Here is a 57012-nt window from a genome sequence, read left to right on the forward strand (position 1 = left end):
CGGCGCCGTTGGGGCCGATGAGGCCGACGATCTCGCCGCTGCGCACGGTGAGGTCGACGTTCTTGACGGCGGTGAGGCCGCCGAAGCGCATCGTGACGCCGCGTGCGTCGAGGACGGTCTCCGCCGTGGTGGCGGCGGGCGTGTCGGTGGTGGTGGTCGTCATGGGTTCAGACCCCTGCCTTGCCGAGGACCGTGGGCGCTTCCATGGACTCGTGGAGTTCGAGTTGGTTGCGCTTGTTGGGGATGAGGCCTTCGGGGCGCAGTCGCATCAGGACGATGAGGGCGAAGCCGAAGACGAGGAGCTGGTATTCGCCGAGGAACTGGAGCTTGTTGGGGATCAGGAAGAGGAGTGATCCGCCGACGAGGGGTCCGGCGATGGTGCCCATGCCGCCGAGGACGACCGCGGCGAGCAGGAACGCGGAGTTCGGGGGCACGGAGTTGGCGAACTGGTACTGGTCGGGGGTGACCGTGTACTGGACGTGTGCCTGGACGGCGCCGGCGAGGCCGGCGAGGGTGGCGCCGAGGGCGAAGGCGATGAGCTTGACGCGGAAGCCGTTGATGCCCATGGCTTCGGCGGCGGTTTCGTCTTCGCGGATGGCGACCCAGGCGCGGCCGATGCGGGATTCCGCGCTGCGGCGGAAGACGAGCACCACGATGAGGGTGATCAGCAGCATCAGCAGGAAGTAGTTCGCGAAGCGGCCGATGGTGAACCCGGCGATGGTGTGCGAGGCGCCGAAGTCGAATCCGAAGAGGTTGACGTTCGGGATGCCCGCGATGCCGTTGGGTCCGTTGGTGATGTCGGGGCCGGAGGTCCCGTCGAGGTTGTTCATGGAGATGCGGAAGATCTCACCGAAGCCGAGCGTCACGATGGCGAGGTAGTCGCCGCGCAGGCGCAGGGTGGGTGCGCCGATGAGGACGCCGAAGATCATGGAGGCCGCGGCGCCGATGAGGATGGCTCCCCAGAAGGGGATGTGCACGCCGAAGGGTGAGTTGGGGGAGCCGGAGACGAGGGCCGCGGCGTAGGCGCCGACGCCGAGGAAGGCGACGTAGCCGAGGTCGAGGAGGCCGGTGAGGCCGACGACGATGTTCAGGCCGAGTGCGACGGTGGCGAAGATCAGGATGTTGACGCCGAGGTTCGCGTACTGGTCGTCGGTCTGGGTGAGGGGGAAGAGGGCCGCGGCGGCGAAGGCGCCGACGAGGGCGACGTTGCGGTGGCGGGCGGTGAGGGTGGTGACGCGGGCCAGGAGGCCTGCCTTGTTGAGCGCTGCGGCACCGAATGAGGCGGTGAACAGGAAGCCGATGAAGAGTTCCTGGTACGGGGTGGTGATGCCGTAGGTGAAGACGGTGAGCGCGAGGCCGAGGACGGCTGCGATCAGGAGGATCTCGGTCCAGGCCGGGAGGGCGCGGGCGGGCCGGAGGGGGCCGGTGGCGAAGGCGGCCTTGAAGGTCGTCCAGCGGTTGCCGGCTTCGTGCTTGAACTTCTCCCACTGGGTGTCGTCCGGGTCGGGGCCTTCGAGTGCGGGGCGCTCGAAGGGGAGCGCGAAGGCGCCGATGACGGCGAGGAGGGTGACCAGGGCGGCGATGCCGGCTCCGGGTTCGAGGTCGACGACGGCGCCGAGCTCGACCACGATGGAGATGACGGTGTACCAGGTGGTGGCGAAGGCTCCGAGTGCGGCGAGTTTGATCGCTGCGTCGGCGCCGGCGGGGGTGAGCCAGCGCAGGCCCTTGGTGCCGTAGGAGGCGATGCCGAAGAGGGCTGTGAGGGCGCCGCCGATGAGGACGAGCCACTGGAGGCCGCCGGGGTAGCCGTAGACGGTGAGGTCTCCGGGGTAGGCGGTGGTCCAGGTCCAGGCGAGGAACGCGGAGACGACGGTGAGGGCGCCGCCGGCGGTGGCGAGGGCGCGGGCCGTCTTCTCGGGGAGGGGGATGAATCCCTTGGCCGTGGCGTTGGTCTTCGCGGTGTCCGCGGTGATGGTCGTCATGGATGTCACACCCTGTCCGCCACGCGCTGGCCCAGCAGGCCTTGCGGCCGGAAGAGGAGCACGAGGATGAGAAGTACGAACGCCCAGGTGTTACCCCAGGACTGGCCGCCGAGCTGTTCGAAGCCGGGGATTTCGGCGACGTAGACGGTGGTCAGGGTTTCGGCGAGGCCGAGGACGAGGCCGCCGACCATGGCGCCGTAGATGTTGCCGATGCCGCCGAGGACGGCGGCGGTGAAGGCCTTGAGGCCCAGCAGGAAGCCCATCTTGAACTGGACTTCGCCGTACTTGAGGCCGTAGGCGACGGCTCCGATGGCGGCGAAGACGGCTCCGAGCGCGAACGCGGTGGTGATGATGCGGTCGGTGTTGATGCCCATGAGCTTGGCGGTGTCGGGGTCCTGGGCGGTCGCCTGCATGCCGCGGCCGGTGCGGGTCTTCTTGACGAAGAATCCGAGGAAGGCCATGGAGATGGGTGCGGCGAGCAGGAGGAAGACGTCACCGGTCTGGATGGTGACGCTGCCGAGGTGGAAGGGTCCGCCGGGGATCTCGGGGAAGATCAGCGAGGATTCCGCACCCGGGTACCAGGCCCATACTGCCTGCTGGAGGGCGATGGAGAGCCCGATGGCGGTGATGAGCGGGGCGAGCCGTGGTGCGTTGCGCAGGGGTCGGTAGGCGAAGCGTTCGGCACCGACGGCGATCAGGGTGGCGACGATGATCGCGCCTATGATCATGAGCGGGAGGGCGATCCACATGGTGGTGCCCCCGGGGAGCATCAGCCAGACGGTGAGCGCTCCGAATCCGCCGGTCATGAAGATCTCGCCATGCGCGAAGTTGATGAGCTGGACGATGCCATAGACCATCGTGTAGCCGATGGCGACGAGCCCGTACATGGATCCCAGTAGCAGGCCGTTGACCAGCTGTTGCGGCAGTTCGTGCACCGCAGGTCCTCCGAGTCTTTCGACGGATGTGACTCCGCGCGGGGCGCTTTTTGTGCGCGCCCCGCGCGGCAGGTTGGTGGTGCTCCCGTGGCCGGCCGTTCGAGCGGACTACCGGCTACGGGTGGGGGTGGTGACCGGTGTGGGTCAGCCGCCGAGGGTGCCCGACTCGACGGACTTCCACTCGGTGCCCTCGACCTTGTAGACGGTGAGCTGCTTGTTGGTGGCGTCACCGAACTCGTCGAAGGAGACCTTGCCGGTCACGCCCTCGAAGGAGACTCCCTGGACTGCGGCGAGGACCTTGGCGCGGGCGTCGCTGGGGAGCTTGCCGTTGTTGGCGTCGACGGTGGCCTTGACGGCCTCGATGATCGCCCACGCGGAGTCGTAGGAGTAACCGCCGTAGGCGGCGAAGGGCTCCTTGTATCCGGCCTTGGTGTAGTTGGCGACGAAGTCCTTGGCGGAGGGCAGGCTCTCGACGGGCGCGCCGACCGAGGTGGCGAGGTCGCCCGCGGCGCCGGCGCCGGCGAGCTCGACGTACTTCTTGTCGTAGATGCCGTCACCGCCGACGAGCGGGATGTTGGTGCCGGAGGCCTTGATCTGCTTGCTGAGCGGGCCGGCCGCCGGGTACTCGCCGCCGTAGTAGACCACGTCGGCGCCGGAGCTCTTGACCTGGGTCACGATCGCGGAGAAGTCCTTGCTCTCCGGGTCGATGTGGCCTTCGCCGACGACCTGGCCGCCGAGCTTGGTGAACTCGCCCTTGAAGGTGCCGGCGAGGCCCGCGCCGTAGGTCTTCTTGTCGTCGATCAGGAAGACCTTCTTCTTGCCCGCCTTGTTGAAGAGGTACTGCGCCGCGAACGGGCCCTGGATGGCGTCCGTGGTGGCGGTGCGGAAGTAGCTCTTGTAGGTGCGGACCTTCTCGCCGGTGGCCCACTTCGGTCCCTGCGAGAGGGACGGGCTGGTGTTGGCCGGGGAGATCTGGGCGAGCTTGGCGTCGTCGAAGACCTTCTGCATGGACTCCGAGACGGAGGAGTTCAGGGGGCCGACGACACCGAGCACGTCCTTGTCGGCGACGAGCTTGGTGGCGTTCTGCTGGCCGGACGCGGCCTGGGCCTGGTCGTCGAGGGCCTGGATCTTGAAGGTGACGCCCTTGACGTACTTCTTCTCGTTGGCCGTCTTGGCCGCGAGGTCGGCGGAGTTCTTGATGCCGAGGCCGAGGGCCGAGAGGTCGCCGGTGAGGGGGGCGTCGACGCCGATGACGACCGTGGTGTCGCCACCGCCGGCGCTTTCGCCGCCCTTGTCGTCACGCGAGCCACAGGCGGTGAGAGTGAGGGCACCCGCGGCGAGAGCGGCGGTGACGGCAATGAGAGAACGCTGACGCACGATCAGTCCTTTCCTGGCACTGCGCCCCCCGTGGGACGCACCGTGTCGAACGCGGGGAACCGAACTGATGGAAATCCGGCTGGTCGCGGTGACTGGCCGTGACTCTAAGCGGGTCTTCGGACGTTATGGAGGGTTGAGGCCAATGATGTGACTCTCTTGTTATGCCACGGCGTAATACATAGCGGATCTCTGCGGGTGGAAAGGGGGAAATCCGGCCGGTTCGTCTTGTCCGCATGGTGAGACGCGTGAGGACCGTCCGGCGGTTTGAGTACTGTCGCGCCAGGACTCTGGGCCCTTTTGGTCATGACGGCGGAGGGGTGCCCGCGTCTCGATCTTCGGGACACGCCCTGGTCAGGGCGGTGGAGAGATCCCTCGCATAACGGTCACCGGGGATGTAGCTGTGATCCTCTTTTTCAAACTCATTACTTAGGGTTACTTCGAGGAAAGGGAGTCCGGAATTCCGTGCCACATGCACGCAGTTTGTGACTCGAATCCGTACTGCGAGGTCACGGGCCTCGCCCGGGGCGAGCGTGGCCGGAAGTGGTGGCCGGACCTCGATCGTCAGCGCCCGCGAGGACTGCGTCAGCCGCTCCAGGGTGACGGCCGGACCGGCCGCGGCGCGCACACGCACGGTGAACGCGAAGGCCGTGCCCGAGCGGTCCTGTGCGGGCCCTTCCGTGTCCGGGCCGAGGTAGGCGAGGGAGAACACCTGCGAGGGCGCCGGCGGCCTATACGGGGCGAGGCGCGGCCGGGCCGCGTACAGCGCGGCCCCGCCGGCGATGACGGCGGACGCGCAGGTCAGCGCCCCGAGGGCCAGGACGGCCCGCCGGTGGCCCTCGTAGGCCTCGCGGACCCGCCGGGCGGCTGGGGGCGTACGGGAGCCGGGGCGCGGGCCCTCGGGGCGCTTGGAGCCGCCTGGGTCGCCGGGGTCGCCTGGGTCGCCGGGGCCGACGGCCCCGTCAGCTCCGTCGGCCCCGTCGTTCCCGTCGTTCCCGTCGAGGGGCAGGGTGCCCTCTCCGGGCTCGATCGGGCCGATGCCGCCGCTCACTGCCAGGGGCCGTCCGTCGGGGCGCCCGAGCGGTAGCGGTCCGCGCAGCGGCGCTCCGCCTCCCGGGCGGTGAGCTCGCGCGCGGCGGCCGGGCCGCCGGTGTTCCGCTCGGCGCGGGCGTCGGCGAGGACGGCGCGCAGGATGTCGTTCTGGCCGCCGGACAGGCCCATGGACTGGTAGTCGAGGGCGACGGCGTCGCGGCCCTCGCCCGCGTCCAGGATCACGCCCGCCCAGTGGGTGATCAGGCGGGTGCAGATGTCCTGGGGCGCCGGTGGGGCGGAGGTGGCGGGGGGCGGGGTCGCGGGATCGCCGCCGGCGCAGCCGAGCGGTGCGGCGGCCAGCAGCGCCGTCGTCGCCGCCGCGGCCAAGGCGCGCCGCGGCGCCGGTCCGGATCCCATGCGGGGAACGCTAGACCGGCGCCGCGGTGAGGGCAACGGCTAGTTGTTGCCGTCCTGTTGCGGGTTCACGTCGCGCAGCAGGCAGGTCAGGCGGGCGGTGCAGACCCGGCGGTCCTGTTCGTCCGTGATGACCACCTCGTAGGTGGCGGTGGAGCGGCCGCGGTGCACGGGGGTGGCGACGCCGGTGACCAGGCCGGAGCGGGCGCCGCGGTGGTGGGTGCAGTTCAGGTCGACGCCGACGGCGACCTTGGTGATGCCGCCGTGCATCATCGCGCCGACCGAGCCGAGGGTCTCGGCGAGGACGGCGGAGGCCCCGCCGTGGAGGAGGCCGTAGGGCTGGGTGTTGCCCTCGACGGGCATGGTGGCGACGACGCGCTCCGCGGAGGCTTCGAGGATGCGGATGTCCATCCGCTTGCCGAGGTCGCCCGCCGAGAACAGCGCGGGCAGGTCGATGCCCAGGGCCGTGTACTCGTCGAGGACCTCCTGCGGGAACTTCACCGCGTGCTGCTGCTCGCCCATGGGCCGACTCCGTTCGTCAACGCTCGTTAACCATCTTGTCCTGGTGTCGTTCTATCAGGACGGCTCGAAGCGCACGACGACGGACTTGCTCGCCGGGGTATTGCTGATGTCCGCCGTGGAGTCGAGGGGCACCAGCACGTTGGTCTCGGGGTAGTAGGCGGCGGCGCAGCCGCGGGCGGTCGGGTAGTGGACGACGCGGAAGCCGGGGGCGCGCCGTTCCACGCCGTCGCGCCACTCGCCGACGAGGTCGGTGTACGAGCCGTCGGCGAGGCCGAGTTCGGCGGCGTCCTCGGGGTTGACCATGACGACGCGGCGGCCGCCGGTGATCCCGCGGTAGCGGTCGTCGAGGCCGTAGATGGTGGTGTTGTACTGGTCGTGGCTGCGCAGGGTCTGCAGGAGCAGGCGTCCCGGCGGGAGGTGCGGGTACTCCACGGGCGCGGCGGTGAAGTTCGCCTTGCCGGTCTTGGTGGGGAAGCGGCGTTCGTCGCGCGGGGCGTGCGGGAGCTGGAAGCCGCCGGGGCGGGCGACGCGGGCGTTGAAGTCCTCGAAGCCGGGGACGACGCGGGAGATCCGGTCGCGGATGGCCGCGTAGTCCCGTTCGAACTCCTCCCACGGGGTCCGGGAGGCCTCGCCGAGGACGGCGCGGGCCATGCGGGCCACGATCGCGGGCTCGGAGAGCAGGTGCGGGGAGGCGGGGGCGAGGTTGCCGCGGGAGGAGTGGACCATGCCCATGGAGTCCTCGACGGTGACGAACTGCGCCGTGCCCTTCTTGCCGGTGCGGCCACCGGTGCGGCCACCGGTGCCGGTGCCGGCACCACTGGCCTGGACGTCCTTGTCGGTGCGGCCGAGGGTGGGCAGGATCAGGGCGCGCCGGCCGGTGACGGCGTGGGAGCGGTTGAGCTTGGTGGAGACGTGCACGGTCAGGGAGGCGCGGCGGATCGCGGCCTCGGTGACCTCGGTGTCGGGGGTGGCGCCGACGAAGTTGCCGCCCATGGCGAAGAGCACCTTGGCCTCGCCGTCGCGCAGGGCCTGGATGGAGCGGACCACGTCGAAGCCGTGCTCGCGCGGCGAGGTGATGCCGAATTCCTTGTCGAGCGCGTCGAGGAAGGCGGGCGCGGGGCGCTCGAAGATCCCCATGGTGCGGTCGCCCTGGACGTTGGAGTGGCCGCGGACGGGGCAGACGCCGGCGCCGGGGCGGCCGATGTTGCCGCGTAGGAGCAGCAGGTTGACGACCTCGCGGATGGTGGCGACGGAGTGCTTGTGCTGGGTGAGGCCCATGGCCCAGCAGACGATGGTGCGCTCCGAGGCCAGGATCATGGCCAGGGCGCGCTCGATGTCGGGGCGGGTCAGGCCGGTGGCGGTGAGGGTCTCGTCCCAGTCGGTGTCCTCGGCGGCGGCCGCGAACTCCTCGTAGCCGTGGGTGTGCTCGCGGATGAACTGCTCGTCGGTGGCGCCGCCCGCCTCGATGACCAGCTTGTTGAGCAGGCGGAAGAGGGCCTGGTCGCCGCCGATGCGGATCTGGAGGAACAGGTCGTTGAGGGCGGTGCCCTTGAACATGCCCACGGGGGTCTGCGGGTTCTTGAACCGCTCCATGCCGGCCTCGGGCAGCGGATTCACCGAGATGATCTTCGCACCGGCGGACTTGGCCTTCTCCAGGGCGGAGAGCATGCGCGGGTGGTTGGTGCCCGGGTTCTGTCCCGCGACGATGATCAGGTCGGCCTGGTGGAGGTCTTCGAGGGAGACGCTGCCCTTGCCGATGCCGATGGTCTCGTTGAGTGCGGAGCCCGAGGACTCGTGGCACATGTTCGAGCAGTCGGGGAGGTTGTTGGTGCCGAACTCGCGGACGAACAGCTGGAAGAGGAACGCCGCTTCGTTGCTGGTGCGGCCCGAGGTGTAGAAGACGGCTTCATCGGGGGAGTCCAGGGCGCGCAGCTCCTGCGCGATCACCTCGAAGGCCCGCTCCCAGCTCACGGCCTCGTACCGGTCCGAGCCCTCCGCGAGGGCCCCTCTTTCCAGGAGCATGGGCTCGGTGATCCGGCCCTGCTGGCCCAGCCAGTAGCCGGAGCGGCCGGCGAGGTCGGCCAGGGGGTGCTCGGCGAAGAACGCGGGGGTGACCCGGCGCAGGGTGGCTTCCTCCGCGACGGCCTTGGCACCGTTCTCGCAGAACTCGGCGGTGTGCCGCTTGTCGCCCTCGGGCCAGGCGCAGCCGGGGCAGTCGAAGCCGTTCTTCTGGTTGACCTTGAGGAGGGTGCGGGCGGTGCGGGCCAGGCCCATCTGTTCCTGCGCGATCCTGAGGGTGTGCCCGATCGCGGGCAGGCCGGCGGCCGCGTGCTTGGGGGGCGTCACCTGGGGTGCGTCCTGTACGGGATCCCCTGCGGGCGGCTTGGTGGCCATGGCGCTCCCCTTCGAGCGTGCGTGCGAATGCAGCACACGGTGCCGCATCTCCGATCCTTGCACGGCCCCCGGGCGCCCGGGAGGGCGGTACGGAGCGTCCGGAGTCCGGACGCGTGCGCCGGGGGCGGGTGCCGCGACGGATGCGCCGGGGGAGGCGGGTGGGGCGCTGCCGGGGCGGTACCGGGGAGAGGCCGGGGCGGCGGACGGGGAGGCCGGGGCGGTCGGACGGGAAGGCCTCCGGGGGAGGGGGCGGCCAGGCCCGCGCGGGGGCGAACCCGGGCGGCCGTCCACTGACCGGGTGAGCACCGGCGCCGGAATTGTCAGTCCGGCGGCCTAGGATCGGGGGCGTGGCAGATTCAGCATCGAAGAAGACCGACCAGCCGACCGCAGCGGACCGCCCCCGCCTGATGCTCATGGACGGGCACTCCCTGGCGTACCGGGCGTTCTTCGCGCTGCCCGCGGAGAACTTCACCACCGCGACGGGGCAGCCGACCAACGCCATCTACGGGTTCGCCTCGATGCTGGCGAACACGCTGCGCGACGAGGCGCCCACGCACTTCGCCGTGGCGTTCGACGTGTCCCGCAAGACGTGGCGCTCGGCGGAGTTCCCCGAGTACAAGGCGAACCGCTCCAAGACCCCCGACGAGTTCAAGGGGCAGGTGGAGCTGATCGGCGAACTCCTGGACGCGATGAGCGTGCCGCGCTTCGCGGTCGACGGCTTCGAGGCCGACGACGTGATCGCGACGCTCGCCACGCAGGCCGAGGCCCTCGGCTTCGACGTGCTGATCGTCACCGGCGACCGGGACTCCTTCCAGCTCGTCTCCGAGCACACCACCGTGCTCTACCCGACCAAGGGCGTCTCCGAGCTCACCCGCTTCACCCCGGAGAAGGTCGAGGAGAAGTACGGGCTCACCCCCCAGCAGTACCCGGACTTCGCGGCCCTGCGCGGCGACCCGTCCGACAACCTCCCCGGCATCCCGGGCGTCGGCGAGAAGACCGCCGCCAAGTGGATCACCCAGTTCGGTTCGTTCGCGGAGCTCGTCGAGCGCGCCGAGGAGGTCAAGGGCAAGGCCGGGCAGAACTTCCGCGACCACCTGGACGCCGTGAAGCTCAACCGGGTCCTGACCGAGATGGTCAAGGACGTCGCCCTGCCCAAGACCCCCGCCGACCTGGCCCGCGCCCCCTACGACCGGACGGCCGTCACCGGAGTCCTGGACGTACTGGAGATCCGCAACGCCTCCCTGCGCGAGCGGCTGCTCGCCGTCGACCCCGGCGCCGCCGATCAGGAGGCCCCGGCCCCGGTCGCGGCCGCCGTGGAGCTGGACGGCTCCGTGCTCGGCGCCGGCGAGCTCGCGCCGTGGCTGGAGAGCCACGCGGGCAGCCCCCTCGGGATCTCCACCGTCGACAGCTGGGCGCTCGGCACCGGCACCGTCTCCGAGATCGCGCTGGCCTCGGCCGGCGGCGCGGCCGCCTGGTTCGAGCCGTCCGCGCTGGACGAGGCCGACGAGCGGGCCTTCGCCGCCTGGGCGGCCGACGCCGCCAAGCCCAAGGTGGTGCACAACGCCAAGGGCCTGATGCGGGTCTTCCCCGAGCACGGCTGGACCCTGGCCGGGGTCGCCATGGACACCGCCCTCGCCGCCTACCTGGTCAAGCCGGGCCGCCGCTCCTTCGCGCTGGACGTGCTCTCCCAGGAGTACCTGCACCGCGAGCTGGCGCCCGCCGCCGCCGACGGGCAGCTCGCCTTCGGCGCCGACGACACCGCCGAGGCCGAAGCCCTGATGGCGCAGGCCCGCGCCGTCCTGGACCTCGGCGACGCCTTCGCGGTCAAGCTCGCCGAGGTGGGCGCCGCCGAGCTGCTCCACGACATGGAGCTGCCCACCTCCGAGCTGCTGGCCCGCCTGGAGCGGGCCGGCATCGCCGTCGACCGGAGCCACCTGGAGGGCATGGAGCTGCAGTTCGCCGGCGCCGTGCAGCAGGCGGTGAAGGAGGCGCACGCGGCGGTGGGCCACGAGTTCAACCTCGGCTCGCCCAAGCAGCTCCAGGAGGTCTTCTTCGGCGAGCTGGACCTGCCGAAGACGAAGAAGACCAAGACCGGCTACACCACGGACGCCGACGCGCTCGCCTGGCTGGCCACCCAGACCGACCACGAACTGCCCGTGATCATGCTCCGCCACCGGGAGCAGGCCAAGCTGCGCGTCACCGTCGAGGGCCTGGTCAAGATGATCGCCGCCGACGGCCGGGTGCACACCAGCTTCAGCCAGACCGTCGCCGCGACCGGCCGGCTGTCCTCCACCGACCCCAACCTGCAGAACGTGCCGGTGCGCACCGACGAGGGCCGGGCCATCCGCCGCGGCTTCGTCGTCGGCGAGGGCTACGAATCGCTCATGACCGCCGACTACAGCCAGATCGAGCTGCGCGTCATGGCCCACCTCTCCGAGGACGAGGGCCTGCTCGCAGCCTTCCAGTCGGGCGAGGACCTGCACACCACCGTCGCCTCCCAGGTGTTCGGCGTCGAGCGCTCCGAGGTCGACGCCGAGATGCGGCGCAAGATCAAGGCCATGTCCTACGGTCTGGCGTACGGGCTCTCCGCGTTCGGCCTCGCCCAGCAGCTGAACATCGAGCCCGGCGAGGCCCGCGGCCTGATGGAGACCTTCTTCGAGCGCTTCGGCGGGGTCCGGGACTACCTGGGCCGCGTGGTCGAGGAGGCCCGCGCCACCGGCTACACGGCGACGATCCTCGGCCGCCGCCGCTACCTTCCGGACCTCAACAGCGACAACCGCCAGCGCCGCGAGGCCGCCGAGCGGATGGCGCTGAACGCCCCGATCCAGGGCACCGCCGCCGACATCGTCAAGGTCGCGATGCTGCGCGTGGACAAGGCGATCAGCGGGGCGGGGCTGAAGTCGCGGATGCTGCTCCAGGTCCACGACGAAATCGTGCTGGAGATCGCGCCCGGAGAGCGCGAGCGGGTGGAGGAGCTGGTGCGCCGCGAGATGGCCGCCGCCGTCGACCTGCGGGCCCCGCTGGACGTCTCCGTGGGCGTCGGCCCCGACTGGGAGTCCGCCGCGCACTGAGCGCCCGCACCTGTGCTCCCGACGGCGCCCGTCCCCGCCTACGCGGTGGGGACGGGCGTTTTCGTGTCCTCGTCCTCGTCCTCGTCCTCGCCCTGGTCCTCGCCCGACGGGCTCCGCTCCGCGCCGGCGTCGGCGGCTGTGGACGAGCGGTCGCGGGGTCGCCGGTGGCGCAGGCGCACGAGGATTCCGTACAGCAGCAGTCCCACGATGAGACCGCCGCCCGCGCCGAAACAGACGGTCGGGATGATGTCGAGCGGGGTGCGGATCCGGTCGAAGAACGTGAAGAAGCGCAGCACGCGCAGGGTGACCCCGACCGCCACGCACACGAGGATCAGCGCGAGCGCGCCCCCCACCTCGGCCCGGCCGAGCACCGGGACGGACGCGGGGGCAGGCGAGTCCGCCAGCCGGCGCAGCGCGGTCACCGTGAACCAGACCAGGAAGCAGGCCGAGAGCGCCGAAGTCCCGTACTGCAAGTACGAGTAGAGGGGCAGCCCGAAGGCGAGCGGCTCGCCCAGCTCCGGCAGGGTGCGCGTCCCGAAGCGGTCGATGTGCGTGAAGGCGTCCCACACCACGTGCGTGAGGGAACCGATGACCGCCGAGAGGTAGAACCACAGGGCCAGCGCGGGCAGTCGGCGGCCGCGCCACTCCTCGCCGCGGACGAAGGAGTGCACCCTGCCCTGCCGGCCGCGTGGCAGGAGGGCGATCAGCGGCTCGCGCAGCAGCAGCCAGTACGCCGCGAGGACGGCGGTCAGCACCGCGTCGGCGGTCAGGACGCCGGGCAGGGAGTGCGCGAAGGTGCCGTACGGCCTGAGCCCGGAGACGACCGTGTCGGCGAAGTAGAAGCTGTCCGGAGCGAACGACCCGAGGATCAGGGCCGATCCGACGAGGGGGCCGCGCGCACGACCGGAGCGGCGGACGGCCGGAAGCACGGCGGCCGCATGGCTGAGGGTGAACGGCATGGGAGCTCGTCTCCGGGGGTCTACTCGTCGGCCGGCGCAGACCGGTGCGATCCGGTGCGATCCGGTGCGGTGCGGTCCGGTGCGATCGGTGCGATCGGTGCCTCCAGTATGGGTGGCCTGCGGAACTCATGAGGAAATGGTGAATTCCGGCTCGCGATGCGTGCCCTGTTCAGCAAGTTGACGTAGGGTCACGCGGACGTCGAGGGGGAGGGGGGTCCGGCTCATGACGGCTCGGGCACGAATACGGGGACGCGGGTCCGCGATGTGGGGGATGTCGACGCGGTTCGGCCGGGTGGCGCGCAAGGGCGGGGCCGCCGTGGTCGTCTCCGCCGTCGTGGCCGCCGTACTGACCGCCTCGCAGGGGCCGGTCGCGGCCGGCGTCGTGGCGGCACCGGTCGCGGAGCCCGCGCCGGTGCCCGGCGGCGCCGCGGGAGACGGCTCCTACTTCACCGCCCTGCCGCCCCTGCTGAGCCCCGAGCCGCCGGCCGTGCTGCTCCCCGAGGCCGGGGCGACTCCGGCACCGGCGCCGACCGTGGCGCCGGCCGCCACGGATCCGGGTCCGCGCACCGAGCACCCGGCCACGGGCGGGGCCGAGGGGGCCCAGGGGATACCGGCGAGCGTGCTCGCCGCGTACCGGGGGGCGGAGCGGGTGGTCGGCGGGAGCGACCCCGGCTGCGGGCTGCGCTGGCAGCTCCTCGCGGCGATCGGCAAGGTCGAGTCCGGGCAGGCGCGCGGCGGTCAGGTCGACGGCTCCGGCAAGACGCTGCGGCCGATCCTGGGCCCCGTGCTCGACGGCAACGGCTTCGCGAACATCTCCGACACCGACGGCGGGGCCTACGACGGGGACGCGCGCTACGACCGTGCGATCGGGCCGATGCAGTTCATCCCGTCCACCTGGGCCTCGTGGGGCCAGGACGCCAACGGCGACGGCCGCCGCGACCCCCACAACGTGCACGATGCCGCGCTCGCGGCGGGCCGCTACCTGTGCGCCGGTACGCGTGACCTGCGGGTGGGCGCGGATCTGGACCGGGCCGTGCTGTCGTACAACCGGTCCTCCGCGTACCTGCGGACGGTGCGGTCGTGGTTCACGTACTACCTGAAGGGCGCCCACGAGGTCCCGGACGGCCGGGGCGGCGGCAGCGGCGGCGGCAGCGGTGCGGGCGGCGGGGGCAACCAGGTGGTCACACCTCCGAAGCCGAGCCCCAGCCCGACGCCGAAGCCCACGCCTTCGCCGAAGCCGACTCCGAAGCCCACGCCGTCGCCCAAGCCGACTCCGACGCCGACTCCTAGCCCCACGCCGAGCCCGACGCCGACTCCGACGCCCACCCCGAGCCCGACGCCTTCGCCGAAGCCGACGCCCACGCCGTCTCCGAGCCCGACGCCGAGCCCGAAGCCCACACCGAGTCCGACGCCTTCGCCGAAGCCGACTCCGAGCCCGACGCCGACGCCGTCTCCGAGCCCGACGCCGAGTCCGAAGCCCACCCCTTCGCCGGCGCCCACTCCGAAGCCCACCTCTGCGGTTTCCCCGACGCCGACGCCGAAGCCGACTTCGAAGCCGACGCCGAAGCCGTCGCCCAAGCCCTCGCCGTCCGCCTCCGCCGGCACTCCGGCGCCCGCGAAGACCCCCTGACACGCACCCCCCGGCCCGCCCTCTGCTCAGGGGGCGGGCCGCGGCATGACCCCGTTCGGCGCGAAGCCGGGGTCCCCGCGGGGTCCCCGCGCGAGCAGTGGCTCAAACGGTTCTCATCTGTCACCCGCATTGCTACGGTGCCACCGCCCTGACGACCAATCAGATTCCGGAGGCCCCGGCATGCGCGCAATCGTCGCCGCCGCCAGCGGTCTCGTCCTCGCGGCGCTCCTCGTCTTCGCCATCACGGCGACGGGGGCGCCGGAAGGCAAGACCTCACCGAAGCCCCTGCTCACCACCGCGCCCGCCGCGCCCGGAAAGTAGAGGAGGGCCCGGCCATGCGACGCAGAGCAAGCCTCGTCCTGCTAGCCGTAGCCGTGTTCTGTGCAGCCCTCGCACCGCTGCTGCGCTGGTACGCGTACCCCAGGCTCGCGAAGATCCCGCCGAGCCAGTACCAGGAGATGGTGCTGGAGGCGAAGGACGCGACCCTCGTCGACTACTCCACCTTGCAGCCGAGGAAGGTCGACAAGGTCACCATCGTCCAGACCCTCAAAGGCAACGTCGAGGCGTCGAAGGAGATCGAGGCCAGCGCGGGCAAGGACGTAGTGGTCTGGGACACCTTGACCCACATCATGGACCCGGACGGGAAGATGGTTTCCCAGATCCCCGAGCGCTACATCTTCGACGCGCACAGCCAGGACCCGGTGCACGCCACCGGCGAGGCCGTGGACGGGGACCCGGTCAGGCGCGAGGGCATCGAGTTCAAGTGGCCGTTCTTCACCGAGCCGCGCGACTACCTCTACTTCGACGCGCAGACCCGTACCTCCTCGCCGATCCACTACGTGGGTCCGCGCAAGTTCAAGGGCATGGACGTCTACTACTTCGAGCAGACCGTGCCGTGGACGAAGGTCGGGCTGCCGAAGAAGATGCCGATCGAGGCCATCGACCCGGCGACGTTCGAGCAGACCACCGGAACCAGCCTCTGGTACACGACCAAGGCGATGTTCTGGGTCGACCCGGTGACCGGGGCGCCCGTCAACGCCGAGCAGGAGATCCAGCAGGAGATGCGCGGCGGGAGCATCGCGGGCAGTGCGCCCGACGGGAGGCTCACCGTCTTCGCCGGGCACGTGAAGATCCGCGAGGACTACAGCGACCACACCGTCGACCTGGTCAAGTCGAACCGGACCATGGTCCTGGCGCTGCACACGTACGCCCCGATCGGGCTGGCGGCCGGCGGGCTCGCGCTCTTCGCGCTCGCGCTCTGGCTGGAGGCCCGCGGCCGGCGCCCCCGCGAGGAGGAGCCGTTCACCGCTTGAGCCGGGCGTTGGTGTGCCGGGTCGGCTCGGCGGTCGCCGGGTCCTCGGGCCACGGGTGCTTGGGGTAGCGGCCGCGCAGCTCGGCGCGCACGGCGCGGTAGCCGCCCTGCCAGAAGGACGCCAGATCGGCGGTGACCGCGGCGGGCCGGCCGGCGGGCGACAGGAGATGGACGAGTACGGGGACCCCCGCGACCCGCGGGGTCTGTGCCAGCCCGAACAGTTCCTGGAGCTTGACCGCGAGTACGGGCTGACCGTGCTCGGCGGCGTAGTCGACGCGGATCCGGGAGCCGCTCGGCACCTCGATCCGCTCCGGGGCCAGCTCGTCGAGCCGGGCGGCCTCCCCCGTGGCCCAGGGCAGCAGCCGGTTCAGTGCCTGCCCGGCGTCGATCCGCGCGAGGTCGCCGCGGCGGCGGGCCCGCGACAGCTCGGGCTCCAGCCAGTCGTCGGCCCGCTCCAGCAGCTCCCCGTCCTCTGCTACGTCGGGCCAGGGCGGGCCGAGCGTGCGGTGCAGGAAGCCGAGCCGGGCCCGCAGCGCCTGCGAGTCCGGGGTCCAGCGCAGCAGGCCGAGTCCCTCGGTGCGCAGTCCGTCGAGCAGCGCGGCCCGGACCAGGGCCCGGTCGGGATCGCGCAGGGGCCGCTCGGCGAGCTCGATGGCGCCGAGCCGGGTGACCCTGCGGGCCACGAGGTCGCCGTCCTCCCAGTGCACCTCTTCGCCCTCGCGGAACAGGTGGCCCGCCGCCGTGCGGGCGGTGTCCTCGTCGAGGAGGGCTCCGAGCCGGACCCGGGCGGACGCGGAGTGCGGGGGCCTGTCGGCGACGGCGACGGCCAGCCAGGGCGCGCTGCGCAGCCCTGACCCCTCGCCGAGCTCGGCCCCGGTCCCGGAGGCCATGAGGAAGGTCCCCTGGCCCTTGGCCTTCGCCACGCGCTCCGGGAACGCGAGCGCGGCGACCAGCCCGGCGGCGGCGTCGTGGGGGGCGGGCCCTGCGGGGCTTTCCCCCACCCCGCCCCTTCCCGAAACCGGGGCTCCGCCCCGGACCCCGGACGTGCGCTGCGCGCCCGTGCCCTCAAACGCCGGGCGGGCTGGATTCGCCGGCCCCGCAGGGGACCGCTCCGCCGCCGCGCGCTCCAGGCGCCTGGCCTCCGCGCGCCAGCGCGAGGCGTACGGGTCGCCGCCCGCCAGGGCACGCCGCCAGGCGGCGGCGAGGTCGTCTCCGTACTCCCGCGGCGGTTCCTCGCTCAGCAGGGCCACCAGTTCCGCGGCCCGCCGGGGGCCCAGCGCGGCGGAGCCGTCGAGGAGTGCGCGGGCGAGGCGCGGGTGCAGGCCGAGCCGGGCCATCCGCAGCCCCCTCGGGGTGGGCCGGCCCGCCGGGGACACCGCTCCCACCGCGAGCAGCACCTCGCGGGCCGCGGCCATCGCCCCGGCCGGCGGCGGATCCAGCAGGGCCAGGCCGGTCGCGTCCGGGTCGCCCCAGCAGGCGGCCTGGAGGGCGAACTGCGCGAGGTCCGCGATCCGGATCTCCGGGGAGGGGTACGCGGACAGCCGCCCGTCCTCCGCCTCGGCCCAGCAGCGGTACACCGTGCCCGGGGCCTCGCGCCCGGCCCGGCCCGCGCGCTGGCGGCCGGCCGCGCGGGACGCCCGTACGGTGGCCAGCGCGCCCAGGCCCCGGGCGTGGTCGACCCGGGGCTCGCGGGCCAGCCCCGAGTCCACGACGATCCGTACGCCGGGCACGGTCAGGCTGGACTCCGCGACGGCGGTGGACAGGATGACCCGGCGGTGCGGCGCGGGGGACAGCGCCGCGTCCTGGACGGAGGCCGGAGCGCGGCCGTGCATCTGGAGGACCTCCGCGTCGACGGAGCCCAGCTGCCCGGCGACCCGGGCGATCTCGCCGACGCCGGGCAGGAAGCACAGGAGGTCGCCGGAACGTTCCGCCAGCGCGCGCCGCACCACCGAGGCCACGTGCGTCAGCTGCGCCGGATCCACCCGCATCCCGTGCGGCGGCCGCACCGGGCGGGCCGGCGGGGCCCACACGGTCTTCACCGGGTGGGAGACGCCGGCCGCCTCCACGACGGGAGCGTCCCCGAGGCTGCCGCGTCCTAGAAGCCGGGCCCAGCCCGCCGCATCGGTGGTGGCCGACGCCGCGAGGAGCCGCAGCTCCGGGCGCAGGGTTTCCCGTACGTCCAGGAGGAAGGCGGCGGCCGTGTCGGCGTCCAGGTGCCGCTCGTGGCACTCGTCCAGGATCACCAGGTCGGTCCCGGAGAGCTCCTGGTCCCGCTGGAGCCGCTGGAGCAGCACCCCGGTGGTGACCACCTCGATCACGGTGGACGGACCGACCACCCGCTCACCGCGCACCGTGAAGCCGACCGAGGCGCCGACCTGCTCGCCGAGCAGCCAGGCCATCCGCCGGGCCGCGGCGCGGGCGGCGATCCGGCGGGGTTCGGCGACCACGACCCGGCGGCGCGGCCCGCCCCCCACCAGCCCCGCGAGCACCAGCGGCACCAGCGTGGTCTTGCCGGTGCCCGGCGGGGCGCAGAGCACGGCGGCGCCGTGGGCGTCCAGCGCCGAGACGAGCGCGGGCAGGGCTTCCCGTACGGGAAGGGCGTCGAGGTCGGCCGTGCGGATCGCGCGCTGTGCGGTCACCGGCTCAGTCCCGCTCGCACACGAAGATCGCCGTACCGGGGATGAGGTTGCCGCGCAGCGGGGACCAGCCGCCCCACTCCTGGCTGTTCCAGGCGGGCCATTCCGGCTCGACCAGGTCGAGCAGGCGGAAGCCGCCCGCGACCACGTCCCGTACCCGGTCGCCGAGGGTGCGGTGGTGCTCCACATAGACGGCGCGGCCCTGCTCGTCCTGCTCGACGTACGGGGTGCGGTCGAAGTAGGAGGCGGCGACGGACAGCCCCTCGGGGCCCGGCTCGTCGGGGAAGGCCCAGCGGACGGGATGGGTGACGGAGAAGACCCACCGGCCGCCGGGGCGCAGGACGCGGCGCACCTCGCGCATGACGTTGACGGGGTCGGCGACGAAGGGGACGGCCCCGTAGGCGGAGCAGGCGAGGTCGAAGGAGCCGTCGCGGAAGGGGAGGCGACCGGCGTCGGCCTCGACCAGGGGGACGTCCTCGCCGATGCGCAGGGCGTGCTGGAGCTGGCGGTGGGAGAGGTCCAGGGCGACGGGGCGGGCGCCCTGGGCGGCCAGCCAGCGCGAGCACTGGGCGGCGCCGGCGCCGATCTCCAGGACGTCCTTGCCCTTCAGGGAGGCGACGGGCCCGAGCAGGGCCGCTTCCGCCTCGTCCAGGCCCTCGGGTCCCCAGACGAAGCGGTCGTCGCCGAGGAAGGCGCCGTGCTCGCTCTGGTACTCGTCGGCGTTGCGGTCCCACCAGCCCCGGCTGGCCCGGCTGCTCTCCGCTTCCCCGGCGTCACGCCGCGTGGCCTCGGAATCGTCTTCGGCGGCCGATCCGGCTTCGTACGCCTCTTCGGGGGCGTAGTCCTCTTGGTTCATGGGGCCCGTCGTCGTAGTCTGCGAATGTCTGCGGAAAGCGGGCTGGAGGGGCCATCGGCGCCTGCCCGCCCGCCAATTGTGCCGGTTGTGCGGTGATCCGCCCGGGGTGTCCGCCTTCGCGCATTGACCCTGTCCGGCTGCCCCCGTATGCTACAAGTTGCGCTGCGAGCCTGTGCTCCTCAGACCTAGCAGGCTGCGCTTGTATCTGCTGATGTCCCCTCGGTTCTCGAGGCCCCCACCCCGCATCTCGCGGAACTGGGGCTTCCTTGGCTGTCCGGCTTCTTCGGCAGATGCCGATAAGGGCTCCCGGCGTAGCAGTACCTACGACTTTCTGTCCGTAACCGGAGCCCTTACCCACATGACGAGCAGCACCGAGACCACCGCAACCACCCCGCAGGTTGCGGTCAACGACATCGGCGACGCGGACGCGTTCCTCGCGGCGATCGACGCGACGATCAAGTACTTCAACGATGGCGACATCGTCGACGGCGTCATCGTCAAGGTTGACCGGGACGAGGTTCTCCTCGACATCGGTTACAAGACCGAAGGCGTCATCCCGAGCCGCGAGCTCTCGATCAAGCACGACGTCGACCCGAACGAGGTCGTCAAGGTCGGCGACGAGATCGAGGCCCTGGTTCTCCAGAAGGAGGACAAGGAAGGCCGCCTGATCCTCTCGAAGAAGCGCGCTCAGTACGAGCGTGCCTGGGGCACCATCGAGAAGATCAAGGAAGAAGACGGCATCGTCACCGGTACCGTCATCGAGGTCGTCAAGGGTGGTCTCATCCTGGACATCGGCCTCCGCGGCTTCCTGCCGGCCTCTCTCGTCGAGATGCGTCGCGTCCGCGACCTCCAGCCCTACGTGGGCAAGGAGCTCGAGGCGAAGATCATCGAGCTGGACAAGAACCGCAACAACGTGGTCCTGTCCCGCCGCGCCTGGCTCGAGCAGACCCAGTCCGAGGTTCGCCAGACGTTCCTCACCACCCTGCAGAAGGGTCAGGTCCGCTCCGGCGTCGTTTCCTCGATCGTCAACTTCGGTGCCTTCGTGGACCTGGGTGGCGTCGACGGTCTCGTCCACGTCTCCGAGCTGTCCTGGAAGCACATCGACCACCCGTCCGAGGTTGTCGAGGTCGGCCAGGAAGTCACCGTCGAGGTTCTCGACGTGGACATGGACCGCGAGCGCGTCTCCCTGTCGCTGAAGGCGACGCAGGAAGACCCGTGGCAGCAGTTCGCCCGGACGCACCAGATCGGTCAGGTCGTCCCGGGTAAGGTCACCAAGCTGGTTCCGTTCGGTGCGTTCGTCCGCGTGGACGAGGGCATCGAGGGTCTGGTCCACATCTCCGAGCTGGCCGAGCGCCACGTGGAGATCCCGGAGCAGGTCGTCCAGGTCAACGACGAGATCTTCGTCAAGGTCATCGACATCGACCTCGAGCGTCGCCGGATCTCGCTGTCCCTGAAGCAGGCCAACGAGTCCTTCGGTGCCGACCCGGCCTCGGTCGAGTTCGACCCGACCCTCTACGGTATGGCTGCCTCGTACGACGACGCGGGCAACTACATCTACCCCGAGGGCTTCGACCCCGAGACCAACGACTGGCTCGAGGGCTTCGACAAGCAGCGCGAAGCCTGGGAGGGCCAGTACGCCGAGGCGCAGACGCGCTTCGAGCAGCACCAGGCCCAGGTCATCAAGAGCCGCGAGGCCGACGAGGCCGCCGCTGCCGAGGGTGCGGCCGCTCCCGCCGCGGGCAGCAGCAGCAGCGCCGGTGCGGGCATCTCGGGTGGTTCGTACTCCTCCGAGGGTGCGGACGAGACCTCTGGCGCCCTGGCGTCCGACGAGGCCCTCGCCGCGCTCCGCGAGAAGCTGGCCGGCGGCCAGAGCTGATCGCAGCAGCACGGCGCGAGCCGAGCTGATCTTCACCGGTAAGGCCCGTCCCCTCTGGGGGGCGGGCCTTACCGCGTTGCGGGGCACGCGTTGCGGGGCACGCGTTGTGGGGCACTGCGCTGTGGGGTCGAGCCGCATGTGCCGTCTTCCGGTGAACACCACCTCGTGAATACCGTCAACTGGGGAATGGTCACGGGTCCTTGGACGTTCTTGCCAGAGAACGCGGCGGAGGAGGAGTGGTGGCGGTGCTTGATCCACAGGGTTTGTACGAATGGGACGCCAAGGGCCTGGCGGTGGCCGACCTGGCGCTCGCCCAGGACTCGGCCGGGCTGGTCATGCTCTACCACTTCGAGGGGTACATAGACGCGGGCGAGACCGGCGAGCAGATCGTCGAGCGGCTGCTCGACGCGCTGCCCCACCAGGTCGTGGCCCGGTTCGACGCGGACCGCCTGGTGGACTACCGGGCACGCCGTCCGCTGCTGACCTTCCAGCGCGACCACTGGACGGAGTTCGAGGAGCCGCTGCTGGAAGTGCGCCTCGTCCAGGACGCCACGGGCGCGCCCTTCCTGCTGCTGTCCGGCCCCGAGCCGGACGTGGAGTGGGAGCGCTTCGCCGTCGCCGTCCGGCAGATCGTCGAGCGCCTGGGCGTGCGGCTCTCCGTCAACTTCCACGGCATCCCCATGGGCGTCCCGCACACCCGGCCCGTCGGGATCACCCCGCACGGCAACCGGACCGACCTCATGCCGGGACACCGCAGCCCCTTCGACGAGGCGCAGGTCCCCGGCAGCGCCGAGTCGCTGGTCGAGTTCCGCCTCGGTCAGGCCGGGCACGACGTGCTGGGCGTCGCCGCCCACGTACCGCACTACGTGGCGCGCTCCCCGTATCCCGACGCCGCGCTGACCACGCTGGAGGCGATCACCGCCGCCACCGGGCTGGTCCTGCCGTCGGTCGCGCACGCGCTGCGCACCGAGGCGCACCGCACGCAGACGGAGATCGACCGGCAGATCCGGGAGGGCGACGAGGAGCTGGTCAGCCTGGTGCAGGGGCTGGAGCACCAGTACGACGCGGCGGCCGGCGCCGAGACCCGGGGCAACATGATCGCGGAGCCCGCGGAGATTCCGTCGGCGGACGAGATCGGCCTCGAGTTCGAGCGGTTCCTGGCGGAGCGCGAGGGCGAGGGCTGAGGGGCGGCGGGGGCGGAACGCCGGGGGTCCGTACGGGGCCCAGGACGCGGGGGCTAGTCTGCCGGGCATGTTGAAAGTTGGCCTGACAGGCGGAATCGGCGCCGGCAAGAGCGAGGTCTCGCGGCTGCTGGCGGGGTACGGAGCGGTCGTCGTGGACGCCGACCTGATCGCGCGGGAGGTCGTGGAGCCGGGCACGCCCGGGCTCGCGGCGGTGGTGGCCGCCTTCGGGGAGTCCGTACTGAATGAGCAGGGCGGGCTGGACCGGCCGAAGCTGGGGTCGATCGTGTTCGCGGACCCCGGGAAGCTGCGCACCCTCAACGGGATCGTGCACCCGCTGGTCGGGGCCCGGTCCGCCGAGCTGGAGGCCGCCGCGGGGCCCGACGCGATCGTGGTGCACGACGTACCGCTGCTCGCGGAGAACGGGCTCGCGCCGCTGTACGACCTGGTCGTCGTGGTGGACGCGGCGCCGGCCACACAGCTGTCCCGGCTCACGGGGCTGCGGGGCATGGAGGAGTCGGAGGCCCGGGCCCGGATGGCCGCGCAGGCCACGCGGGAACAGCGGCTGGCCGTGGCCACGCTCGTGATCGACAACGACGGGCCGCTGGAGGCGCTGGAGCCGCAGGTGCGCAAGGTGTGGGCGGAGCTCACGGCGCGGGCGGCGGGCGCCGGGGCGTGACGGGTGCCGCGTGAGGCTACCGGGTGACGGCTGACAGGTGACGGGTGGCGGGTGACGAGTGACGGCTGACAGGTGGCGGGCAGGTTCCGTTTCCCGGCCGCCGATGCCGCCGTCCGCGAGCTGTACGCCCCACTCGGGGAGCGGCTCGGCTGACGGAATAGGGGCGGTGCGCGGGGCGTTGAACGCGCCTGTAGAGGGAAGGAACAGACCGTGTCCGACACCACGCCGCAGCTCCCGCCGCCCCCTCGGTCCTCATCGCCCGAGACGCACGTCATCGACTACCGGGCCGCGGAGCAGCTCCTCGCCGCGCGCGACCCGCGCGGTGCGGTGAAGCTGCTCGACTCGGTCATAGCCGCCCACCCGGAGAACACGGCGGCCCGGCTGCTGCGCGCCCGGGCGTTCTTCGCCGCCGCCCAATTGCGGCCGGCGGAGCTGGAGTTCGAGATCGTGCTGGAGCGGGAGCCGGACAACGCGTTCGCCCACTTCGCGCTGGCCCGCACCCACCAGCGCGCCGGCCGGCCGGACCAGGCCCGCAAGCACTTCCGCCTCGCGGCCGCCCTGGACCCCCAGCCCGACTACCTGGCGGCGGCCCGCTTCGAAAAGTAGCCGACCCAGGCCCTAGCCGTCGGGGGGCTCGTACGGCGGGACGTCGCGGCCCGGCTGGTAGTGCGGGCCCTGGTGGATGTGGCGGAGCACCACGGCCAGGTCCACGGCCGCGAGCAGGGCCACGGCGGCGCAGGCCGCGGCCCATCCGGGCCGGGCGGCGAGCGAGAACGCCGCCGCCCCGGCGCCGGACCAGATCAGCCCCCACAGGCTCAGCCAGAACCGCAGCCGCAGCGCGCTGCGGGCGGTCGCCGGCTCGTTTCCCGTGCGCCTGGCCATCGCCGCCTCCGGGCCCTCGCCCCCGCTCTCGGTCCCTTCCATGGTCCCACCGGGGGCGTCACGCGTCAGGGGTTGAGCTTGTTCACGGCCCTGACGGTCGTCTTCTTGAAGGCCGTGACGGGGGCGTGGCTCAGGTTGCCCATCTGCCCCCACTTCACGACGGTCACGGTGGAGCCGTCGCGCCCGATGCCGTACAGGTGCACGCCGGGCTCGGACTCCGGGATGGAGGTGTGCACCCCGTAGACGTGCGCGCCCTCCTCGACGCTGACCTTCCCGTAGTCCTGCCAGGAGGCCGTACCGCCCGGGGTCTCGCGCAGCCAGTCGGCGGCGCAGGCCGCCACCTTGCGCTCCAGGGCCGCCTTGAGCTTGATGGCCGCGGTGCTGGAGGACGTACGCACGGACACCTGTACCGCGCCCGTGTCGAACTCGGTGGAGAAGTCGCGGTACCAGCTCCCGGTGGTGGGCAGCACGCCGTCCACGCAGAACGGTGTGAACTCGGGCAGCCCCTTGGTGACCTTCCCGGCGTACCAGGGGGAGCCGGGGTGCGGGGGCAGGTCGGTGCCGGCCAGGAACCCGGGCGCGGTGACGGCGGCCGAGGAGGTGGTGGAGGCGGTGAGGACGAGGGCCGTGGCGGCGGCCGCGGTGGCCGCGAGGACGGCGGTGGTCCGGGCGGTGCGGGTGGCCCGGGCGGTGCGTCGGAACATGGTCGGTTCTCCCCGTGAGGCTGGTCGTGGTGTGCGTCTGGAGAAGGCTGTACCCCGGCCCGGGCCCGCGGCGCCGGTTCGGGACGAACTCGGGACAATGGAACGGCCGTGCGTACCGTCAGCTGCGGGAACATCCTTGGCATGGAACGGAACTCCGGGACGGGGAGATCGGCCGAGGCGCAGGCGTTCGCGCGGTCGATGAGGGAACTGAAGGAGCGGAGCGGGCGGAGCTACGGGACTCTCGCCCGTGTCCTCCACACGAGCACGTCGACCCTGCACCGGTACTGCAGCGGTGAGGCGCTGCCCGCGGAGTTCGCGGTGGTCGACCGCTTCGCGCGGGCCTGCGGGGCGACGCCGGCGGAGGCGGTGGAACTGCACCGGGCCTGGCTGCTGGCGGACGCGCGGCGGCGGGCGGTCACGGTGGTGGAGGCGGAGCCCGTGGGTGAGAAGGACCGGGCGGAGCCGGAGCCGGAGCCGGAGCCGGAGCCGGAGCCGGAGGCGCCGGTACCGGTACCGGCGCCTCCGGCTCCGGCTCCGGCGCGCCGGTCCGGGCGCCGGCTGCTGCTGGCCGGGGTGGCGGCGGCCGCGGTCGTGGCACTCGCCGCGGGCGTCGGATGGCTTGCGCCCGCGGGCGCGGAGCGCCGGGCGCCGCGGGCCGGGCCGACGGTGGCCGCGCCGGGTACGGATCCGGGTCCGGCGGGGGCCACGGGGAGCGGGGCGGCGACCGGACCGGCGGCGTCGGAGGCCGCGCCGGCGGAGTCGGGAGCGACCGGGCCCGCGGCGACGCCGACGCAGACCGGCCCGGCGACGGGCCCGGCGGCGGGCGCGGCGACGGGAGCGCCGACCGGGCGGCCCACGCCGACGGGTGGCTCCTCACCCGCGGCTGCGCCCCTGCGGGCGGCCGTACGGTCGCACGTGTGGGCGGCGGCCTGCGACCACGCGTACCTCGCGCAACAGGCACCCTCGGCGGTGCCCCCGCCACCGGTGGAGGCGGACGCGCCCGCGTGGGCGGCCGGCCGCGGGGCCGTCCACGCGGGGAACCAGATCGTGGAGGTGACCCTGCTGGGCACGGGGCCGGACCCGGTGGTCCTGGAAGACCTGGAGGTACGGGTGGCCGCGCGACGGGCCCCCCTGCCGTGGAACGTCTACCAGATGTCGCAGGGCTGCGGGGGCGGGCTCACCCCGGCCGGATTCACGGTCAACCTGGACGCGTCGCGCCCGCTGGCCCGGCCGGCGGCCGGTAACGACGAGGGGGAGAAGATCGAGGCCCCCGCCTTCCCGCTCAGGGTCTCGGCCGCGGAACCGGCCGTACTGCGGGTGGTGGCGAGCAGCACCGGATGCGATTGCGACTGGTACCTGGACCTCCGCTGGAGCGGCCCCGAGGGCTCCGGCACCCTCCGCCTCGACGAGGGCGGCCGCCCCTGGCGCATCTCCGCCGTCTCCTCGAACCGCCCGGTCTACGGCTACGCCCCCGAGCGCGGCCGCTGGGGCCGCTGAACCGGCGTACCGCCGAGGGGCAGCATGGCGGGGCGGGGCGGGGCGGGGCGGGGTGGGGTGGGGTGGCTCTGGATCTGGATCTGCTGGGAATGCGCAGGTCAGATGGATTGTCGGTGGGGCCGCCTAGAATCGGCGGCAGACGGGATCCGTCTGTCGACGACGGGGAGAGGGGGACACGATGGGTACGCCGACGACGCGGCACGCGCCGGCGCGGGCGGCCGGGGGCGGGGTCGCTCTGGTGCGGCACGCCGCCGTGTTCCTGCCTGCGGCCGTACCCCGTGAGAGCCGGATCGCCTTTTGGGCACCCGACGGGGACGCCTTGCCCGCCGAGGGCGTCGCGGGCACGCTCCAGGTGGTGCGGTCCCACGGCGAGGGTGTGCGCACCCGCACGGTGCCCGCCGTCACGCTGACCGTCACCGCCGCCCTGCCCCTGCTGGTCCGTGCGGCGCGTGGGCCCCTGGCGCATCCCGCGACCCGTGCCTGGGGGGCCGCCGCGGTCCAGGCGCTGTCCCTCGTCGCGCGGGGCCGGCTGCTGCCCGGGCTGACCCCGGACGGGGTCGACGCCTGGCGGGCCGGGCCCCTGGACGCCGAGGACATCGCGCATCTGCGCGCGGTCGCCGCCGCCCTGCCCCACGAGGGGTACGCCTCCCCGCTCGCCGGCCGCCGCCCGCTCCAGCTGCCCGAACCGGAGGCGCTGGTCAGGGCGTTCCTCGACGCCGTCGCCGACAGTCTGCCCCGGACCCCCGCCGCGGCCTTCGCCGCGGGCCGCCCCTTCGCGGCCCGCGAGCCGCAGCAGGTCCCGGCGATGCGGGACTGGGCCGCGCAGGTCGCCTCGGGCGCGGACACCGGAGTCGGGATCTCGCTGCGCCTCGACCTGTCCTCCTTCCGTCTCTTCGACGAGGCGGAGAGCGAGGCCGCGAGCGGGGCGGAGCGGGGGCAGGACGTGCGCCGTGCCGGGGCCGCCGTGGTCCAGGTGCACAGCCTCGCCGACCCGACCCTGGTCACGGACGCCGCGATGCTCTGGGCGGGCGCCGCCGCGGCCGGCTTCGGGCCCCGCGCCCGGATCGACGCCGTCCTCGCGCTGCGCCGGGCGGCCCGGGTCTGGCCGCCGCTGCTGCGGCTGCTGGACCAGCCGGTCCCCGATGTGCTGGCCCTCTCGGACCCCGAGCTCGAAGACCTGCTGGGGCGCGCGGCGACCCGGCTCGCGGAGGCCGGAGTCCCGGTCCACTGGCCGCGTGAGCTGGCTCGTACGCTGTCCGCGACCGCGGTCGTACGGTCCACCGCGCCCGGTTCCGCCACCGACGGCACCGCGTTCTTCGACGCCGAGCACCTCTTCGCCTTCTCCTGGGAGCTGGCGCTCGGCGGGGACCGGCTCACCCCGGGGGAGATGGACGCGCTCGCGCAGGCCCACCGGCCCGTGGTGCGGCTGCGCGACCAGTGGGTGCGGGTCGATCCGGAGCTGGTGCGCAAGGCGCGCAAGCGGGAGCTGGGTCTGCTGGACCCGGTGGACGCGCTGGCGGCCGCACTGACGGGGACGGCCGAGGTCGAGGTCGACGGGGAGCCGGTGGCCGCGGTGCCCGTGGGGGCGCTGGCCGCCCTGCGGGACCGGCTGACCGGGGAGCTGGCCCCGCTGCCCCAGCCGGCCGGGCTCAAGGCCACCCTGCGCGACTATCAGGCCCGCGGGCTGGCCTGGCTGGACCTGATGACCTCGCTCGGACTCGGCGGCTGTCTCGCCGATGACATGGGCCTGGGCAAGACCGTCACCCTGATCGCGCTCCACCTGCACCGCGACCGCCCCGAGCCGACGCTGGTCGTCTGCCCGGCCTCGCTGCTGGGCAACTGGCAGCGGGAGATCGAGAGGTTCGCCCCCGGTACGCCGGTGCGCCGTTTCCACGGAGCCGGCCGCAGCCTCGAAGGGCTCGCCGATCAACCCGCCGGGGGGTTCGTCCTCACCACCTACGGAACCATGCGCGCGGGAGCGGCCCGGCTGGCCGAACAGCCCTGGGGCATGGTCGTCGCGGACGAGGCCCAGCACGTCAAGAACCCGCACTCGGCGACCGCGAAGGCGCTGCGCACGATCCCGGCGCCCGCCCGGGTGGCGCTGACGGGCACCCCGGTGGAGAACAACCTCTCCGAGCTGTGGGCGCTCCTGGACTGGACGACCCCCGGACTGCTCGGCCCGCTCACCGCGTTCCGGGCCCGGCACGCCCGGCCCGTGGAGCACCAGACGGAGGAGGACGGGGGCAACGAGGCCGCGGTCGCCCGACTGGCCGCGCTGGTCCGGCCGTTCCTGCTGCGGCGCAAGAAGTCCGATCCCGGGATCGCGCCCGAACTGCCGCCGAAGACGGAGACCGACCACCCCGTGTCCCTCACCCGCGAGCAGGCCTCCCTCTACCAGGCGGCGGTGGACGAGGCGATGGCCGTGATCGGCGCGAGCGAGGGCATCGAGCGGCGCGGCATGATCATGAAGCTGCTGGCCTCGCTCAAACAGATCTGCAACCACCCCGCCCAGTATTTGAAAGAGCACAGCTTGAAGGAAGCCGAGCCCCGGATCGTGCACCGTTCCGGGAAGCTGGCCCTGCTCGACGAGCTGCTCGACACGATCCTGGCCGAGGGCGGCTCGGTGCTGGTCTTCACGCAGTACGTGACGATGGCCCGCATCATCGAGCGTCATCTGACCGCGCGCGGGATCTCCCACCAACTCCTGCACGGGGGGACGCCCGTGCCGCGCCGCGAGGAGCTCGTGGACCGCTTCCAGGCGGGGGAGGTGCCCGTGTTCCTGCTCTCCCTCAAGGCGGCGGGCACCGGCCTCAACCTCACCCGCGCCGGGCACGTCATCCACTACGACCGCTGGTGGAACCCGGCCGTCGAGGAGCAGGCCACCGACCGCGCCTACCGCATCGGCCAGACCCAGCCCGTCCAGGTCCACCGCATCATCGCCGAAGGCACCGTGGAGGACCGCATCGCCGAAATGCTGGAGGCCAAGCGGGCGCTGGCCGACGCCGTGCTCGGCTCCGGCGAGACCGCGCTGACCGAGCTCACCGACCGCGAGCTGGCCGACCTCGTCTCCCTGCGCAGGCCCGGATGATCACCGCGCGCGACGACCGGCGCCGCACCTTCGAGACCGTGCCTCCGGGCGTGGAGGCCGTCAGCTGGTGGGGCCGGGCCTGGGTGTCCGCCCTGGAGGCGGTGGCCTGCGACGACGCCCGTCTGATCCGGGGCCGGACGTACGCCGCCGAGGGGCACGTCGACGCCGTCACCATCACCCCGGGCCGGATCGTGGCCTACGTACGGGGCAGCCGGCCGCGGCCGTACCGCACCGAACTGTCCCTGCCCGCCTTCTCGGACGCCGAGTGGCGCGAGCTGCTGGAATCGGTCGTGGCCGATCCGACGGCGCTCGCCGCGCTGCTGGAGCGCGAGGTCCCGGAGTCCCTTTCCGAGTCGGTCCTGCCCGGTGCCGGTGAGCTCGTGCCGCGCTGCTCCTGCCCGGACGTGGCCCGTCCGCCCTGCAAGCACGCCGCGGCCCTGTGCTACCGCGCGGCCCGGCTCCTGGACGCCGACCCCTTCGTGCTGCTCCTGCTGCGCGGCCGCGGTGAGCGGGAGCTGCTGGAGGAGCTCACCCGGCGCAACGCCGCCCACGCCGCGCGCGAACAGCCCGACGGGACACCGGACTTCCCCGGCGTCGCGGCCCGCGCCGCGCTCGCCCGCACCGTGCTGCCGCCGCTGCCCGCTCCGCCGGCGGCGCCCTCCGCCGCCGGGATGCCGCCCGCGTACCCGGCCGACCCGGCGGCCCCGGACCCGCTGGCCCTGGACCAGCTCGCCGCGGACGCGGCCGCCCGCGCCCTGGCGCTGCTGCGCACCGGCGAGGATCCGATGGCCGGGCTGAGCCGCTGGCAGGACGCCGTCCGGCTGGCCTCGGCCCACCCCACGGCCGGGCTGACCGGCGCCGCCCGCGCCCTCTACCGCGAGCTGGCCCGCGCCACGGGACGCAGCACCACCGACCTGGCCCGGGGAGCGGCCGCCTGGAGGCAGGGCGGTCTGCCCGCCCTGCTCGCCCTCGAAGAGCCCTGGGACCCGCCGGCCGGCCCCTTCGACCGGGCCCGCCCGGCTCTCCTCGCCGCCGCCCAGGGCTCGTTCCGCCCCGACCGGAACCGGCTCACGGGCTCCTACCAGCAGCTCCGGCTAGGCCGGGACGCCCTCTGGTACTCCTACGAGAACCGCCTGGGCGACGACGACTGGTGGCCCACGGGCCGCCCGGCCTCCCCGGATCCGGTCACGGCCCTGCTGGGCTGAGCCCGGCCGCCCAGCGGTCGAGGGTGACGAAGTCCTGCGGGCGCAGGCCGTGGCGGGGGTGGATGCGCAGGAGCAGGGCCGGGGCCGGGTGGTGGGCGGCGACCCAGGCGCGGTCCCGGGGCGTGATCAAGTCGTCGACCCAGGCGAAGGGGCGGCCGGCCGCCCATTCCAGGAGGGGGCGCGTCTTCCAGAAGAGGCCGTCGGGGTCGCGCGCGAAGGGTTCCGGCCATTCGATGACAGGAAGATCAGCCGGTAGTCCGATGTGCGGGGAGATCAGGGTGTTGGCCTCGTGGGTCCAGGCGGTGGCCCAGGCGAGGTCGTAGGGCAGGGCCAGCAACCGGGCGCCGTGGGTGGGGTGCAGGCGCACCCGCAGGCCGCGCCGGGCACTGCGGGATTCCGGTGCGCGGTAGGCCAGCCAGATGCTCGGACGCATCCGGTGGCTGGTGTATCCGCGGAGGCCGGCGAGGCGGGACCGGAACGGGTTGAGGGGGCCGTCCACGTCGAGGAGGAGCAACGGGCGAGTCATGAAGTAGGGATTACCCAGTACACGATGGAGTGAAATGCCTACCGGCGCTATAACCCGAATGGGGTTACGGCGTTGTTTCCGGTACGGGTGCAACGCCCGTGGACCCTTCCGGAAGGCAGGAAATCTGATGCGTCACAGTCGTCGGAATGGCTTGATCGCGGCGGTGGTTGCGGGGGGTGGACTCGCGGTCGCGGGTGCGGGTGGCTTCGCCTTCGCCGACGCGGAGGCGGGCGGGCAGGCCGTGGGCTCGCCGGGGGTGCTGTCGGGGAACCTGCTGCAACTGCCGGTGCACGCCCCGGTGAACGTGTGCGGGAACACCGTGAGCGTGGTCGGCGTCCTCAACCCGGCCGCCGGGAACCGGTGCGTCAACGCCTCCCGGGGCGGCGGGAATCCGGGGCAGCCGGGCCATCCCGGGCCGCACCCCTCGCACCCCTCGAAACCCGGTGCCGGAAACGGTGCGGGGAACGGTGGCCCGAGCGGCCACGGCGGGGAGGGCGGGCACGACGGTCCCGGTCGCGGTGCGGTGGCCGAGGGGCGCGGGAAGGATTCTCCGGGGCTGTTGTCCGGCAACGGTCTCCAGCTCCCCGTCGAGGTGCCGCTCAACATCAGCGGCAACGCGGTGAGCGTCGTCGGCGTCGGCAACCCCTCCGTGGGCAACACCTCCGTCAACGGCTCGACCCCGGTCGTCGGCAAGCCCGTCCAGCCGCCCGTCCGGCCGCCCGTCCTGCCGCCCGTCGCCGTGCGGCCGGTCACCCCGCCGGCTCCGCCGCGCGACCACCCCTCCGCGCTCGCGCACACCGGGTCCGAGGGCGTCGGCTACCTGCTGTCCGGTGGCGGCGCCATGCTGCTCGGCGGAGTGCTCCTCTACCGCCGGTTCCGGCTCAACTAGCACGCTCGGAGCGGCCGGAGGCATCGAAGGGCGCCTGCCAGCCGTCCAGGATCGCGTCGATCCGGGGCGCCAGCCGGGCCCGGGCCGCGAACCGCGGCACGCCCCCCATCAGCAAGGCGTCGTACTCGGTGTCGAGGTGCCGGACGGCCGCCCGTACCGCCGCGTACACGGCGGGCGGGTCGAGGGCCCGGCCGGCCGCGCTACGGCCCACCCGGCCACTGCCGCGCACCGAGGCGTGCGCGGCGATGGCCCGGGCCCGGTCGGCGGGGCAGCCGGGGAACAGGCGCAGGATCTCGGCGGCGAAGGCCGCCGTGAAGCGGGTGTCCTCGGCCGCCCGGCGCAGCCGGTCGCGTTCCCGGCGGCGGGCCCGCGCCTCGGCGTCCGCGAGGCAGGCACGCTCGGCGCGGGCCAGGGCGGCGTCCTCGACGAGGATCCCGAGGCGCTCGTACCGGCGGCGGCGCCGGTGGAAGCGGACCACGACGGCGGACAGCGCACTGGCCTCGTGGGCCCGTCGTGTGAGGGCCGTGTCGCCGCGCGGCAGGTAGACGAGGTGTCCGAGGTCGGCGCAGTCCAGGCAGCGGGGCACGCCGGTCTCGCGGACGAGACGGCGCAGCGGTCCCTGGCGGCACTCCGCGCAGTGGATCTGCTTCGTCGACTCGAAAACGACCAGGCTCATGTCGGAGTGATACCGCCATTCAGGCCGTATATCACCTTGTAAGAATGGGTACTTGCGGTTTCACAGAGTCTTCCCTGACCTCGTGGTGTCCTCCTACCTTGAGTCGAGTGGGCCGCGGCCGGTCCATGGAGGAGGGAAACATGGCTGGACGGCAGGCGACGGCGGGGCGCCCGAAGACCGCGGGCCGGCGTCCGAAAGCGGAGGTGGCCTCCGACCTCGTGGTGAGAGAGGTCGCGATAGAGCCCGGTGGCTGCACCGGCTGGCACTACCACCGCGTCCCGCTGATAGCGGTGGTCAAGTCCGGCACCCTGACCCGGATCCTGAGCGACGGCACGGTCGAGGTGCACCACACCGGCACCAGCTTCGTCGAGCCGGCCGGCCGGCGCCACGTCCACCTCGGCCGCAACCTCGGCAGCGAGCGGGTCGTGCTCTGCGTGACCGCGGCCCTTGCCGAGGGCGACCCCTTCGCGCTGCCCGCCGAGGCCCCGCCCGGGGCCACGCCGTGCGCGTGCCCCACGCGGACGCGGTGAGGGCGGCTGCGGTGAGTGCCGACGCGGCGAGGGCGATGGCTATGGCCCTGTCGGCGACGCTGCCTGGGCGACCCGGCCGCCCCCTCGTGAACCGGGGCACCGCTCAGACGAGTCGGCGGATCTCCCCGCGCACGCGGTAGAAGCCTCCGGCCGCCGGGTGCAGGCCGTCCACCACGTACCGGACGCCGGGCTCCCGTATCCCGCGCGGGAACTGCACGTTCCATGAGGGCTCGAACCCGCCCGACACCACCTGTACGCGCATCCGCTGGCCCTGCTGCACGCACTCCACGACCACACCGCCCGCGGGCACCGAGGCCACCGACACCGTCGCCACCGCGGCAGGCGTGGCGGCCGGGGTGAAGACCGGCAGGGCGGCCGCCGACTTCACGTCCACGGCCGTCGGCACCGACCCCTCCCGGGCGGCCGCGATCGCGGCCTCGCTCGCGTCGACGCACACCAGCGAACCGTCCGTGGTCACCAGGTACAGCCGCTCGTCCAGATACTGCATGGACAGCGCGGCCCCGCTGCCGGTGCCCAGCTTCCACAGCCGCCGCCCGTCGGCGTCGAAGCAGTACACGGACGACGCGAGGTCGCCGGCGAAGACGTGCCGGCCGTCCGGCGAGGTCGCGCACGAGTAGACCGCCGCGTCGCACCGGTACGAGGCCTCCAGCGCGCCCGTGGCCTTCGACAGCCGCTGCACGGTGTTGCGGCCGGTCCCGGCGTACACCGCGTGGTCCTCCTGCCAGCCGAACAGCACCGCCCCGTCGGTCTGCGTGTGCCACAACTCCCGCCCGCCGTCCGGGGCGTAGGCCGTGACCCCCTTGCCGTGGCCGTGGTAGACCGCCCGCTCGTCCGCGCGCACCATCCACGCGTTCATGCCGGCCGAGCGCCGCGACCACTGGAACTCGTCCTCATGGTCGATGACCGTGAGCCCGCCGTTGCGGTCCGACACGTTCAGGACGCCCTCGCGGATGTCCAGCCAGAAGATGTCCACGTCGGCCGCGATGTCGTACGCCCCGAACGGCACCTTCGAGGACAGGTCGTACACCGTGCCGTCGTCACAGCCCGCATAGATCCAGAACTCGTCCGCCACCAGGCACTTCACCCCGTCCGGCAGCGAGTACCGGGCGAGCACCTCACCGTCGTGGCTGACCGTGTAGACGTCTCCGGCCTGGTTGCCGACCCAGCAGCGGTCCTCGTCCACGTGGATCCCGAAGGCGGAGGACCCCGTTCGGAACCGCCACAGCACCGGGGCCACCGCGCGTGCGGTGGACGGGGTCGAGGTCACCTGGCGGCGCGTCACCGACCGGGCCGCGCGGACTCCCGGCACCGCCGGGGCGTAGCCCTTGCGGACCTTCTCCCCGACCTTCTTGGCGGCGGCCGCCCGTGCCTTCTCGATGGTCGGGAAGGAGGAGCTCTGCAGCTGGCCGTCCGCGCCGATGCGTCCGTACCGCACCGAGACGGCGGTGCCGTCGACGGTGACCTCGTAGAACTTGTGGGCACCGCCGTCCTCCTGGGACAGCTCCAGATACGTCGTCTCCCGAGCCATGACAGACCCCTCCCCAAGGCCGGGCCGCCGGCCCCCTGTGCGCCGGTGATCCCTCTCGAAAAACGTTAGGGGCCACCACTGACAATGGGCTGGTGCAGCTGGAAGCGATCACATGGCAGCGGATGGCCGAGCGGCTCGCCGGTCACCTCGACACCGACACCGACACCGACACCGACACCGACACCGACACCGAGACGGACGCGGACACCGACACCGGCGACACCGGCTCGGACACCGGTGCGGACACCGCGAAGGCCGGGCCGGAGGCCCGATGGCGGCGGGTGGGCATCGACGGGGCGCCCGCCGCCCGCACCGGCGTGCTCGCGGCGGAACTCGCCGACGCGCTGCGCCCGCGCGGGCGTCCGGTCCTGGTGGTGGCGGCCGAGGGCTTCCTGCGCCCGGCCTCCCTCCGCTTCGAGTTCGGCCGCGAGGACGTGGACTCCTACCTCGACGGCTGGTACGACACCGGGGCGCTCTGGCGGGAGGTCTTCGGCCCGACCGACCCCGGCGGCACCGGCCGGGTGCTGCCCGACCTCTGGGACCCGGTCACCGACCGGGCGACCCGCAGCCCCTACGCCGAACTCCCGCCCGGCGGCGTGCTGATCGTGCACGGCCCCCTGCTGCTGGGCCACTGGTTCCCCTTCGACCTCACTGTCCACATCGGCCTCTCCCCGGGGGCGCTCGCCCGCCGCACCGAGGAGTCCGCCCGCTGGACCCTCCCCGCCTTCGCGCGCTACGAGACCGAGACCGGCCCGGCGGACCGGGCCGACGCCCTGGTCCGGGCCGACGATCCGCGCCACCCGGCCTGGACGGGGGTGCGCGCAGGGCGCACCGGCTGACCCCGCGGGCCGCCGGGCGCGGCTCGGCGTACCTCCGCCCCCGCCCGGTCACGGAGGTCCGGGAAACGCAACAGGGGGATTCCGGCACGGTGACGATCGGTTCCGGCCATCGCTCCAGCCGGAACCCCGCGCTACGTTGACGGCACGCTTCGACGGCGGCCGCCCCGGTGGCGCCTTGGCAGAGGGAGAAGGCAATGCGCGGACACGGCACGGTGGTTCGGAACGAGAGACGGATGCGCATGCAGGCCGCGCTCGCCGCGCTGGCCCTGTGCGGGACCCTGGCCCTGACGGCGTGCGACGGCGACGACGAGGCCGGCGCGCCGGGAACCCCCGCGGGCCCCTCCGTCAGCGCGCCGGCCACGGGCGCTGCCTCCCCGCCGTCCTCCCCTTCGGCCTCCCCGCCGTCCTCCCCGTCGGCCGTGGCGTCGCTGTCCTCGGCCCCGTCCAAGAAGCCGACTCCCACCGCGACTTCGTCCGCGGCCCCGGCGGGCACGAAGAAGCCCCCGGCGCCCGGTTCCACCTGCGACCACAAGATGCCGATCTCGCCCGACGAGGTGGCCGTCTACCGCTACACCCCCGAGGGCGGGGTCCACAGCCTGATCATCAAGCACGGCAACTGGGGCTGCGCCGCCCCCGGCGCGGACGCGGCCCCCTTCGAGACCACCGGCAAGGAGACCTTCCTCAACATCGCCGAGGACGCCAAGATCACGGCGGTCACGCCCGTCGTCGCGAGCACCGTGAGCCAGTCCATCACGCTCCAGCAGCTCATCGACTGGCTGATCGCGCACCCGAACCAGGGCCGGGTCTTCCGCTACCACCTCGACGGCGCGGGCGTCATCGACTCCCTCGACCAGCAGTACACGTCCTGACCTCCGCCCCGGCCCTCCCTACGGCCGCCCGCCCAGCCGGGTCACCGCAAGGGCGGCCGCCCGGCAGCCGGCCTCCGCGGCCCGCGCCGAGCCCGCTCCCGCCAGCCGCGCGGCGAGGAAGGCGCCAGTGAAGGCGTCCCCGGCGCCCGTGGAATCCACCGCCTCGGCGCTTTCCGCCGCGACCTCGGCCGTGACCCGGCCGTCCTCGGCGACGAGCGCTCCGGCGCCGCCCCGGGTGACCACCACCAACGGCACCCGCAGGCTCAGCTCCGCGGCCGCCCGCGCGACCGCCGCCCCGTCCGCCCCGGTCCGGCCGCCGCGCGACCCCGCCAGCAGCAGCGCCTCGTCCTCGTTCGGCAGCAGTACGCCGGCCCCCGCCGCGGCGGCCAGGAAGCGCTCCGGACCCAGCGCGGCCAGGAACCCCGCCGACGCCGGATCGACGCTCACCGGTACGTTCCGGGCACGGGCGTCCCGTAGCGCGACCAGGGCCAGTTCCCGGCTCGCGTCGGCGAAGAACAGGTAGCCCGACAGGTGGAGATGGGCGGCCCCGTCCAGGAGCGCGGGCTCCCAGTCGGCGGGGGAGAGCCGCAGCGAGGCCCCGCTGTCGGTCAGGAAGGTCCGCTCCGCGTCCGCGCCGACCAGCGCCACCACCGTCCCGGTCGGCTCGGCGGGATCGACCACCAGGCTCGGCCGGACCCCCGCGTCGAGCAGCACCCGCTCGTGCCACCCGGCCGAGTCGGCGCCGACCCGCGCGAGGAGGCGTACCTCCGGGGCGCCCGCGCGGGCGGCCCAGCAGGCCGCGTTGGCCCCGGCGCCGCCCGGCAGGGTCCGGATCCGGGCCGCGGTGTCGGTGCCCGGAGCCAGCGGCTCCGCATGCACCGCCACGACGTCCGTAACCACGTCCCCGACGACCAGCAGCGCCCCCGGCCCGGCGGGAGCGGCCGCCGCGGCGGTCACGGCCGCGCCGCCCAGGCCCGCGCGATCCGGGACCCGAGGCGGACGTTGCCGCGTACCGCCGCGAGGTTGGCCTCCAGCGAGGCGCCGCCCGTCGCGCGCACCAGGAACCCCAGCAGGAACGGTGTCACCGCCTGTCCCGTGATGCCCCGCTCCCGGCACTCCGACAGCGCCTCGGCCAGGACCCGGTCGTGCAGTTCCGGATCGAGCTGCCGCTCCCGGTCCACCGGGTTGGCCACGAGGAGCGCCGACTCCGCGCCGCCGAGCAGGTCCTGAGCGGCCATCACGGCCGCCACCTCCTCCGGCCGGTGGACCGTCCAGTCCACCGGCTCCCCGGAATCGGCCAGGTAGAACCCGGGGAAACGATCCGTCCCGTACCCGAGGACCGTCACCCCCAGCGTCTCCAGCCGCTGGAGCGTCGCGGGCACGTCCAGGATCGACTTCACCCCCGCGCACACCACGGTGATCCGGGTCCGCGCCAGCAGCGCGAGGTCCGCCGACTCGTCCTGCGACCGCGTCCAGTCCCGGTGTACGCCGCCCAGCCCGCCGGTGGCGAAGACCCGCAGCCCCGCCCGCGCGGCGAGGTAGGCCGTGGCCGAGACCGTCGTCGCGCCCGTCGCCGCCGTGGCCAGGGCGGGGGCGAGATCCCGGTGGCCGAGCTTGCGCACGCCCTCGCCGCCCGCGATCCGCTCCAGCTTGGCCTTGTCCAGTCCGGCGTACGCCACCCCGTCGACGACCGCGACGGTCGCCGGAACGGCCCCCTCCGCCCGGACCAGCTCCTCCAGTTCCAGGCCCACCGCCAGATTGCGGGGGCGGGGCAGACCGTGGGCGAGGATCGTGGACTCCAGCGCCACGACGGGCCGCCCGCGGTCGAGCGCCTCGCGCACCTCCTCCGACAGGACCGGGACCGGGAGCGCTGCTCCGGCCGAGGGGGATGCTGCGGGTGCGGATGCTGTGTGCTGTGACATGTCCCCATCCCTGGCACGCGATCCGGGGCCGCAAACGCCCGGACGCCGCCCCGGCGCGAACCCGCCCCACCCCGGCCCGTCGGGCCCCACCCCGGCCCGTCGGGCCCCACCCCGGCCCGTCGGGCCCCGGGCTGCGCCCGAGGCCCTGGGGCTCCGCCCCAGACCCCGGGGAACGGGCGAACCGGGGGTCCCCCCGGACGGAGTCTGGGGGAGGGTAGGGGACTTCGCCCCGCAGGGCCGACCCACCCGCGCGCGCCCACCGGGCCGACGCCGGGACGGCGGTGGTGGCAGCCCCACCCGCCCACCGCTCGACGGAGTGCGGCACGCCGAAAGGGGCGACAGGGTGACGGGCGGGGCGGGCGCGCGCTGGACGCTCTGGTCACCCCGGCGCGCGGGGCGCTCCGATTAGGCTCCCGGACCATGAGCACAACTGATCACCGTGACGCCCCCGCCTCCTTCGCCGTGTCCCTCCCGGACGTCCCCGACTCCGCGCTGGAACCGGACGAGCTCGACCCCGCGCAGATCGTCTCCGGGAACCCCGTCGTGACGGGCAAGGTGCTGTGGGAGGCGCCGGACGGCTCGCAGGTGCGCGGAATCTGGCAGATCACCCCGGGCGTGGTCACCGACACCGAGGCGAACGAGCTCTTCGTGGTGGTCAGCGGCCGCGCCACCATCGAGGTGGAGGGCGGCGCGACCCTGGAGGTCGGCCCCGGCTCCGCGTGCGTCCTGCGCGAGGGGGACCGGACCACCTGGACCGTCCACGAGACGCTCCGCAAGGCCTACCACATCAGCTACTGACCGGTATCGGCAGCCTTCACGGGACGGCGGCGCGAGGTGAACAGCGCGAGCGCCGCCATCGGCAGCAGCAGGGCGGCGGCGGCCGCGTTGAGCCAGCCGTAGCCCGCCTGGGACATGACGAGCCCGGCGGCGGCGCCGCCGACCCCGGCGGCCGTGTTCATGGTGAGGTCGCCCAGCCCCTGTACGGCGGCCCGCGCGGGCTGCGGCACCGAGTCGGTCAGCAGCGCCGAGCCGGACACCATGCCGGCGGACCAGCCGAGGCCGAGCAGGAAGAGTCCGGCGGCGCTCTGGGCGTGGTTCCCGTCGGCCGTGCCGGCGAGCAGCGCGGCGACGGACAGCAGGCCGGCGGCGAGCCCGATCACGGACAGCCGGCCGATCCGGTCCGCGAGCCAGCCCATCACCGGCGAGAAGCCGAACATGCCGGCGATGTGCCCGCTGATGACCAGCCCGATGAGCTGGAGCCCGGCTCCGTGGTGCCCCAGGTCGACCGGGGTCATCACCATGATCGAGACCATGGCGGTGTGGGACACCGCGATGGTGAGCAGCGCGAGCCGGGCCCGGGGTGAGGCCTTGACGGCGGCGAACCCGGCACGCAGCGAACGCCCGGCGCGGGTCTGGTCCTCGGCGGGAGCGAGTGCGCGGGCCGTCAGCAGCGGATCCGGGCGCAGGAGTACGCCGATCAGCGTGGCGGTGAGCAGGAAGACGGCGCCGGCCCATATGAAGGGCCCCGCCGTCGGGGGTATGGAGGTGCCGGCGAAGCTGCGGCTGGCCGGGGCGGAGAGGTTCGGGCCGAGTACGGCGCCGATGGTGGAGGCCCAGACGACCACGGAGATCGCCCGTGCCCGGTGGTCGGGCTCGGCGAGGTCGGCGGCGGCGAAGCGGGCCTGGAGGTTGGCCGAGGAGGCGGCCCCGAAGGCGGCCATGCCGAGCATCAGCAGTGGGAAGTTCTTGATCGAGGCGGCGAGCACGACGAGGGCGGCCCCGGCCGCGCCGATCACGTAGGCGAGGACCAGGCCGGGCCGGCGGCCGCGCGCGGTCATCAGCGCGGCGAGCGGGAGGGAGACGGCCGCGGTGCCGATCACGGAGGCGGTCGAGGCGAAGCCGGAGAGCGACTCCGTGCCGCTGACCTCGGTGGCCAGGACCGGCGCCAGGGCGATGCTGATGGGCACGCCGATCCCGCCCAGCACCTGTCCGGCGATCAGCACCCCTGAGGTGCGGCGCCGCAGCCGTGGCAGGTCGGCGGCGGTGAAGGTGACGGCGGGCCGGTCGGTGCCCGGCGCGGTGCTCACGCGGCCCACCTCCGACACGGATGCGGAGGGGCTGCGGGCGCGGCGCGAGGTGTGGTCACCGCCGCAGTTTCGCACCCCTCGCGGGGCGGGCGGAACAGGGTTTCAGGGAGCACGGGGAGCACCGGGAGCACGGCCGGTGCCTCAGAACAGCGGTTCGGGCAGGACGCCCTCCAGGGCGAGGAGGCGGCGCTTGGTCTCCACGCCGCCGCCGAAGCCGCCGATGCCCCCGTCGTTCTCCACGACCCGGTGGCAGGCCACCACCAGCGGCAGCGGGTTCGAGCCCATGGCGTTGCCGACGGCCTGGGCCGCGCCGGGGGCGCCGGCCCGAGCGGCCAGTTCGCCGTACCCCACGACCGCTCCGTAGGGGACGGTGCGGTCCAGCTCCAGCAGGACCTGCCGGTTGAAGCCGGAGCTGAGCCGCCAGTCCAGCGGCAGGTCGAAGCGGCGCAGCGTACCGGCGAAGTAGGCCTTCAGCTGGCGGATCGGCTCGGCCAGCAGGACCTCCTCGCCCGGCGGCGGGCGCCGGGCGTCGGCGCCGAGCCGGGAGATCAGCGCGTCGATCAGCTTCGCGGCCCGGTCCGGTCCGGCATGGAACTCGACCTTGACCAGGCCCTCGGGGGTGGCGGCGAGGAGTAGCGGCCCGATGCCGCTGTCGCCGCTGTCGACGACGGTCCATTCGAGGTGCGGCCCGCGGGGCTCAGGAGTGTCCACCCCTTCACGGTACGACGCGCCACCGACAACCCTGACGGCGCCGGCGGCGCCGCCCGTCAGTAGCCGCCGACCGCTTCCCGTACGACGTCGGGCTTGTCGGTGATGATCCCGTCCACGCCCATGTCCTGGACCTTCAGGGCGGTGGCGGCGTCGTCCACGATCCAGGTGTCCACCTCCAGCGCCCTGCCGTGGGCGCCGGACAGCTTGTGCACCGCGGCGACCCAGTCACTGTTGATCGTGGTGTACCAGGGGTTGATCCGGTCGGTGAACTCGGCGTACCGCGGCAGGTCGGCGAGGGCCGGGGTGCCGAGGAAGGCGGTGAACAGGTCCGGGCGCAGCTCGTGCACGGTGCGGACCGAGGCGGCGCTGAAGCTCTGGACCACCAGCCGGCGGGCCACGCGGTTCTCTTCGAGCCAGCCGGTCTCGCCCAGCACGTCCAGGGTCTGCCGTTCGATCCCCGGGTAGAGCTCCGGCTTCTTGATCTCCAGGAGCAGCCGCTGCTGGTTGCGCTGGACGCGGTTCATGTACTGCCGCAGGGTCGGTACGCGGGCGCCCGCGAACTCCTGCCCGAACCAGCTGCCCGCGTCCAGCCGGGCGATCTCCGCCGCGGTGAAGTCCCTCACCCGCCAGGGCTTGCGGTCGGGGAACACCTGCTCGACATCGGTCGTCCGGGTCAGGGTGTCGTCGTGGATGACCACGAGCTCCCCGTCCTCGGTGCGCTGGACGTCGTTCTCCACCCAGTCGAAGCCCATCTCCATGGCGAGGTCGATCGCCTCCAGGGTGTTCTCCGGGGCGTAGGCCGAAGCCCCCCGGTGGGCGTACACGATCGGGTTGGACAGCCAGTCCGGACCGGGTGCGGCCGAGGCGGAGCCCGCACCGCACACGCTCAGGGTGAGCCCCAGGAAGGCGGCGGTGGCCGCGGCGGCGGATCGGACGTACATGCGCGTTCTCCTCGGGTCATGGGCCCTGCTCCTGCCGTCAAACGGGCGCGGAGCGGCATTCGTTGCGGCGAGGCACGGGCGGCGGTGCGTTTCCGACGCACTTTCAGGAGAGCCGCGTACGGCGATCATGGGGTTGACGATCACCGGGCCGCCACCGAACTACGACAAACGGACCAGGCCCGCACGGCTCCGACCGGGGCGGGCGGGCGCCGAGTGTCAGTGGGTGGTCGTACGGTTGACCCCATGCGGCCCGTATCGAAGATCGAACGCACGGTGGCGCCTTTCGAGGTCGTCAGCTCCTACACGCCCAGCGGCGACCAGCCGGCGGCCATCGCCGAGCTGGAGAAGCGCATCCGTGCAGGTGAGAAGGATGTCGTGCTGCTCGGCGCGACCGGAACCGGCAAGTCGGCGACGACCGCCTGGATGATCGAGAAGCTCCAGCGGCCCACCTTGGTGATGGCGCCGAACAAGACGCTCGCCGCCCAGCTGGCGAACGAGTTCCGCGAACTCCTGCCGAACAACGCGGTCGAGTACTTCGTCTCGTACTACGACTACTACCAGCCCGAGGCGTACGTACCGCAGTCGGACACCTACATCGAGAAGGACTCCTCGATCAACGAGGAGGTGGAGCGGCTGCGCCACTCCGCGACGAACTCCCTCCTCACCCGGCGCGACGTCATCGTCGTCGCCTCCGTGTCCTGCATCTACGGTCTCGGCACCCCGCAGGAGTACGTCGACCGGATGGTCCCCCTCAAGGTCGGTGAGGAGATGGACCGGGACGGGCTCCTGCGCCGCTTCGTCGACATCCAGTACACCCGCAACGACGTGGCCTTCACCCGGGGCACCTTCCGGGTGCGCGGCGACACCATCGAGATCTTCCCGGTCTACGAGGAACTGGCCGTCCGCATCGAGATGTTCGGCGACGAGATCGAGGCCCTGTCCACCCTGCACCCGCTGACCGGCGAGGTGATCAGCGAGGACCGCGAGCTCTACGTCTTCCCCGCCAGCCACTACGTCGCCGGCCCCGAGCGGATGGAGAAGGCGGTCCGCGGCATCGAGGCCGAGCTCGCCGAGCGCCTCGCCGAGCTGGAGAAGCAGGGCAAGATGCTGGAGGCGCAGCGCCTGCGCATGCGCACCACCTACGACCTGGAGATGATGCGCCAGATCGGGTCCTGCTCCGGCATCGAGAACTACTCGCTGCACATGGACGACCGCGAGCGCGGCTCCGCCCCGAACACCCTCATCGACTACTTCCCCGAGGACTTCCTCCTCGTCATCGACGAATCGCACGTCACCGTGCCCCAGATCGGCGCGATGTACGAGGGCGACGCCTCCCGCAAGCGGACCCTGGTCGACCACGGCTTCCGGCTCCCGTCGGCCCTCGACAACCGGCCGCTGAAGTGGGAGGAGTTCCAGGAGCGGATCGGCCAGACCGTCTACCTGTCGGCGACCCCGGGCAAGTACGAGCTCTCGCGCGGCGACGGCTTCGTCGAGCAGATCATCCGCCCGACCGGTCTCATCGACCCGGAGGTCGTGGTCAAGCCCACCGAGGGCCAGATCGACGACCTGGTGCACGAGATCCGCGCGCGCGTGGAGAAGGACGAGCGGGTCCTGGTCACCACCCTCACCAAGAAGATGGCCGAGGACCTCACCGACTACTTCCTGGAGCTCGGCATCCAGGTCCGCTACCTGCACAGCGACGTGGACACCCTGCGCCGCATCGAGCTGCTGCGCGAGCTGCGGGCCGGCGAGTACGACGTCCTGGTCGGCATCAACCTGCTCCGCGAGGGCCTCGACCTGCCCGAGGTGTCGCTGGTGGCCATCCTCGACGCCGACAAGCAGGGCTTCCTGCGGTCGGGGACCTCGCTGATCCAGACCATCGGCCGCGCGGCGCGCAACGTCTCCGGCCAGGTCCACATGTACGCGGACAGGATCACCCCGGCGATGGCCCAGGCGATCGACGAGACGAACCGGCGCCGCGAGAAGCAGGTCGCCTACAACACGGCCCACGGGATCGACCCGCAGCCGCTGCGCAAGAAGATCAACGACATCGTGGCCACGATCGCCCGCGAGGAGCTCGACACCGAGGAGCTCCTCGGTACCGGCTACCGGCAGGCGAAGGACGGCAAGGCCCTCAAGGCGCCCGTCCCGGCGCTCGGCGGCAAGGCGGCCCAGGCCGCGGCGGCCGGCAAGACCGGGGCCAAGGGTGCCAAGGGTGCCAAGGGCCCCGTGGTGGCCACCGACCGTCCCGCGGCCGAACTGGCCGCGCTCATCGAGCAGATGACCGAGCGGATGCGGGGCGCGGCCGCGGAGCTGCAGTTCGAGGTCGCGGCCCGGATCCGGGACGAGGTCGGCGAGCTGAAGAAGGAGCTGCGACAGATGAAGGAAGCGGGCCTCGCCTGACCCGGAGGCGGTCAGTAGGGTTGGCACAGCCGCAGGTACATTCTGCGCACCCCCATCGGGGGAGGGCTATGGAGAGGGGACAGCGCGTGACGGTCAACATGACCAAGGGTCAGGCCATCAATCTGCAGAAGGCGGACGGAGGCACGCTGACCGCGGTCCGGATGGGCCTCGGCTGGCAGGCTGCCAAGCGCCGGGGGCTGTTCGGCTCGCGGACCCGGGAGATCGACCTCGACGCGTCGGCGGTGCTCTTCGCCGACAAGCAGCCCGTGGACGTCGTCTTCTTCCGGCACCTGCAGAGCGACGACGGCTCGGTCAAGCACACCGGTGACAACCTCGTCGGCGGCGTGGGCCAGGGCGGGGACGACGAGTCGATCCTCGTCGACCTGCAGCGCGTGCCGGTGCACATCGACCAGATCGTCTTCACGGTGAACTCCTTCACCGGCCAGACGTTCCAGGAGGTGGAGAACGCCTTCTGCCGCATCGTCGACGAGACCAACGGCCAGGAGCTGGCCCGCTACACGCTGGACGGTGGCGGCCAGTACACCGCTCAGATCATGGCGAAGGTGTCGCGCGTCGGCACCGGCTGGCAGATGACGGCCCTCGGGAACCCGGCGAACGGCCGGACCTTCCAGGACCTGATGCCGTCGATCCTGCCGCACCTGTAAGCACTTCCCAGCAGGACCGGCAGCTCTGCCGGACACAGCACAGCAGCACAGCACAGCAGGACCGGGCACGATCGAGGGCCCGGCGGAACACCGGGTACGGGGGAGGGGCTGCACGATGACGGCCGAACTGGTCCGGGGGCAGAACCACCCCCTGTCCCGGAGCCGGGTGGAGATCAGGGTCTCGGCGGGCACACCCGTGCTCGCCCTGGCCCACCTCGGCGACGACTCGGGCCGGCTCGCCGGCCCCGGGGCGCTCGCCCACCCCGGCGCCCGCACCCTTCCCGGGCTCGAAGTGCCCGGGGCGGCATCCGGACAGCACCGCATAGCGGTCGACCTCGACGCGGTCGCACCGGCCGTCCACCGGGTCGGCCTCGTCCTGGTCCTGCCGCCCGGCGGACCGGGGCACTTCGGCGCGGTCCCCGCCTCCTACGTGTCCGTGGCCGACCCCGAGGGCGATGAGCTCGCCGGGTACACGCTGACCGGACTGGAGTCGGAGACCGCCGTCGTGGCCCTGGAGCTGTACCGGCGCCAGGGAGCCTGGAAGGTGCGCGCCGTCGGCCAGGGGTACGCCGCCGGCCTCGGCGCGCTCCTGACCGACGCGGGGCTGCCCGCCCCGGCCGCGGTGGAACTGGCCGCCGCCGCCCTGGGCACGGCGCCGGCCGGGGACTTCACCCTGGCCGTCATGCCGGGCGGGCCGGCCCCGACCGTCCCGCGCGGGCTCCGGGCTCCGGCGACGGCCCAGACGCCGGCCCCGGCGCCCCAGGAGGTTCCGGCCGCCCCCACGCCCCCGCCGATGCCCCCGGAACCGGAACCGGAACCGGAACCCGAACCGGGTCCGAACACCGCCGGCGGTCCGCCCACCATCAGCTACGCCCACCCGCGCCGCCGCACCAGCACCGAGCCGCCCGAGCCCGCGCCGCGCCCGGCCGAGCCGCCGCGGCCCGGCGAGGCGCCCCGCCCCGTCGCCGGGGACGCGGGCGGCTGGTCCATGGAGGAGCGGCTCTACAACCAGGTCTGGGGCATGTTCGAGGACCTGGCCCGGGCCGTCGCCGCCTACCGCGGAGCCGTCGAGTTCGCCGACTCCCGGATGGACCGCGAACTCGACGAGGCGCTGTCCGACCCGCGCCACCGGCTCGGCGGCTCCGGCAACGCCGCCCGGGACACCGCCCGGGCCCGCCGCGAGGAACTGGTCGCGCGTGCGCGGGACGTCCTCGACCGGGACCTGGTCCAGCTCACCGCCGAGTCCGAGGTGGTCGAGCCCGCGCTGCCCGCCGCCTACGCGCGCTGGGACAACCCGGTCTGGCAGGCGCACACCGTGCCCGCCGAAGCCCCGCTGGCCCTGCGCCTGGGCGACCTCCACCTGCCCGAGCGGCCCGACCTGCGCATCCCCATGCTGGTCCGGGTCCCGCCGGAGCGCGGCCTGTGGATCGACAACGGCCGCACCGGGTCCGAGGCGGCCATGGCGATGGACACCGACCGGCTGCGCCGCGCCGCCATGGACATGGCCGTCGCGCACGCGGCGCGGATGCTGGCCGCCCACCCCGCCGACCGGTTCGCCGTCCACGTCATCGACGCGGCCGGGGCCGGAGCCGCCTCGCTGGCCCCGCTGGTGCGGGCCGGAGTGCTGGCCGGGGCGCCGGCGGCCGGGGCCGCGGGGGTCTCCGAGACCCTGGAGCGGCTGACCCGCCGGGTGGACCTCGTACAGATGGCGGTGCGGGCCGGGGCTCCGGAGGACCTGCCGCCCGATGTGGACACCTGCGACCAGCTGCTGATCGTGCACGACTTCCCGCACGGGTTCGACGACCGCGCCGTCACCCGTTTGCGCTATCTCGCCGACGAGGGCCCGGCGGTCGGCGTGCACCTCCTGATGGTCGCTGACCGTGACGAGGCCTCGGCCTACGGGCCGCTGCTGGACCCGCTGTGGCGCTCGTTGATGCGGCTGTCGCCCGTCCCGGACAACCACCTCGCGGACCCCTGGGTCCACCACGCCTGGACCTTCGAGCCGGATCTGCCCCCGCAGGGTAGCCGGGTCCTGGACCAGGCGCTGGAGCGGGTCGCGGCCGCCCGGGGCGGCGCGCGGTAGCGGTGGCCGGGCGGTCCGCCGCCCGGCCTCGATGACCGGTCACTGACCAGTTCTTGGGGTCCCCTTTACCTTTCGCGCCCACCCCGGGTACTCTGGTGAACGCGGAGGGGAGTATTCCTGCTTTCCTGCTACGGCGTGCCCGTCAATACGGACTGCAATCGGTCCCGGGGCGTCGGCCCGTGGCCTCCTGGCCGTCCGGGTGGAAGAGACCTCCGGCAGCGATGACGCTGACAAAGTTCTGAGCCATCTGCCGGAGGCGTGTAAATAGTGGACGTTTCGTTGACCCTCTGGGTGCTGACCATTCTCGGTCTGGGCATCCTCATCGGCGCCGATTTCTTCATCGGCCGCAAGCCGCACGACGTCTCCGTGAAGGAAGCGGGCATCTGGACGGTCGTCTGGATCGTCCTCGCGGTGCTCTTCGGCCTCGGCCTGCTGGTGTTCGGAAACGGCCAGGCCTCGCAGGAGTTCTTCGCCGGCTTCATCACCGAGAAGTCCCTGAGCGTGGACAACCTCTTCGTCTTCGTCCTGATCATGGCGAAGTTCGCGGTCCCCTCACAGCTCCAGCAGCGCGTCCTGCTGATCGGCGTACTGATCGCCCTGGTCCTGCGCGCCATCTTCATCGCCGCAGGCGCCGCGATCATCACCAACTTCTCGTGGGTCTTCTACATCTTCGGCGCGTTCCTCATCTACACCGCGTGGAAGCTGATCCAGGAAGCCCGCAAGGACGAGGACGACGAGGAGTTCGAGGAGAACCGCCTCCTGAAGTCCATCGAGAAGAAGTTCGGCGTCGCCGACCGCTACCACGGCACCAAGCTCTTCATCCAGAGCAACGGCAAGCGCGTCCTGACCCCGCTGATGGTCGTCATGCTCGCCATCGGCACCACCGACGTGCTGTTCGCCCTGGACTCGATCCCCGCGATCTTCGGCCTCACCCAGGACCCGTACATCGTCTTCACCGCGAACGCCTTCGCGCTGATGGGTCTGCGCCAGCTGTACTTCCTCATCGGCGGCCTGCTCAAGAAGCTGGTCCACCTCAGCTACGGCCTCTCCGTCATCCTCGGCTTCATCGGCATCAAGCTCGTGCTGCACGCCCTGCACGAGTCGGGCGTGCACGTCCCGCAGATCTCCATCCCGGTCTCCCTGGGCGTCATCTGCGGCGTCCTGGTGATCACCACGATCACCAGCCTGATCGCCTCGAAGAAGCAGGCGGAGGCCGAGGCCGCCGCGGGCCCGGAGCGCATCGACGCCTGATCCCGGGCCGCCCCGGTCTGATCCTGTGCCACCCCGGTCGCCGCGCGACCGGGGTGGCACACGCTTAGGCTGAGGATGTTGTCCTGGCCGTCGTACGACAGGAGGCCCTGCGATGAGGCCGACCCGTATGCGCATGCGCAGGGCCTGCGTGGCCGTCTCGGCCGCAGGCGCCCTCTTGGTCCCGGCTGTCGCGGGCACCGCGTACGGGGCCACCGCCCCGGCGCGGTCCGTGACCGCCGCTCCGTCACCGGACGGCGAATTCCCCCAGCTCACGCCGGCCGTCGCGGCCCGGCTGGACGCGGCCGTGCGCGAGGTGATGGACCTGGCGAAGGTGCCGGGCGTGACCGTGGGCCTGTGGGCCCCCGGCAAGGGCAGCTACGTGAAGTCCTTCGGCGTGGCCGACAAGGCGACCGGCGCACCCATGACGCCCGATCTCGGGGTGCGCATCGGCAGCGAGACCAAGACGTTCACGGTCACCGCCCTCCTCCAGCTCGTGGACCAGGGCAAGCTCGCGCTGGACGACCCGATCGGCAAGTACATCAGCGGCGTCCCGAACGGGGACCGCATCACCCTGCGCGAACTGGCGGGCATGCGCAGCGGGCTCTTCAACTACAGCGAGGACCCGGGCTTCGACAAGGAGCTCAACGGCACCTCCACCTTCACGCCGCAGCAGCTGCTCGACATCTCCTTCAAGCACCCGGTGAACTTCGAGCCCGGCGCGAAGTTCGAGTACTCCAACACCAACCTGATCCTGCTCGGCCTGCTCGTGGAGAAGATCACCGGCCGGCCGATCCAGGAGGTGATCGGGCAGGACGTGGTGAAGCCCGCCGGGCTGAGCGGCCGCACGCTCTTCCCCGTCGGTGCGGAGTTCCCCGAGCCGCACGCGCACGGCTACACCAACGACCTGCCCGGCGGGAAGATCGTGGACGCGACCGACTTCGACCCGTCCTGGGCCTGGGCCGCCGGAGCGATGGTCTCCGACCTGCAAGACCTGCGCAGCTGGGCGAAGACCCTCGCCACCGGCACCCTGCTGACCCCCGCGACCCAGGCCGAGCGGCTGAAGACCCAGCCGATCGGCATCATCCCCGGCGCGGGTTACGGGCTCGGCATCTTCAACGTCCAGGGCTGGATCGGCCACAACGGCTCGCTGCCCGGGTACGAGACGCTGACCGTCTACCTGCCGGAGGAGCAGGCGACCATGGTCATCGTGCTGACCACCGACGACCTGTACAAGGGCCAGGAGCCCAGCACCCTCTTCGGGGAGGCCGTCACCAGCATCGTGACCCCCGGCCACGTGTACCCGGGACACAAGCCGACCGTGGACAAGAGCGGCTGAGCGGCCGGGGGGCTGAGCGGCCGAGGGGCCGAGGGACGAGGGGCTATACGGGGGCGGCTGCTTCGGCCGCCTCCTTCTCTTTCTCCTTCTCCGCCTTCGCGCCCGTCCGCTGCCGGACGACCACCGGGTTGGTCTCCGGCAGCAGCGCGAAGCAGGCCAGCGAGACCAGGGCGATCACCGTCAGGTAGACGGCGACGGCCCACGGCGGGCCGGAGCCGTCCGCCAGCGCCGTCGCCACGATCGGGGTCAGCGCACCGCCCAGCACCCCGCCGAGGTTGTAGCCCACGGCCGCGCCCGTGCAGCGGATCCGCGGGGCGTACAGCTCGGGCAGGTACGCGCCCACCACCGCGAACATCGTCACCATGCCGAGCAGGGCGCCGAAGAGGCCCACGGTCATCAGCAGCGGGTCCGCGGTGCGCAGCAGCGCCACGAACGGGAACATCCACAGTGCCGACGCCGTGCAGCCGGCCAGGCACAGCGGGCGCCGGCCGTACCGGTCGCCGAGCACCGCGATCACCGGGGTGGCCACCCCCTTGAGGGCGACGGCCACCATAATGCAGGCCAGCATCACCGAGCGGTGCACGCCGAGGTGCTCGGTGGCGTACGCGAGCGACCAGGTGGTGACCGCGTAGAAGACGGCGTAGCCCACGGCCAGTGCCCCGCCGGTCAGCAGGAGCAGGCGCCAGTGGCCCCGTAGGACCTCGGCCAGCGGGGCTTCGGCCCGGTGCCCGGTCTCGGCCAGCGCACGGAACTGCGGGGTCTCCTCCACCGAGCGGCGCAGCCACAGCCCGGACAGGGCCAGCAGCCCCGCCACCCAGAACGGCACCCGCCAGCCCCAGGCGGCGAACTGCCCGTCGGACAGCGTGCTCGACAGGGTCAGCATCAGGCCGTTGGCCAGCAGGAACCCGACCGCCGGGCCCATCTGCGGGAAGCTCGACCAGAGCCCGCGCCGCCCCTCGGGGGCGTGCTCGGAGGTCAGCAGCACCGCGCCGCCCCACTCCCCGCCGAGGCCGAGACCCTGGAGGAAGCGCAGCAGGACCAGCAGGATCGGCGCGGCCATGCCGATGGAGGCGTACGAGGGCACGCAGCCCACCGCCACCGTGGCCAGGCCGGTGAGCAGCAGGGAGGCCAGCAGCACCGGGCGGCGGCCGTACCGGTCGCCGATGTGGCCGAAGACGGCGGAGCCGAGGGGCCGGGCGAGGAAGCCGACGCCGAAGGTGCCGAAGGCGGCGAGGGTGCCGGCGAGCGGGGAGAAGGAGGGGAAGAAGAGCGGTCCGAGCACCAGGGCGGCGGCGGTGCCGTAGACGAAGAAGTCGTAGAACTCGATGGCGGTGCCGACGAGGGAGGCGGCGGCGAGCCGGAGCATCGAGGGGGAGGCGGGGGCCCGGGCGGCTTCGGCCTTGGGGAGGGGAGCGGGGGAGGGGTCGTGTTGCATGGTGCAGCAATTACCCCGCCCCGCACCCTCAGGACGTGCGTTCGGTCATCAATGACCGGAAGGGAGTGCGGTCCGGCGCGAGGTTGACGCGCCGGAGCGGTTCACCAGCCGCGCTCGCGCCATTCGGCCAGGTGGGGGCGCTCGGCGCCGAGCGTGGTGTCGCTGCCGTGGCCGGGGTAGACCCAGGTCTCGTCCGACAGCTCGCCGAACAGCTTGTTCTCCACGTCGTCGAGCAGGCTGGTGAAGGCCTTCTGGTCGCCCGAGGTGTTGCCGACGCCGCCCGGGAAGAGGCAGTCGCCGGTGAACACGTGCGCGTGGCCGTGCGGGTCGTCGTAGACCAGCGCGATCGAGCCGGGGGTGTGGCCGACCAGGTGGCGGGCGGTCAGGGTGACCCGTCCGACCGTGATCGTGTCCCCGTCCGCGACGAGCACGTCGGTGGTGACCGGGATGCCCTCCGCGTCGTGGGCGCCCGCGTACGTCCGCGCGCCGGTCGCCGCGACCACGTCCGCCAGCGCGCCCCAGTGGTCGCCGTGCCGGTGGGTGGTGACCACGGAGGCGATGCCGCCGTCGCCGATCAGGCTCAGCAGGGTCTCCGGCTCCGCGGCCGCGTCGATGAGCAGCTGCTCGTCGGTGGCCCGGCAGCGCAGCAGGTAGGCGTTGTTGTTCATGCCGCCCACCGCGACTTTGGAAATCATCAGGTCCGAGAGTTCGTGCACGTCGGCCGGACCGCCGACCTTGACTGCTCCGCTGTACGTCATGTTCTCGATCCTAAGGGTGTCGTCCGGGCTAGAGCGGGGGCAGCTCGGGGAGGTGGCCGCCTTCGATCAGGGTGAGGTGCGCGCCCCGGTCCCCGCGTCCCGCGAGCCAGCCGAGCAGCTCGTCGCGGGTGCCGGCCAGGGTGATGGGCGTACCCGCCGTGCCACCGGTGTGCCACAGGGGTCCGGTGCCGTCGTACCCGAGCCACAGGGTGACCGGCGGGACCTCCGGGCGGCCCGACCAGCGGTCGGCGAGGAAGGCGATCTCGCGCTCGGCGAACTCGTCCGGGAGGTCGGACAGCTCGTAGCCGATGTTCAGGTCGACGTGGTGCAGCTCGACCTCGATCAGGCGCCGGAAGGGCACCCGTGCCGCCGTGTCCGTGACCCCGTTGCGCAGTTCCACGGTGCGGGTCCAGTCCTGCGGGCGCTCGGCGACGGCCTGCCAGCGGTCCGCGGAATTCCGGACGTCTTCGAGCTGTTCCAGCAGGGGACGCACCGCGTCGCGCTCGATGTCGGACTCCCGGGAGGTGGCGCTCTCGTACATCGGGCGGCCTTCGAAGACCTCGACCAGGGCGTCCGCGTTCCGGGCGAGGTGCGCCAGGACGTGGCCGCGGGTCCAGCCGGGGAGACGTGACTCTTCGGCCAGCTTCGCGTTGTCCAGCTTCGCGACCGCGGTCAGCAGTCGATCGGTGGCCTCGTGAACGGATCGCAGGTCGTGCGCATGATCAGTCATGCGGCCGAGCCTAGTGGCCGTGGGGCCCCCGCCACACGATCGGGTGAAGAGGGCTGCGGAGTGCCGAAAATCGAATGCACGTGCTATACGCTCGGAGTCCAGTCTCCCACTCCACCGCAGAGGCGCCCCCCAATACCCTTGGGACGGGGGCCAGTGCCCCCGCTCTCTCAAGAAAGGTGCGGACCGGCGTGACCGACCGTCTCATCGTTCGTGGCGCTCGCGAGCACAACCTCAAGAACGTCTCTCTTGACCTGCCGCGCGACTCGCTCATCGTCTTCACCGGACTCTCAGGGTCGGGCAAGTCCTCCCTGGCCTTCGACACGATCTTCGCCGAGGGCCAGCGCCGCTACGTCGAGTCGCTGTCCTCCTACGCCCGCCAGTTCCTCGGGCAGATGGACAAGCCCGACGTCGACTTCATCGAGGGCCTCTCCCCGGCCGTCTCCATCGACCAGAAGTCCACCTCGCGCAACCCCCGCTCCACCGTCGGCACCATCACCGAGGTCTATGACTATCTCCGCCTGCTCTTCGCGCGCATCGGCAAGCCCCACTGCCCCGAGTGCCGCCGGCCGATCTCGCGGCAGTCGCCGCAGGCGATCGTCGACAAGGTGCTCGCGCTGCCCGAGGGCAGCCGCTTCCAGGTGCTCTCGCCGCTGGTGCGCGAGCGCAAGGGCGAGTTCGTCGACCTCTTCGCCGACCTCCAGACCAAGGGCTACAGCCGCGCCCGCGTGGACGGGGAGACGATCCAGCTCTCCGAGCCGCCCACGCTGAAGAAGCAGGAGAAGCACACCATCGAGGTGGTCATCGACCGCCTCACCGTCAAGGACAGCGCCAAGCGCCGGCTGACGGACTCCGTGGAGACCGCCCTCGGGCTGTCGGGCGGCATGGTGATCCTGGACTTCGTCGACCTGGCGGAGGACGACCCCGAGCGTGAGCGGATGTACTCCGAGCACCTCTACTGCCCGTACGACGACCTCTCCTTCGAGGAGCTGGAGCCGCGCTCCTTCTCCTTCAACTCGCCCTTCGGCGCCTGCCCCGAGTGCACCGGCATCGGTACGCGCATGGAGGTGGACCCGGAGCTGATCGTCCCGGACGAGGACAAGTCGCTGGACGAGGGCGCGGTCTCCCCGTGGGCGCTCGGCCACACCAAGGACTACTTCCAGCGGCTGATCGGCGCGCTCGCCGGGGAGCTCGGCTTCCGCACGGACATCGCGTGGGCCGGCCTGCCGCTGCGGGCGAAGAAGGCCCTGCTGTACGGCCACAAGACCCAGATCGAGGTGCGCTACCGCAACCGGTACGGGCGCGAGCGGGCCTACACCACGGCCTTCGAGGGCGCGGTGCCGTTCGTGAAGCGGCGCCACTCGGAGTCCGAGAGCGACGCCAGCCGCGAGCGCTTCGAGGGCTACATGCGCGAGGTGCCCTGTCCCACCTGCCAGGGGACCCGGCTCAAGCCGATCGTGCTCGCGGTGACGGTCATGGACCGCTCGATCGCCGATGTCGCCGCGATGTCGATCAGCGAGTGCGCGGACTTCCTCGGACGCCTCAAGCTCGACGCCCGCGACAAGAAGATCGCCGAGCGGGTCCTCAAGGAGGTCAACGAGCGGCTCCGCTTCCTCGTCGACGTCGGCCTGGACTACCTCTCGCTCAACCGCGCCGCCGGCACCCTCTCGGGCGGCGAGGCCCAGCGCATCCGCCTCGCCACCCAGATCGGCTCCGGCCTGGTGGGCGTGCTGTACGTGCTGGACGAGCCCTCCATCGGCCTGCACCAGCGGGACAACCACCGCCTGATCGAGACCCTCGTCCGGCTGCGGGACATGGGCAACACGCTCATCGTCGTCGAGCACGACGAGGACACCATCAAGGTGGCCGACTGGGTCGTCGACATCGGCCCCGGTGCCGGAGAGCACGGCGGCAAGGTCGTGCACAGCGGCTCCCTGAAGGAGCTGCTGAAGAACCCCGAGTCGATCACCGGTCAGTACCTGTCCGGCAAGCGGTCCATCCCGCTCCCGGACGTACGCCGTCCCGTGGACCCGTCGCGCAAGCTCACGGTCCACGGCGCCAAGGAGAACAACCTCCAGGACATCGACGTGTCCTTCCCGCTAGGCGTGCTCACGGCGGTGACGGGCGTATCGGGCTCCGGCAAGTCGACGCTGGTCAACGACATCCTGTACACGCACCTCGCCCGCGAGCTCAACGGCGCGCGTTCGGTGCCGGGGCGGCACACGCGGGTGGACGGCGACGGCCTCGTCGACAAGGTCGTGCACGTCGACCAGTCGCCGATCGGCCGGACCCCGCGGTCCAACCCGGCCACGTACACCGGTGTCTTCGACCACGTCCGCAAGCTCTTCGCGGAGACGATGGAGGCGAAGGTGCGCGGCTACCTGCCGGGCCGCTTCTCCTTCAACGTGAAGGGCGGCCGGTGCGAGAACTGCTCCGGCGACGGCACGATCAAGATCGAGATGAACTTCCTGCCGGACGTGTACGTCCCGTGCGAGGTCTGCCACGGCGACCGGTACAACCGGGAGACGCTGGAGGTCCACTACAAGGGCAAGTCCATCGCCGAGGTCCTGAACATGCCGATCGAGGAGGCCGCAGGCTTCTTCGAGGCCGTTCCGACGATCTCGCGGCACCTGAAGACGCTGAACGAGGTGGGGCTCGGGTACGTCCGCCTCGGCCAGTCGGCGCCGACCCTGTCGGGCGGCGAGGCGCAGCGCGTGAAGCTGGCATCGGAGCTCCAGAAGCGCTCGACGGGGCGGACGGTGTACGTCCTGGACGAGCCGACGACGGGTCTGCACTTCGAGGACATCTCGAAGCTGATCAAGGTGCTGTCGGGGCTGGTCGACAAGGGCAACACGGTGATCGTCATCGAGCACAACCTCGACGTCATCAAGACCGCGGACTGGGTCGTGGACATGGGCCCCGAGGGCGGTTACGGAGGCGGCCTCGTCGTCGCCGAGGGCACCCCGGAGCAGGTCGCCTCGGTGGGCGCGAGCCACACGGGCAAGTTCCTGCGGGACATCCTGGGCGCGGACCGGGTGCTGGACGGCGCGGAGGCGGCCCGGCCCGCGGCGAAGAAGGCGGCGCCGCGCAAGAAGGCGGCGGCGGCCGCTCCGGCCAAGAAGGCGGCCGCGGCGAAGAAGGCCGCTCCGGCGGCCGCGAAGAAGACGACGCGCGCCCCCAAGGCGTAGCCGTTCGTGCTCGGACGCCGGCGGGCCGACATCTCGGCCTCGCCGGCGTTTGAGCCCTGGGGGTCCCCCAGTGCGGAGTCCGGGGGGACACCCGGTCCGGAGGGCGTCCGCGACGTCCGAGAGCACGGCCCCCTGCCCGCCGTCGCCGCTACGGTATGGGCCGCCCCGCGCTGAGCTCGGCGGCGTACGGAGGCTCCGCGCCCGCCCGGGTGCAGGTCAGCGCGGCCGCCGCGGCGGCGTAGGACAGCACCCCGGGCCAGTCCACCGGGCCCGGGCCCAGGCCCCCCGGGCCCCCCGCGTCGCCCGCGAGCCGGTGCAGCAGGGCCGCGTTCACGGTGTCGCCCGCGCCGATGGTGTCGACCACCGAGACCCGGCGGGCCGGTACCGAGTGCTCCGCCCCCTCCCGCGTCCACACCGTCAGGCCGTCCGCACCCCGGGTGAGCACCACCGCCGACGAGCCCGCCGCCAGCCAGTCACCGGCCCGGCCGCCCAGCCACGCCGCGTCCTCCTCCGACAGCTTCAGCACGCCGACGTGCGGCAGCCAGGACAGGAAGCGGGCCCGGTAGGCCGCCGGGTCGGCGATCAGCGCCGGGCGGATGTTGGGGTCGAGCAGGGTCAGCAGCCCGCGCCCGGCCTCCCGGCGCAGCAGGGTCTCGTAGGCGCTCGCCCCGGGCTCCAGCACCAGCGAACAGGTGCCGAGGGCCAGGGCCCGTACGCCCTCGGGGAGCGCGGGCGGCAGCCGGAACAGCCGGTCGGCCGTGCCCTCGACGTAGAACCCGTACGCCGCCGAGCCGTCCGGTGCCAGCGAGGGCACCGCCAGCGTGGTCGGCTCCGGTCCGCGCTGGACCAGCGAGAGGTCCACCCCGGCCGCGCGCAGCCCGTCGAGCAGCGAGGCGCCGAAGCCGTCCGTCGAGATCCGGGAGCAGAAGGCGACCGGTGCGCCGAGCCGGCCCAGCGCGAGCGCGGTGTTGTACGGTCCGCCGCCCGGCCGCGGCAGCAGGGCGCCCGGCGGCCGTTCGACGGGCACCAGGTCGATCAGGGCTTCTCCACCGACGACGATCACGCGGGGAAGCTACCCCATCGGGCGCGGGTATCGTCGGGTGGGCCCGCCGGGGCCCGGCCGGTACGATCCCGGCCGGCCGCACCGTCGCGCCGCCCTCACCCGGCCCTCACCCCGCCCTACCCCAGGAGCACCGCATGTCCGCCTCGCAGTCCGCCGCCCGCCGTACCGTCCTCAAGGGCGCCGCCGCGATCGTCGGAGCCGTCGGCGGCGGTGCGGCGCTCACCGCCTGCTCCACCGAGACCAACAGCGGCTCCGGCTCCCCGGCGGTCCCCGCCCAGCCCGTCGAGCTGGGTGCGGCGGCCGAGGTCCCGGTCGGCGGCGCGAAGCTGTTCCGG

General features: G+C 72.8%; 48 protein-coding genes (2 of these 48 cut by a window edge). 23 read left to right on the forward strand and 25 right to left on the reverse strand.

The window, feature by feature from the left end:
- From ACIQV3_RS04935 to ACIQV3_RS04970, 8 genes are all read right to left on the reverse strand, one after another.
- On the reverse strand, nucleotides 1-163 hold the start of the coding sequence (locus tag ACIQV3_RS04935; protein ID WP_403709809.1) for an ABC transporter ATP-binding protein. Its footprint begins 779 nt before the window's first position; the window shows 163 of its 942 coding nt (coding positions 1-163); the start codon lies at nucleotides 161-163; its stop codon lies beyond the left edge, outside the window.
- A 4-nt stretch (nucleotides 164-167) separates the two neighbouring features.
- Entirely contained in the window at nucleotides 168-1982 is a 1815-nt protein-coding gene (locus ACIQV3_RS04940; protein WP_403709811.1) for a branched-chain amino acid ABC transporter permease, read from the reverse strand.
- 5 nt (nucleotides 1983-1987) lie between these two features.
- Entirely contained in the window at nucleotides 1988-2917 is a 930-nt protein-coding gene (locus ACIQV3_RS04945; protein WP_403709813.1) for a branched-chain amino acid ABC transporter permease, read from the reverse strand.
- A 144-nt stretch (nucleotides 2918-3061) separates the two neighbouring features.
- A complete protein-coding gene (locus tag ACIQV3_RS04950; RefSeq protein ID WP_403709815.1) occupies nucleotides 3062-4294 on the reverse strand; it encodes a branched-chain amino acid ABC transporter substrate-binding protein in 1233 nt (410 codons plus the stop codon).
- A 301-nt stretch (nucleotides 4295-4595) separates the two neighbouring features.
- On the reverse strand, nucleotides 4596-5342 hold the full coding sequence (locus tag ACIQV3_RS04955) for a Tat pathway signal sequence domain protein (protein ID WP_403709817.1): 747 nt from the start codon (nucleotides 5340-5342) through the stop codon (nucleotides 4596-4598).
- Nucleotides 5339-5740 carry a hypothetical protein gene (locus tag ACIQV3_RS04960; protein ID WP_403709819.1) on the reverse strand — a complete coding sequence of 134 codons (402 nt, stop codon included), beginning with the start codon at nucleotides 5738-5740 and terminating at the stop codon, nucleotides 5339-5341. The genes ACIQV3_RS04955 and ACIQV3_RS04960 overlap by 4 nt, the downstream gene beginning before the upstream one ends.
- Before the next feature lie 39 nt (nucleotides 5741-5779).
- Nucleotides 5780-6259 (reverse strand): PaaI family thioesterase, encoded by a 480-nt coding sequence (locus tag ACIQV3_RS04965; protein WP_389693494.1) that lies wholly within the window; start codon nucleotides 6257-6259, stop codon nucleotides 5780-5782.
- A 54-nt stretch (nucleotides 6260-6313) separates the two neighbouring features.
- Nucleotides 6314-8653: an FdhF/YdeP family oxidoreductase gene (locus ACIQV3_RS04970; RefSeq protein ID WP_403709821.1), complete on the reverse strand. Its 2340-nt coding sequence runs from the start codon at nucleotides 8651-8653 to the stop codon at nucleotides 6314-6316.
- A 347-nt stretch (nucleotides 8654-9000) separates the two neighbouring features.
- Between ACIQV3_RS04970 and polA the strand changes: the two genes are divergently transcribed.
- Nucleotides 9001-11724 carry a DNA polymerase I gene (gene polA / locus ACIQV3_RS04975; RefSeq protein WP_403709823.1) on the forward strand — a complete coding sequence of 908 codons (2724 nt, stop codon included), beginning with the start codon at nucleotides 9001-9003 and terminating at the stop codon, nucleotides 11722-11724.
- Nucleotides 11725-11762: 38 nt separating this feature from the next.
- Here polA and ACIQV3_RS04980 read toward each other — a convergent pair whose 3' ends face one another.
- Nucleotides 11763-12683, reverse strand: coding sequence for a DUF4184 family protein (locus ACIQV3_RS04980; RefSeq protein ID WP_403709825.1), 921 nt, complete (start codon nucleotides 12681-12683; stop codon nucleotides 11763-11765).
- A gap of 271 nt (nucleotides 12684-12954) precedes the next feature.
- Here ACIQV3_RS04980 and ACIQV3_RS04985 point away from each other — a divergent pair, with 271 nt between their 5' ends.
- The 3 genes from ACIQV3_RS04985 to ACIQV3_RS04995 all read left to right on the forward strand — a co-directional run bounded on the left by ACIQV3_RS04985 (nucleotide 12955) and on the right by ACIQV3_RS04995 (nucleotide 15626).
- Nucleotides 12955-14313, forward strand: coding sequence for a lytic transglycosylase domain-containing protein (locus ACIQV3_RS04985; protein ID WP_403709827.1), 1359 nt, complete (start codon nucleotides 12955-12957; stop codon nucleotides 14311-14313).
- A gap of 180 nt (nucleotides 14314-14493) precedes the next feature.
- Nucleotides 14494-14634, forward strand: coding sequence for an SPW_0924 family protein (locus ACIQV3_RS04990; protein WP_327307299.1), 141 nt, complete (start codon nucleotides 14494-14496; stop codon nucleotides 14632-14634).
- 14 nt (nucleotides 14635-14648) lie between these two features.
- Nucleotides 14649-15626, forward strand: coding sequence for a DUF3068 domain-containing protein (locus ACIQV3_RS04995; RefSeq protein WP_403709829.1), 978 nt, complete (start codon nucleotides 14649-14651; stop codon nucleotides 15624-15626).
- On the opposite strand, the gene ACIQV3_RS05000 is transcribed toward ACIQV3_RS04995, so the two are convergent.
- Nucleotides 15616-18264: an ATP-dependent RNA helicase gene (locus ACIQV3_RS05000; RefSeq protein WP_403709831.1), complete on the reverse strand. Its 2649-nt coding sequence runs from the start codon at nucleotides 18262-18264 to the stop codon at nucleotides 15616-15618. The two genes, ACIQV3_RS04995 and ACIQV3_RS05000, sit on opposite strands and share 11 nt — an antisense overlap.
- A 4-nt stretch (nucleotides 18265-18268) precedes the next feature.
- Nucleotides 18269-19117 carry a class I SAM-dependent methyltransferase gene (locus ACIQV3_RS05005; RefSeq protein WP_403709833.1) on the reverse strand — a complete coding sequence of 283 codons (849 nt, stop codon included), beginning with the start codon at nucleotides 19115-19117 and terminating at the stop codon, nucleotides 18269-18271.
- Nucleotides 19118-19475: 358 nt separating this feature from the next.
- Between ACIQV3_RS05005 and rpsA the strand changes: the two genes are divergently transcribed.
- From rpsA to ACIQV3_RS05025, 4 genes are all read left to right on the forward strand, one after another.
- Nucleotides 19476-20993 carry a 30S ribosomal protein S1 gene (rpsA, locus tag ACIQV3_RS05010; RefSeq protein ID WP_403709835.1) on the forward strand — a complete coding sequence of 506 codons (1518 nt, stop codon included), beginning with the start codon at nucleotides 19476-19478 and terminating at the stop codon, nucleotides 20991-20993.
- Nucleotides 20994-21238: 245 nt separating this feature from the next.
- A complete protein-coding gene (locus tag ACIQV3_RS05015; protein WP_403709837.1) occupies nucleotides 21239-22177 on the forward strand; it encodes a PAC2 family protein in 939 nt (312 codons plus the stop codon).
- A 67-nt stretch (nucleotides 22178-22244) separates the two neighbouring features.
- Complete coding sequence (gene coaE, locus ACIQV3_RS05020; protein WP_403709839.1) at nucleotides 22245-22853, forward strand: dephospho-CoA kinase; 609 nt, start codon at nucleotides 22245-22247, stop codon at nucleotides 22851-22853.
- A gap of 210 nt (nucleotides 22854-23063) precedes the next feature.
- Nucleotides 23064-23459: a tetratricopeptide repeat protein gene (locus ACIQV3_RS05025; protein WP_327309492.1), complete on the forward strand. Its 396-nt coding sequence runs from the start codon at nucleotides 23064-23066 to the stop codon at nucleotides 23457-23459.
- 12 nt (nucleotides 23460-23471) lie between these two features.
- Here ACIQV3_RS05025 and ACIQV3_RS05030 read toward each other — a convergent pair whose 3' ends face one another.
- The gene (locus ACIQV3_RS05030; RefSeq protein WP_403709841.1) at nucleotides 23472-23777 is read right to left on the reverse strand and encodes a DUF6343 family protein; all 306 of its coding nucleotides are present in this window, start codon (nucleotides 23775-23777) and stop codon (nucleotides 23472-23474) included.
- Nucleotides 23778-23800: 23 nt separating this feature from the next.
- Entirely contained in the window at nucleotides 23801-24439 is a 639-nt protein-coding gene (locus tag ACIQV3_RS05035) for a hypothetical protein (protein WP_403709843.1), read from the reverse strand.
- Nucleotides 24440-24580: 141 nt separating this feature from the next.
- On the opposite strand from ACIQV3_RS05035, the gene ACIQV3_RS05040 reads away from it, so the two are divergent.
- The 3 genes from ACIQV3_RS05040 (at nucleotide 24581) to ACIQV3_RS05050 (ending at nucleotide 30229) form a co-directional block, all read left to right on the forward strand.
- Nucleotides 24581-25936, forward strand: a complete 1356-nt coding sequence (locus ACIQV3_RS05040) for a helix-turn-helix domain-containing protein (protein ID WP_403709845.1) — start codon at nucleotides 24581-24583, stop codon at nucleotides 25934-25936.
- Between the two features lie 178 nt (nucleotides 25937-26114).
- Complete coding sequence (locus ACIQV3_RS05045) at nucleotides 26115-29024, forward strand: SNF2-related protein (RefSeq protein WP_403709847.1); 2910 nt, start codon at nucleotides 26115-26117, stop codon at nucleotides 29022-29024.
- Nucleotides 29021-30229 (forward strand): SWIM zinc finger family protein, encoded by a 1209-nt coding sequence (locus tag ACIQV3_RS05050; RefSeq protein ID WP_403709849.1) that lies wholly within the window; start codon nucleotides 29021-29023, stop codon nucleotides 30227-30229. Before ACIQV3_RS05045 ends, ACIQV3_RS05050 begins: the two co-directional genes overlap by 4 nt.
- Here ACIQV3_RS05050 and ACIQV3_RS05055 read toward each other — a convergent pair.
- Nucleotides 30210-30755: a hypothetical protein gene (locus ACIQV3_RS05055; RefSeq protein ID WP_403709851.1), complete on the reverse strand. Its 546-nt coding sequence runs from the start codon at nucleotides 30753-30755 to the stop codon at nucleotides 30210-30212. The genes ACIQV3_RS05050 and ACIQV3_RS05055 overlap by 20 nt on opposite strands.
- 163 nt (nucleotides 30756-30918) lie before the next feature.
- On the opposite strand from ACIQV3_RS05055, the gene ACIQV3_RS05060 reads away from it, so the two are divergent.
- Nucleotides 30919-31644, forward strand: a complete 726-nt coding sequence (locus tag ACIQV3_RS05060; protein WP_403709853.1) for a chaplin — start codon at nucleotides 30919-30921, stop codon at nucleotides 31642-31644.
- On the opposite strand, the gene ACIQV3_RS05065 is transcribed toward ACIQV3_RS05060, so the two are convergent.
- Nucleotides 31637-32320: a DUF2293 domain-containing protein gene (locus ACIQV3_RS05065; protein ID WP_403709855.1), complete on the reverse strand. Its 684-nt coding sequence runs from the start codon at nucleotides 32318-32320 to the stop codon at nucleotides 31637-31639. The two genes, ACIQV3_RS05060 and ACIQV3_RS05065, sit on opposite strands and share 8 nt — an antisense overlap.
- A 140-nt stretch (nucleotides 32321-32460) precedes the next feature.
- Here ACIQV3_RS05065 and ACIQV3_RS05070 point away from each other — a divergent pair, with 140 nt between their 5' ends.
- Nucleotides 32461-32850 (forward strand): cupin domain-containing protein, encoded by a 390-nt coding sequence (locus ACIQV3_RS05070; RefSeq protein WP_403709857.1) that lies wholly within the window; start codon nucleotides 32461-32463, stop codon nucleotides 32848-32850.
- Between the two features lie 103 nt (nucleotides 32851-32953).
- Here ACIQV3_RS05070 and ACIQV3_RS05075 read toward each other — a convergent pair whose 3' ends face one another.
- The gene (locus ACIQV3_RS05075; protein WP_403709859.1) at nucleotides 32954-34399 is read right to left on the reverse strand and encodes a WGR domain-containing protein; all 1446 of its coding nucleotides are present in this window, start codon (nucleotides 34397-34399) and stop codon (nucleotides 32954-32956) included.
- A 92-nt stretch (nucleotides 34400-34491) separates the two neighbouring features.
- On the opposite strand from ACIQV3_RS05075, the gene ACIQV3_RS05080 reads away from it, so the two are divergent.
- Together ACIQV3_RS05080 and ACIQV3_RS05085 are read left to right on the forward strand one after the other, a co-directional pair.
- On the forward strand, nucleotides 34492-35238 hold the full coding sequence (locus ACIQV3_RS05080) for a uridine kinase (protein ID WP_403709860.1): 747 nt from the start codon (nucleotides 34492-34494) through the stop codon (nucleotides 35236-35238).
- Nucleotides 35239-35471: 233 nt separating this feature from the next.
- Entirely contained in the window at nucleotides 35472-36107 is a 636-nt protein-coding gene (locus ACIQV3_RS05085) for a hypothetical protein (protein WP_403709862.1), read from the forward strand.
- A gap of 18 nt (nucleotides 36108-36125) precedes the next feature.
- On the opposite strand, the gene ACIQV3_RS05090 is transcribed toward ACIQV3_RS05085, so the two are convergent.
- Both ACIQV3_RS05090 and ACIQV3_RS05095 read right to left on the reverse strand, forming a co-directional pair.
- Nucleotides 36126-37064, reverse strand: a complete 939-nt coding sequence (locus tag ACIQV3_RS05090) for a carbohydrate kinase family protein (protein ID WP_403709864.1) — start codon at nucleotides 37062-37064, stop codon at nucleotides 36126-36128.
- On the reverse strand, nucleotides 37061-38029 hold the full coding sequence (locus ACIQV3_RS05095; RefSeq protein ID WP_403709866.1) for a pseudouridine-5'-phosphate glycosidase: 969 nt from the start codon (nucleotides 38027-38029) through the stop codon (nucleotides 37061-37063). Before ACIQV3_RS05095 ends, ACIQV3_RS05090 begins: the two co-directional genes overlap by 4 nt.
- Nucleotides 38030-38449: 420 nt before the next feature.
- On the opposite strand from ACIQV3_RS05095, the gene ACIQV3_RS05100 reads away from it, so the two are divergent.
- Entirely contained in the window at nucleotides 38450-38827 is a 378-nt protein-coding gene (locus ACIQV3_RS05100; protein WP_403709868.1) for a cupin domain-containing protein, read from the forward strand.
- Here the strand turns inward: ACIQV3_RS05100 and ACIQV3_RS05105 are convergent.
- The 3 genes from ACIQV3_RS05105 to ACIQV3_RS05115 form a co-directional block, all read right to left on the reverse strand.
- Nucleotides 38821-40116, reverse strand: a complete 1296-nt coding sequence (locus ACIQV3_RS05105) for an MFS transporter (protein ID WP_403709870.1) — start codon at nucleotides 40114-40116, stop codon at nucleotides 38821-38823. The genes ACIQV3_RS05100 and ACIQV3_RS05105 overlap by 7 nt on opposite strands.
- 141 nt (nucleotides 40117-40257) lie before the next feature.
- Nucleotides 40258-40827: a methylated-DNA--[protein]-cysteine S-methyltransferase gene (locus ACIQV3_RS05110; protein WP_403709872.1), complete on the reverse strand. Its 570-nt coding sequence runs from the start codon at nucleotides 40825-40827 to the stop codon at nucleotides 40258-40260.
- Between the two features lie 56 nt (nucleotides 40828-40883).
- A complete protein-coding gene (locus ACIQV3_RS05115; protein WP_403709873.1) occupies nucleotides 40884-41768 on the reverse strand; it encodes a glycerophosphodiester phosphodiesterase in 885 nt (294 codons plus the stop codon).
- Nucleotides 41769-42011: 243 nt separating this feature from the next.
- Between ACIQV3_RS05115 and uvrB the strand changes: the two genes are divergently transcribed.
- From uvrB to ACIQV3_RS05140, 5 genes are all read left to right on the forward strand, one after another.
- Nucleotides 42012-44171, forward strand: coding sequence for an excinuclease ABC subunit UvrB (uvrB, locus tag ACIQV3_RS05120; protein ID WP_403709875.1), 2160 nt, complete (start codon nucleotides 42012-42014; stop codon nucleotides 44169-44171).
- An 86-nt stretch (nucleotides 44172-44257) separates the two neighbouring features.
- Entirely contained in the window at nucleotides 44258-44836 is a 579-nt protein-coding gene (locus ACIQV3_RS05125; protein ID WP_243338324.1) for a TerD family protein, read from the forward strand.
- Between the two features lie 115 nt (nucleotides 44837-44951).
- Nucleotides 44952-46919, forward strand: coding sequence for a TerD family protein (locus ACIQV3_RS05130; RefSeq protein ID WP_403709877.1), 1968 nt, complete (start codon nucleotides 44952-44954; stop codon nucleotides 46917-46919).
- 267 nt (nucleotides 46920-47186) lie between these two features.
- The gene (locus tag ACIQV3_RS05135) at nucleotides 47187-48170 is read left to right on the forward strand and encodes a TerC family protein (RefSeq protein WP_403709879.1); all 984 of its coding nucleotides are present in this window, start codon (nucleotides 47187-47189) and stop codon (nucleotides 48168-48170) included.
- Nucleotides 48171-48282: 112 nt separating this feature from the next.
- Nucleotides 48283-49506, forward strand: coding sequence for a serine hydrolase domain-containing protein (locus ACIQV3_RS05140; protein ID WP_403709881.1), 1224 nt, complete (start codon nucleotides 48283-48285; stop codon nucleotides 49504-49506).
- Between the two features lie 43 nt (nucleotides 49507-49549).
- Here ACIQV3_RS05140 and ACIQV3_RS05145 read toward each other — a convergent pair whose 3' ends face one another.
- The 3 genes from ACIQV3_RS05145 to ACIQV3_RS05155 form a co-directional block, all read right to left on the reverse strand.
- Nucleotides 49550-50872: an MFS transporter gene (locus tag ACIQV3_RS05145; protein ID WP_403710154.1), complete on the reverse strand. Its 1323-nt coding sequence runs from the start codon at nucleotides 50870-50872 to the stop codon at nucleotides 49550-49552.
- 170 nt (nucleotides 50873-51042) lie between these two features.
- Entirely contained in the window at nucleotides 51043-51699 is a 657-nt protein-coding gene (locus ACIQV3_RS05150) for an MBL fold metallo-hydrolase (protein ID WP_403709883.1), read from the reverse strand.
- A gap of 28 nt (nucleotides 51700-51727) precedes the next feature.
- Entirely contained in the window at nucleotides 51728-52429 is a 702-nt protein-coding gene (locus tag ACIQV3_RS05155) for a maleylpyruvate isomerase family mycothiol-dependent enzyme (RefSeq protein ID WP_403709886.1), read from the reverse strand.
- A 188-nt stretch (nucleotides 52430-52617) separates the two neighbouring features.
- Between ACIQV3_RS05155 and uvrA the strand changes: the two genes are divergently transcribed.
- Nucleotides 52618-55614, forward strand: a complete 2997-nt coding sequence (gene uvrA, locus ACIQV3_RS05160; protein ID WP_403709888.1) for an excinuclease ABC subunit UvrA — start codon at nucleotides 52618-52620, stop codon at nucleotides 55612-55614.
- 148 nt (nucleotides 55615-55762) lie between these two features.
- Here the strand turns inward: uvrA and ACIQV3_RS05165 are convergent, their stop codons facing one another.
- A complete protein-coding gene (locus tag ACIQV3_RS05165) occupies nucleotides 55763-56677 on the reverse strand; it encodes a carbohydrate kinase (protein ID WP_403709890.1) in 915 nt (304 codons plus the stop codon).
- Nucleotides 56678-56811: 134 nt separating this feature from the next.
- On the opposite strand from ACIQV3_RS05165, the gene ACIQV3_RS05170 reads away from it, so the two are divergent.
- Nucleotides 56812-57012 carry the 5' portion of a Rieske 2Fe-2S domain-containing protein gene (locus ACIQV3_RS05170; RefSeq protein WP_403709892.1) on the forward strand. 231 nt of this gene lie beyond the right edge of the window, so only the first 201 of its 432 coding nucleotides appear in the window; it begins with the start codon at nucleotides 56812-56814; its stop codon lies beyond the right edge, outside the window.

The organism is Streptomyces sp. NPDC099050, from assembly GCF_044759865.1.
In the GTDB taxonomy this organism is placed as follows: Bacteria; Actinomycetota; Actinomycetes; order Streptomycetales; family Streptomycetaceae; genus Streptomyces.

Coding starts and splice junctions, on each gene's coding strand:
- ACIQV3_RS04940 (WP_403709811.1), bottom strand. CDS start 1,982: ATGACGACCATCACCGCGGACACCGCGAAGACCAACGCCACGGCCAAG.
- ACIQV3_RS04960 (WP_403709819.1), bottom strand. CDS start 5,740: ATGGGATCCGGACCGGCGCCGCGGCGCGCCTTGGCCGCGGCGGCGACG.
- ACIQV3_RS04965 (WP_389693494.1), bottom strand. CDS start 6,259: ATGGGCGAGCAGCAGCACGCGGTGAAGTTCCCGCAGGAGGTCCTCGAC.
- ACIQV3_RS04970 (WP_403709821.1), bottom strand. CDS start 8,653: ATGGCCACCAAGCCGCCCGCAGGGGATCCCGTACAGGACGCACCCCAG.
- ACIQV3_RS04980 (WP_403709825.1), bottom strand. CDS start 12,683: ATGCCGTTCACCCTCAGCCATGCGGCCGCCGTGCTTCCGGCCGTCCGC.
- ACIQV3_RS04985 (WP_403709827.1), top strand. CDS start 12,955: ATGTCGACGCGGTTCGGCCGGGTGGCGCGCAAGGGCGGGGCCGCCGTG.
- ACIQV3_RS04990 (WP_327307299.1), top strand. CDS start 14,494: ATGCGCGCAATCGTCGCCGCCGCCAGCGGTCTCGTCCTCGCGGCGCTC.
- ACIQV3_RS04995 (WP_403709829.1), top strand. CDS start 14,649: ATGCGACGCAGAGCAAGCCTCGTCCTGCTAGCCGTAGCCGTGTTCTGT.
- ACIQV3_RS05005 (WP_403709833.1), bottom strand. CDS start 19,117: ATGAACCAAGAGGACTACGCCCCCGAAGAGGCGTACGAAGCCGGATCG.
- rpsA (WP_403709835.1), top strand. CDS start 19,476: ATGACGAGCAGCACCGAGACCACCGCAACCACCCCGCAGGTTGCGGTC.
- coaE (WP_403709839.1), top strand. CDS start 22,245: ATGTTGAAAGTTGGCCTGACAGGCGGAATCGGCGCCGGCAAGAGCGAG.
- ACIQV3_RS05030 (WP_403709841.1), bottom strand. CDS start 23,777: ATGGAAGGGACCGAGAGCGGGGGCGAGGGCCCGGAGGCGGCGATGGCC.
- ACIQV3_RS05035 (WP_403709843.1), bottom strand. CDS start 24,439: ATGTTCCGACGCACCGCCCGGGCCACCCGCACCGCCCGGACCACCGCC.
- ACIQV3_RS05040 (WP_403709845.1), top strand. CDS start 24,581: ATGGAACGGAACTCCGGGACGGGGAGATCGGCCGAGGCGCAGGCGTTC.
- ACIQV3_RS05045 (WP_403709847.1), top strand. CDS start 26,115: ATGGGTACGCCGACGACGCGGCACGCGCCGGCGCGGGCGGCCGGGGGC.
- ACIQV3_RS05050 (WP_403709849.1), top strand. CDS start 29,021: ATGATCACCGCGCGCGACGACCGGCGCCGCACCTTCGAGACCGTGCCT.
- ACIQV3_RS05055 (WP_403709851.1), bottom strand. CDS start 30,755: ATGACTCGCCCGTTGCTCCTCCTCGACGTGGACGGCCCCCTCAACCCG.
- ACIQV3_RS05065 (WP_403709855.1), bottom strand. CDS start 32,320: ATGAGCCTGGTCGTTTTCGAGTCGACGAAGCAGATCCACTGCGCGGAG.
- ACIQV3_RS05070 (WP_403709857.1), top strand. CDS start 32,461: ATGGCTGGACGGCAGGCGACGGCGGGGCGCCCGAAGACCGCGGGCCGG.
- ACIQV3_RS05075 (WP_403709859.1), bottom strand. CDS start 34,399: ATGGCTCGGGAGACGACGTATCTGGAGCTGTCCCAGGAGGACGGCGGT.
- ACIQV3_RS05085 (WP_403709862.1), top strand. CDS start 35,472: ATGCGCATGCAGGCCGCGCTCGCCGCGCTGGCCCTGTGCGGGACCCTG.
- ACIQV3_RS05095 (WP_403709866.1), bottom strand. CDS start 38,029: ATGTCACAGCACACAGCATCCGCACCCGCAGCATCCCCCTCGGCCGGA.
- ACIQV3_RS05100 (WP_403709868.1), top strand. CDS start 38,450: ATGAGCACAACTGATCACCGTGACGCCCCCGCCTCCTTCGCCGTGTCC.
- ACIQV3_RS05115 (WP_403709873.1), bottom strand. CDS start 41,768: ATGTACGTCCGATCCGCCGCCGCGGCCACCGCCGCCTTCCTGGGGCTC.
- uvrB (WP_403709875.1), top strand. CDS start 42,012: ATGCGGCCCGTATCGAAGATCGAACGCACGGTGGCGCCTTTCGAGGTC.
- ACIQV3_RS05130 (WP_403709877.1), top strand. CDS start 44,952: ATGACGGCCGAACTGGTCCGGGGGCAGAACCACCCCCTGTCCCGGAGC.
- ACIQV3_RS05140 (WP_403709881.1), top strand. CDS start 48,283: ATGAGGCCGACCCGTATGCGCATGCGCAGGGCCTGCGTGGCCGTCTCG.
- ACIQV3_RS05145 (WP_403710154.1), bottom strand. CDS start 50,872: ATGCTCCGGCTCGCCGCCGCCTCCCTCGTCGGCACCGCCATCGAGTTC.
- ACIQV3_RS05150 (WP_403709883.1), bottom strand. CDS start 51,699: ATGACGTACAGCGGAGCAGTCAAGGTCGGCGGTCCGGCCGACGTGCAC.
- ACIQV3_RS05155 (WP_403709886.1), bottom strand. CDS start 52,429: ATGACTGATCATGCGCACGACCTGCGATCCGTTCACGAGGCCACCGAT.